Origin of the sequence: Kitasatospora sp. NPDC127067 (assembly GCF_042724755.1) — a bacterium.
Classification (GTDB): Bacteria; Actinomycetota; Actinomycetes; order Streptomycetales; family Streptomycetaceae; genus Kitasatospora; species Kitasatospora lactacystinica.
This window is the reverse complement of record NZ_JBHXEM010000017.1, coordinates 1-56,558: the sequence shown is the minus strand read 5'-3', so window position 1 is coordinate 56,558 and position 56,558 is coordinate 1. Positions and strand designations below refer to the sequence as shown.

The 56,558-nt window shown below is 74.2% G+C and carries 48 protein-coding genes, 2 tRNA genes and 1 other RNA gene (1 of these 51 running past the window's edge); 24 read left to right on the top strand and 27 right to left on the bottom strand.

Translation table 11 applies throughout. From position 1 onward, the window contains the following. From ACFWJ4_RS10215 to ACFWJ4_RS10190, 6 genes are all read left to right on the top strand, one after another. A protein-coding gene (locus tag ACFWJ4_RS10215; RefSeq protein WP_380541510.1) for a SulP family inorganic anion transporter crosses the window boundary here: on the top strand, positions 1-403 show its end. It extends 2,030 nt beyond the left edge of the window; only the last 403 of its 2,433 coding nucleotides appear in the window; its start codon lies off the left edge, out of view; the stop codon is at positions 401-403. Positions 404-645: 242 nt separating this feature from the next. Further along, the gene (gene acs, locus ACFWJ4_RS10210) at positions 646-2,610 is read left to right on the top strand and encodes an acetate--CoA ligase (RefSeq protein WP_380541507.1); all 1,965 of its coding nucleotides are present in this window, start codon (positions 646-648) and stop codon (positions 2,608-2,610) included. Between the two features lie 473 nt (positions 2,611-3,083). Further along, positions 3,084-4,490 carry a Na+/H+ antiporter NhaA gene (gene nhaA / locus ACFWJ4_RS10205; RefSeq protein ID WP_380541505.1) on the top strand — a complete coding sequence of 469 codons (1,407 nt, stop codon included), beginning with the start codon at positions 3,084-3,086 and terminating at the stop codon, positions 4,488-4,490. Positions 4,491-4,936: 446 nt separating this feature from the next. Then, a complete protein-coding gene (locus ACFWJ4_RS10200; protein ID WP_380541502.1) occupies positions 4,937-5,413 on the top strand; it encodes a phage holin family protein in 477 nt (158 codons plus the stop codon). Between the two features lie 154 nt (positions 5,414-5,567). Then, positions 5,568-6,698 carry an alpha/beta fold hydrolase gene (locus ACFWJ4_RS10195; RefSeq protein ID WP_380541499.1) on the top strand — a complete coding sequence of 377 codons (1,131 nt, stop codon included), beginning with the start codon at positions 5,568-5,570 and terminating at the stop codon, positions 6,696-6,698. A gap of 214 nt (positions 6,699-6,912) precedes the next feature. Beyond that, positions 6,913-7,122: a hypothetical protein gene (locus ACFWJ4_RS10190; protein WP_359901994.1), complete on the top strand. Its 210-nt coding sequence runs from the start codon at positions 6,913-6,915 to the stop codon at positions 7,120-7,122. A 150-nt stretch (positions 7,123-7,272) separates the two neighbouring features. Here ACFWJ4_RS10190 and ACFWJ4_RS10185 read toward each other — a convergent pair whose 3' ends face one another. The 4 genes from ACFWJ4_RS10185 to nth form a co-directional block, all read right to left on the bottom strand. After that, a complete protein-coding gene (locus ACFWJ4_RS10185) occupies positions 7,273-7,974 on the bottom strand; it encodes a metal-dependent hydrolase (RefSeq protein ID WP_359901991.1) in 702 nt (233 codons plus the stop codon). Positions 7,975-8,179: 205 nt separating this feature from the next. Next, on the bottom strand, positions 8,180-9,367 hold the full coding sequence (locus tag ACFWJ4_RS10180) for a MarP family serine protease (RefSeq protein ID WP_380541496.1): 1,188 nt from the start codon (positions 9,365-9,367) through the stop codon (positions 8,180-8,182). Positions 9,368-9,413: 46 nt separating this feature from the next. Further along, positions 9,414-10,187, bottom strand: coding sequence for a CoA pyrophosphatase (locus tag ACFWJ4_RS10175; RefSeq protein WP_359901985.1), 774 nt, complete (start codon positions 10,185-10,187; stop codon positions 9,414-9,416). Beyond that, complete coding sequence (gene nth, locus ACFWJ4_RS10170) at positions 10,184-11,062, bottom strand: endonuclease III (RefSeq protein ID WP_380357878.1); 879 nt, start codon at positions 11,060-11,062, stop codon at positions 10,184-10,186. The genes ACFWJ4_RS10175 and nth overlap by 4 nt, the downstream gene beginning before the upstream one ends. A 123-nt stretch (positions 11,063-11,185) precedes the next feature. On the opposite strand from nth, the gene ACFWJ4_RS10165 reads away from it, so the two are divergent. Then, positions 11,186-11,800: a response regulator gene (locus tag ACFWJ4_RS10165; protein ID WP_380541493.1), complete on the top strand. Its 615-nt coding sequence runs from the start codon at positions 11,186-11,188 to the stop codon at positions 11,798-11,800. Positions 11,801-12,048: 248 nt separating this feature from the next. After that, positions 12,049-14,577, top strand: coding sequence for an FtsX-like permease family protein (locus ACFWJ4_RS10160; RefSeq protein WP_380541490.1), 2,529 nt, complete (start codon positions 12,049-12,051; stop codon positions 14,575-14,577). Positions 14,578-14,651: 74 nt separating this feature from the next. On the opposite strand, the gene ACFWJ4_RS10155 is transcribed toward ACFWJ4_RS10160, so the two are convergent. The 3 genes from ACFWJ4_RS10155 to ACFWJ4_RS10145 all read right to left on the bottom strand — a co-directional run bounded on the left by ACFWJ4_RS10155 (position 14,652) and on the right by ACFWJ4_RS10145 (position 18,394). Continuing rightward, the gene (locus tag ACFWJ4_RS10155; protein ID WP_380541487.1) at positions 14,652-15,938 is read right to left on the bottom strand and encodes a sensor histidine kinase; all 1,287 of its coding nucleotides are present in this window, start codon (positions 15,936-15,938) and stop codon (positions 14,652-14,654) included. A gap of 140 nt (positions 15,939-16,078) precedes the next feature. After that, on the bottom strand, positions 16,079-16,579 hold the full coding sequence (locus tag ACFWJ4_RS10150) for a MarR family transcriptional regulator (RefSeq protein WP_359901973.1): 501 nt from the start codon (positions 16,577-16,579) through the stop codon (positions 16,079-16,081). Positions 16,580-16,621: 42 nt separating this feature from the next. Further along, positions 16,622-18,394, bottom strand: a complete 1,773-nt coding sequence (locus ACFWJ4_RS10145; RefSeq protein WP_380541484.1) for an FUSC family protein — start codon at positions 18,392-18,394, stop codon at positions 16,622-16,624. 171 nt (positions 18,395-18,565) lie between these two features. Here ACFWJ4_RS10145 and ACFWJ4_RS10140 point away from each other — a divergent pair, with 171 nt between their 5' ends. The 3 genes from ACFWJ4_RS10140 to ACFWJ4_RS10130 all read left to right on the top strand — a co-directional run bounded on the left by ACFWJ4_RS10140 (position 18,566) and on the right by ACFWJ4_RS10130 (position 21,083). Further along, entirely contained in the window at positions 18,566-19,354 is a 789-nt protein-coding gene (locus ACFWJ4_RS10140; RefSeq protein ID WP_380541481.1) for an alpha/beta fold hydrolase, read from the top strand. Between the two features lie 127 nt (positions 19,355-19,481). Continuing rightward, positions 19,482-20,099: an RraA family protein gene (locus ACFWJ4_RS10135; protein ID WP_380541478.1), complete on the top strand. Its 618-nt coding sequence runs from the start codon at positions 19,482-19,484 to the stop codon at positions 20,097-20,099. 309 nt (positions 20,100-20,408) lie between these two features. Beyond that, the gene (locus ACFWJ4_RS10130; RefSeq protein ID WP_030288117.1) at positions 20,409-21,083 is read left to right on the top strand and encodes a Crp/Fnr family transcriptional regulator; all 675 of its coding nucleotides are present in this window, start codon (positions 20,409-20,411) and stop codon (positions 21,081-21,083) included. A 99-nt stretch (positions 21,084-21,182) separates the two neighbouring features. Here the strand turns inward: ACFWJ4_RS10130 and ACFWJ4_RS10125 are convergent, their stop codons facing one another. The 5 genes from ACFWJ4_RS10125 to ACFWJ4_RS10105 all read right to left on the bottom strand — a co-directional run bounded on the left by ACFWJ4_RS10125 (position 21,183) and on the right by ACFWJ4_RS10105 (position 23,894). Beyond that, on the bottom strand, positions 21,183-22,016 hold the full coding sequence (locus ACFWJ4_RS10125; protein WP_380541475.1) for an MBL fold metallo-hydrolase: 834 nt from the start codon (positions 22,014-22,016) through the stop codon (positions 21,183-21,185). After that, positions 22,013-22,186 (bottom strand): hypothetical protein, encoded by a 174-nt coding sequence (locus tag ACFWJ4_RS10120; RefSeq protein WP_359905710.1) that lies wholly within the window; start codon positions 22,184-22,186, stop codon positions 22,013-22,015. The genes ACFWJ4_RS10125 and ACFWJ4_RS10120 overlap by 4 nt, the downstream gene beginning before the upstream one ends. A 103-nt stretch (positions 22,187-22,289) precedes the next feature. Next, complete coding sequence (locus ACFWJ4_RS10115) at positions 22,290-23,156, bottom strand: NUDIX hydrolase (protein ID WP_380541472.1); 867 nt, start codon at positions 23,154-23,156, stop codon at positions 22,290-22,292. A gap of 115 nt (positions 23,157-23,271) precedes the next feature. Further along, entirely contained in the window at positions 23,272-23,739 is a 468-nt protein-coding gene (locus tag ACFWJ4_RS10110) for a RidA family protein (RefSeq protein WP_380541469.1), read from the bottom strand. Then, positions 23,736-23,894 (bottom strand): DUF4177 domain-containing protein, encoded by a 159-nt coding sequence (locus ACFWJ4_RS10105; RefSeq protein WP_094743074.1) that lies wholly within the window; start codon positions 23,892-23,894, stop codon positions 23,736-23,738. The genes ACFWJ4_RS10110 and ACFWJ4_RS10105 overlap by 4 nt, the downstream gene beginning before the upstream one ends. Positions 23,895-24,138: 244 nt before the next feature. Here ACFWJ4_RS10105 and ACFWJ4_RS10100 point away from each other — a divergent pair, with 244 nt between their 5' ends. Both ACFWJ4_RS10100 and ACFWJ4_RS10095 read left to right on the top strand, forming a co-directional pair. Continuing rightward, a complete protein-coding gene (locus tag ACFWJ4_RS10100; RefSeq protein WP_359905701.1) occupies positions 24,139-25,212 on the top strand; it encodes an ArsA-related P-loop ATPase in 1,074 nt (357 codons plus the stop codon). Continuing rightward, the gene (locus ACFWJ4_RS10095) at positions 25,209-26,381 is read left to right on the top strand and encodes an ArsA family ATPase (RefSeq protein ID WP_359905699.1); all 1,173 of its coding nucleotides are present in this window, start codon (positions 25,209-25,211) and stop codon (positions 26,379-26,381) included. Before ACFWJ4_RS10100 ends, ACFWJ4_RS10095 begins: the two co-directional genes overlap by 4 nt. A 47-nt stretch (positions 26,382-26,428) precedes the next feature. Here the strand turns inward: ACFWJ4_RS10095 and ACFWJ4_RS10090 are convergent, their stop codons facing one another. Further along, the gene (locus ACFWJ4_RS10090) at positions 26,429-26,752 is read right to left on the bottom strand and encodes a WhiB family transcriptional regulator (protein ID WP_030240986.1); all 324 of its coding nucleotides are present in this window, start codon (positions 26,750-26,752) and stop codon (positions 26,429-26,431) included. A gap of 423 nt (positions 26,753-27,175) precedes the next feature. On the opposite strand from ACFWJ4_RS10090, the gene ACFWJ4_RS10085 reads away from it, so the two are divergent. Next, positions 27,176-29,530, top strand: a complete 2,355-nt coding sequence (locus ACFWJ4_RS10085) for a transglycosylase domain-containing protein (RefSeq protein WP_380541466.1) — start codon at positions 27,176-27,178, stop codon at positions 29,528-29,530. Between the two features lie 235 nt (positions 29,531-29,765). Here ACFWJ4_RS10085 and ACFWJ4_RS10080 read toward each other — a convergent pair whose 3' ends face one another. Further along, positions 29,766-30,218, bottom strand: a complete 453-nt coding sequence (locus ACFWJ4_RS10080) for a GatB/YqeY domain-containing protein (protein WP_359905693.1) — start codon at positions 30,216-30,218, stop codon at positions 29,766-29,768. 744 nt (positions 30,219-30,962) lie between these two features. Here ACFWJ4_RS10080 and ACFWJ4_RS10075 point away from each other — a divergent pair. The 4 genes from ACFWJ4_RS10075 to ACFWJ4_RS10060 all read left to right on the top strand — a co-directional run bounded on the left by ACFWJ4_RS10075 (position 30,963) and on the right by ACFWJ4_RS10060 (position 34,330). After that, positions 30,963-32,255 carry a helix-turn-helix domain-containing protein gene (locus tag ACFWJ4_RS10075; RefSeq protein WP_359905690.1) on the top strand — a complete coding sequence of 431 codons (1,293 nt, stop codon included), beginning with the start codon at positions 30,963-30,965 and terminating at the stop codon, positions 32,253-32,255. Positions 32,256-32,447: 192 nt separating this feature from the next. Further along, positions 32,448-33,212, top strand: a complete 765-nt coding sequence (locus ACFWJ4_RS10070; RefSeq protein ID WP_380541463.1) for a CGNR zinc finger domain-containing protein — start codon at positions 32,448-32,450, stop codon at positions 33,210-33,212. Then, positions 33,212-34,156 (top strand): metallophosphoesterase, encoded by a 945-nt coding sequence (locus ACFWJ4_RS10065; protein WP_380541460.1) that lies wholly within the window; start codon positions 33,212-33,214, stop codon positions 34,154-34,156. Before ACFWJ4_RS10070 ends, ACFWJ4_RS10065 begins: the two co-directional genes overlap by 1 nt. 100 nt (positions 34,157-34,256) lie before the next feature. After that, positions 34,257-34,330 (top strand) — tRNA-Pro (locus ACFWJ4_RS10060). A gap of 482 nt (positions 34,331-34,812) precedes the next feature. Here the strand turns inward: ACFWJ4_RS10060 and ACFWJ4_RS10055 are convergent. Next, positions 34,813-37,629, bottom strand: coding sequence for an ATP-binding protein (locus ACFWJ4_RS10055; protein ID WP_380541457.1), 2,817 nt, complete (start codon positions 37,627-37,629; stop codon positions 34,813-34,815). Positions 37,630-37,851: 222 nt separating this feature from the next. Here ACFWJ4_RS10055 and ACFWJ4_RS10050 point away from each other — a divergent pair, with 222 nt between their 5' ends. From ACFWJ4_RS10050 to ACFWJ4_RS10040, 3 genes are all read left to right on the top strand, one after another. Beyond that, positions 37,852-38,229 carry a nuclear transport factor 2 family protein gene (locus ACFWJ4_RS10050; RefSeq protein WP_380541454.1) on the top strand — a complete coding sequence of 126 codons (378 nt, stop codon included), beginning with the start codon at positions 37,852-37,854 and terminating at the stop codon, positions 38,227-38,229. A gap of 419 nt (positions 38,230-38,648) precedes the next feature. After that, positions 38,649-40,505 (top strand): S9 family peptidase, encoded by a 1,857-nt coding sequence (locus tag ACFWJ4_RS10045; RefSeq protein ID WP_380541451.1) that lies wholly within the window; start codon positions 38,649-38,651, stop codon positions 40,503-40,505. Beyond that, positions 40,502-41,179, top strand: coding sequence for a hypothetical protein (locus ACFWJ4_RS10040; protein WP_380541448.1), 678 nt, complete (start codon positions 40,502-40,504; stop codon positions 41,177-41,179). Before ACFWJ4_RS10045 ends, ACFWJ4_RS10040 begins: the two co-directional genes overlap by 4 nt. 27 nt (positions 41,180-41,206) lie before the next feature. Here the strand turns inward: ACFWJ4_RS10040 and ACFWJ4_RS10035 are convergent, their stop codons facing one another. The 10 genes from ACFWJ4_RS10035 to ffs all read right to left on the bottom strand — a co-directional run bounded on the left by ACFWJ4_RS10035 (position 41,207) and on the right by ffs (position 51,553). Next, complete coding sequence (locus ACFWJ4_RS10035; RefSeq protein WP_380541445.1) at positions 41,207-41,986, bottom strand: SURF1 family protein; 780 nt, start codon at positions 41,984-41,986, stop codon at positions 41,207-41,209. Positions 41,987-42,116: 130 nt separating this feature from the next. Beyond that, positions 42,117-43,433, bottom strand: coding sequence for a hypothetical protein (locus ACFWJ4_RS10030; RefSeq protein ID WP_380541442.1), 1,317 nt, complete (start codon positions 43,431-43,433; stop codon positions 42,117-42,119). Then, on the bottom strand, positions 43,426-43,971 hold the full coding sequence (locus ACFWJ4_RS10025) for a SigE family RNA polymerase sigma factor (protein ID WP_359905665.1): 546 nt from the start codon (positions 43,969-43,971) through the stop codon (positions 43,426-43,428). Before ACFWJ4_RS10025 ends, ACFWJ4_RS10030 begins: the two co-directional genes overlap by 8 nt. A 290-nt stretch (positions 43,972-44,261) precedes the next feature. Then, positions 44,262-45,437, bottom strand: a complete 1,176-nt coding sequence (locus ACFWJ4_RS10020) for an aspartate-semialdehyde dehydrogenase (protein ID WP_380541439.1) — start codon at positions 45,435-45,437, stop codon at positions 44,262-44,264. 46 nt (positions 45,438-45,483) lie between these two features. Then, entirely contained in the window at positions 45,484-46,764 is a 1,281-nt protein-coding gene (locus ACFWJ4_RS10015) for an aspartate kinase (RefSeq protein WP_380541436.1), read from the bottom strand. Positions 46,765-47,090: 326 nt separating this feature from the next. Then, on the bottom strand, positions 47,091-47,804 hold the full coding sequence (locus ACFWJ4_RS10010) for a DUF5063 domain-containing protein (protein ID WP_380541434.1): 714 nt from the start codon (positions 47,802-47,804) through the stop codon (positions 47,091-47,093). After that, positions 47,797-48,396 carry a recombination mediator RecR gene (recR, locus tag ACFWJ4_RS10005; protein ID WP_316522617.1) on the bottom strand — a complete coding sequence of 200 codons (600 nt, stop codon included), beginning with the start codon at positions 48,394-48,396 and terminating at the stop codon, positions 47,797-47,799. Before recR ends, ACFWJ4_RS10010 begins: the two co-directional genes overlap by 8 nt. Positions 48,397-48,693: 297 nt before the next feature. Next, positions 48,694-49,032 carry a YbaB/EbfC family nucleoid-associated protein gene (locus ACFWJ4_RS10000; RefSeq protein WP_359905653.1) on the bottom strand — a complete coding sequence of 113 codons (339 nt, stop codon included), beginning with the start codon at positions 49,030-49,032 and terminating at the stop codon, positions 48,694-48,696. Between the two features lie 188 nt (positions 49,033-49,220). After that, positions 49,221-51,392: a DNA polymerase III subunit gamma and tau gene (locus ACFWJ4_RS09995; protein ID WP_380541431.1), complete on the bottom strand. Its 2,172-nt coding sequence runs from the start codon at positions 51,390-51,392 to the stop codon at positions 49,221-49,223. A gap of 70 nt (positions 51,393-51,462) precedes the next feature. Beyond that, positions 51,463-51,553, bottom strand: an RNA gene (ffs, locus tag ACFWJ4_RS09990) — signal recognition particle sRNA small type. Between the two features lie 110 nt (positions 51,554-51,663). Here ffs and ACFWJ4_RS09985 point away from each other — a divergent pair. Both ACFWJ4_RS09985 and ACFWJ4_RS09980 read left to right on the top strand, forming a co-directional pair. Further along, positions 51,664-51,748, top strand: a tRNA-Ser gene (locus tag ACFWJ4_RS09985). A gap of 580 nt (positions 51,749-52,328) precedes the next feature. After that, complete coding sequence (locus ACFWJ4_RS09980) at positions 52,329-54,287, top strand: serine/threonine-protein kinase (RefSeq protein ID WP_380541428.1); 1,959 nt, start codon at positions 52,329-52,331, stop codon at positions 54,285-54,287. A 66-nt stretch (positions 54,288-54,353) separates the two neighbouring features. Here ACFWJ4_RS09980 and ACFWJ4_RS09975 read toward each other — a convergent pair whose 3' ends face one another. Further along, a complete protein-coding gene (locus ACFWJ4_RS09975; protein ID WP_380541425.1) occupies positions 54,354-55,058 on the bottom strand; it encodes a hypothetical protein in 705 nt (234 codons plus the stop codon). 181 nt (positions 55,059-55,239) lie between these two features. On the opposite strand from ACFWJ4_RS09975, the gene ACFWJ4_RS09970 reads away from it, so the two are divergent. Further along, a complete protein-coding gene (locus tag ACFWJ4_RS09970; protein WP_380541422.1) occupies positions 55,240-55,641 on the top strand; it encodes a VOC family protein in 402 nt (133 codons plus the stop codon). 11 nt (positions 55,642-55,652) lie between these two features. Here the strand turns inward: ACFWJ4_RS09970 and ACFWJ4_RS09965 are convergent, their stop codons facing one another. Then, positions 55,653-56,402, bottom strand: a complete 750-nt coding sequence (locus ACFWJ4_RS09965; RefSeq protein ID WP_380541419.1) for a helix-turn-helix domain-containing protein — start codon at positions 56,400-56,402, stop codon at positions 55,653-55,655. Between the last annotated feature and the right edge of the window lie 156 nt (positions 56,403-56,558).

Sequence of the window (56,558 nt, the reverse complement as noted above, 5' to 3'; positions counted from 1 at the left end):
CGGCTCGCTGGACCGGCTCCGACGCGTCCCGGCGGAGTTCGCCGCCCGGCCGGCGGTGGACGTCGTGGAGCAGCTCTGCATCACCAACGTGGTCCAGCAGCTGGACCAGTTGATGGCGAACCCGGCGGTGGAGCGCCGGGTCGAGGAGGGCACCCTGCGGCTGGTCGGGATGTACTTCGACTTCGCGACGGCCCAGGCCTACGTCCTGGACCGGGCCGCCGGGACGTTCAGTCCGATCGAGGCCCGCACCGGCACTCGCACGAACGGAATCGAACACCACGCCGAGGACCCCACTGGGGCCGACCCCGAGGGCCGGCCGAACACAGCATCGGCCGAACGGGTGAATGGGGATGATCGGCTTCCGCCCGGGGACGGCGGGGAGGGCCCCCGACTGGCCGCCTGAGAGCCGGGTCCGTGTCCCCGCCGGGCGGGCCGGGGCACGGGCCCACCCACCCCCGAACGGCCGTCCGGTCCGCCACGGTGGATCGGACGCGAACCCGGTCGGCCAACGGTCAAAGGTCTACACCAATTCCCAGGAGCCTCTTGTCAACTGCCCCGTTCGCCTGGTGAGCTGTGCGCTGGGACACACGGGACAATCCCCACGCACGGGAACGCCCCCGATCATGACTCGATGAGGAGTGCGCGTTGAGCAACGAGAGCCTGGCCAACCTGCTCAAGGAGGAGCGGCGCTTCGCCCCGCCGGCAGAGCTCGCCGCAGCCGCCAACGTCACCGCGGCCGCGTACGCGCAGGCCTCCGAGGACCGTCTGGGCTTCTGGGCCGAGCAGGCCCGTCGCCTCACCTGGGCCGTCGAGCCGACCGAGACCCTCGACTGGTCCAACCCTCCCTTCGCCAAGTGGTTCGCCGACGGCAAGCTCAATGTCGCGTACAACTGCGTCGACCGCCACGTGGAGAACGGCCTGGGCGACCGGGTCGCGATCCACTTCGAGGGCGAGCCCGGCGACGGCCGTTCGATCACCTACGCCCAGCTCAAGGACGAGGTCTCGCAGGCGGCCAACGCACTGCTGGAGCTCGGTGTCCGCAAGGGCGACCGGGTCGCCGTCTACCTGCCGATGATCGCCGAGGCGGTCGTCGCGATGCTCGCCTGCGCCCGGATCGGCGCCACCCACTCGGTGGTCTTCGGCGGCTTCTCCTCCGACGCCGTCGCCTCCCGCATCCAGGACGCCCAGGCCAAGCTCGTCATCACCGCCGACGGCGGCTACCGCCGGGGCAAGCCCTCCGCCCTGAAGCCGGCCATCGACGAGGCGCTCACCAAGGTCGACGGCGTCGAGCACGTCCTGGTGGTCCGCCGCACCGAGCAGGACGTCCCGTGGACCGAGGGCCGCGACGTCTGGTGGCACGAGATCACCGCGCGCCAGTCCACCGAGCACACCCCCGAGGCGCACGACGCCGAGCACCCGCTGTTCATCCTCTACACCTCGGGCACCACCGGTAAGCCCAAGGGCATCCTGCACACCTCGGGCGGCTACCTCACCCAGGCCAGCTACACCCACCACGCGGTCTTCGACCTCAAGCCGGAGACCGACGTCTACTGGTGCACCGCCGACATCGGCTGGGTCACCGGCCACTCGTACATCGTCTACGGCCCGCTCTCCAACGGCGCCACCCAGGTCATCTACGAGGGCACCCCGGACACCCCGCACCAGGGCCGGTTCTGGGAGATCGTCCAGAAGTACGGCGTGACCATCCTCTACACCGCGCCGACCGCGATCCGCACCTTCATGAAGTGGGGCGACGACATCCCCGCGAAGTTCGACCTGTCCTCGCTGCGGGTGCTGGGCAGCGTCGGCGAGCCGATCAACCCCGAGGCCTGGATCTGGTACCGCGAGCACATCGGCGGCGGCACCTGTCCGATCGTGGACACCTGGTGGCAGACCGAGACGGGCGCCATCATGATCAGCCCGCTGCCGGGCGTCACCGAGACCAAGCCGGGCTCGGCCCAGCGCGGCCTGCCGGGCATCGCGGCCACCGTGGTGGACGACAACGCCGTCGAGGTGCCGAACGGCTCCGGCGGCTACCTGGTGCTCACCGAGCCGTGGCCGTCCATGCTCCGCACCATCTGGGGCGACGACCAGCGCTACATCGACACCTACTGGTCGCGCTTCGAGGGCCGCTACTTCGCCGGCGACGGCGCCAAGAAGGACGAGGACGGGGACATCTGGCTGCTCGGCCGGGTGGACGACGTCATGCTCGTCTCGGGCCACAACATCTCCACCACCGAGGTCGAGTCGGCCCTGGTCGGCCACCCCTCGGTGGCCGAGTCCGCCGTGGTCGGCGCGACCGACGCCACCACCGGCCAGGCCATCGTCGCCTTCGTGATCCTGCGCGGCGGCGTCACCGAGAGCCCCGAGCTGGTCGAGGAGCTGCGGGCACACGTCGGCCGCACGCTCGGCCCGATCGCCAAGCCGAAGCAGATCAAGGTGGTCGGCGAGCTGCCGAAGACCCGCTCCGGCAAGATCATGCGCCGCCTGCTGCGTGACATCGCCGAGGGCCGCGAGGTCGGTGACACCACCACCCTGGCCGACAGCACGGTGATGAGCCAGATCCAGGCCCAGCTGCCGCCCTCCGACAACAGCAACGGCAACGGCTGAGCCCACGACGACGGCTGAGCCCGCGGCGCCGGCAACCGCCGAGCGCCACTGGGACGACGACTGTGCCCCGGGCGGTGATCACCGCCCGGGGCACAGTCGTCCCGTCAGTCACCCGTTCGGACAGCGAGGCCCACCCGGGCATCCCGCCTTCTCCCAGCGGCCCGGCCGCCGTCCGGTGCCGAGCCGCCGCTCGAGTACGGGGCCGCCCTTCCGGGTACGCGGCCGCCGTTCGAGCACGCGGCCGCCGTTCCGCGTACGGGCCGCTGCTCCCCCGGAGTGCGAAACCAGCCCGCAGGGATTAAGTCCTTTGTTAGGACAATCCGGATGTCACCCAAACGTCCCGCTAGACTATTAAGGACGCATCAAGATCCCTTGACGGGAGTCGCGGGCGTCACAGGGCGCGCCGGGAAGTCTGGTCGGCAACTGCACCACACGTGCATCCATTTGCCGCTCCCAGCCCCAGGAGGTCCCGCGTGACCGACCAGCCGCCCGTCCATGAGCCGACGACCCGCCGCCGGCAGTTCCTCGGCCGGCTGTCACTGCCCGAGCGCACCTTCATCACCGACGCCCTGCGCACCGAGACGGTCGGCGGCATGCTGCTGCTGGGCGCCGCCGTCGTCGCACTGATCTGGGCCAACGCCTGGCCGCAGGCCTACCAGAGCGTGCTCGACTACACCGTCGGCCCCTCCGCCCCGCTGCACCTGAACCTCTCCCTGGCCACCTGGGCCAAGGACGGCCTGCTGGCGATCTTCTTCTTCGTCGCCGGGATCGAGCTCAAACGCGAGTTCGTCGCGGGTGAGCTGCGCACGCCCAGTGCCGCGCTGCTGCCCGTGGTCGCCGCCGTCTGCGGGGTGGCGCTGCCCGCGATCCTCTTCGCCCTGGTGAACTCCGGCAGCGGCGGGCATCCCAATGGCTGGGCGATCCCGACCGCCACCGACATCGCCTTCGCACTCGGTGTGCTGGCCGTGGTCGGCAGCCACCTGCCGTCCCCGCTGCGCGCCTTCCTGCTCACCCTGGCGGTGGTCGACGACCTGATCGCGATCCTGATCATCGCGATCTTCTACAGCCACGGCATCAAGTTCTGGGCGCTCGGCCTTGCCTTCGTCGGGCTGGCGCTGTTCTGGTTCCTGCACCGGCGCGGCGTCCACGGCTGGTACCTCTTCGTGCCGCTGGCCTTCGTGACCTGGGCACTGATGCACGAGAGCGGCATCCACGCCACGGTGGCGGGCGTCGCGATGGGCCTGATGCTGCGCTGCCACCGGGAGGGCGACGAGCAGCACTCCCCCGGCGAGCACATCGAGCACCTGGTCCGCCCGCTCTCGGCCGGCCTCGCCGTCCCGCTGTTCGCGCTGTTCTCGGCCGGGGTGGCCGTCTCCGGCCCGAAACTGCGCGAGGTGTTCACCCAGGCCGCCCCGTTGGGCATCGTGATCGGCCTGCTGGTCGGCAAGTCGGTGGGCGTGTTCGGCGGGGCCTGGCTGACCGCCCGGTTCACCAGGGCCGAGCTGAACCCGCGGCTCAAGTGGGCCGACATGGTCGCGGTCTCGGTGCTCGCGGGCATAGGTTTCACCGTCTCGCTGCTGATCAGCGAGCTGGCCTTCCCGGACGACCCGGCGCTCGCCGCCCGGGCCAAGACGGCGGTACTGGTGGGCTCGGTGCTCGCCGCGGTCGTCGCCACGGTCCTGCTGAAGCTGCGCAACCGGCACTACCGCGAGCTGTGCGAGGAGGAGGACCGGGACGTGGACGGGGACGGCATCCCCGACATCTACCAGGAGGACGACCCGGCCTGGCAGGCCAGGGTCGGCGAGTCGCCCCGCCCGGCGGCCGGTGAGGAAGGCGACCCCGGCCCCGGCCACCAGGGCCGGCCCGGCCACACCGACTGAGACGCCCCGGCTGAAGCCCTGCCCGACGCCCCTGACCGAATCCCCTGCCCGAATCCCCTCCCCGACGCCCCTGCCCGACGCCCCTGCCCGAAGCCCCGGCTGGGGCGCCCCGGCGGAAGCCCCCGACCGAGGCCTCCCGGCCGGGGCCCCGGAAGGCCCTTCGGCCGGCACCCGGAGGACCGGGGCGGGGGAACGGTCCGGCGGGCCCGACCGAGGCACCCGAGGACCGGAACCACGACCTCCGGCAGGCCCCGGCGGAGGTGCCCGGAGCACCCCCGCCGCCGGGACACATCCCTCCGGCGGGGCCCCGGAGTGGTGTCCGACTGACCGGTAGGGGCATGATTCTGAGCTGTCGACAACCCACAGACGCCTCCGGACCCCCGCCGGCCCCGGAACCGCACACCCGCGGCGGCGTCACGCCGCACAGCCGCAGAGGAGAACCGCTGATGCCCGCAGGAGCCGCAGACCCGTCCAGCAACGGCCGGGTGCCCTACGAGGGCGAGCGTTCGGTGGGGCAGCTGTTCGCGGCGGCCACCGCCGACCTGTCCGCGCTGGTCCACGACGAGATCGCGCTCGCCAAGGCCGAGATCCGGGCGGACGTCAAGCGCGGCGTCTCCGGCGGCGTCTCGCTGATCGTCGCCGGTGTGGTGGCGCTGTTCTCCATCCCGATGCTGAGCGCCGCGGCGGCCTTCGGCATCCACGCGCTGGGCCTGTCGCTGGGCTGGTCCTTCCTGGTCGTGGCGGGCGCCTACCTGCTGCTCGCGGTGCTGCTCGGGATGCTGGCCTGGCGCTCGTTCAAGAAGATCGAGAAGCCGGTGCGCACCATCGAGGGCGCCCAGAGGACCGCCGACGTGCTGAAGAACGCCCGGCCGCGGCCGGCCACCCAGGAGGAGATCGACCGGGCCTTCGGTCGCATCCCGTAACCGACCCGGTGTCGGCGGGGCGCCGGTGACCGGCCCGGGCGGGCGGGGACGGCGCCGCGCCGTGAGCGGGGAGGGCCAGCCCCGGCGGGCTCCGAACCCGCCGACCACGAGTGCCGGGCACGTGTCCGGCGCCGGGATGTGACACGCTCTCGGTATGCCGCTTGACCAGAAGCCCGTGCCCGCGCAGCCGTCCGCCGAATCCGGCCCCGACTCCGGCGCCGGACTCACCCCCGAAGGCCCCGCCGGTCCCGAAGACCCCGGCTCCGCCCCCGGGGGCACCGGCCCGGCACCCGCGCGGAAGCCTGGGCGGGAGAGCGGGCGGGAGACCGGACGGGAAGCCTTCGCGGCGACCTCCTCCGGGGCCCCGGCCGCGGGCGACGCGGAGGCCTGGAGCATCCGGCAGGCCGGCCCTTGGACGCACCGCGACCTCGCGGCCAACGGCGCCCGCTTCCACATCGCCGAGCTGGGCTCCGGCCCGCTGGTGCTGCTGGTGCACGGCTGGCCCGAGTACTGGTGGGCCTGGCGCCACCAGCTGACCGCGCTCGCCGAGGCCGGCTACCGGGCGGTGGCGCTCGACCTGCGCGGCATCGGCGGCAGCGACCGCACCCCGCGCGGGTACGACCCGGGCAACCTCGCCCTGGACATCACCGGGGTGATCCGCTCGCTCGGCGAGCGCCGGGCGCACCTGGTCGGGCACGCCTCCGGCGGCACCCTGGCCTGGGTCGCGGCCGTGATGCGGCCGTCCGTCATCCAGAGCCTCACCGTGGTCTCCACCGCGCACCCGCGGGACCTGCGCCGGGCGCTGCTGACCGACCGCCGGCAGTTCGCCGCCTTCGAGCACGTGCTGGGCTTCCAGCGGCCGTGGATACCGGAGCGCCGGCTGGTCGCCGACGACGCCGAGCAGGTCGGCCGCTACCTGACCTCCTGGACCGGTCCGAACGGCCTGGACGAGGCCGCGCTGCACGCGTACCGGCAGGCGATCCAGATCCCCAGCACGGCGCACTGCTCGATCGAGCCGTACCGCTGGCTGCTGCGCTCCTTGGCCCGGCCGGACGGCATCCAGTTCGCCCGGCGGATGAAGAAGCCGATCACCGCGCCGACCCTGCACGTCCAGGGCGCCGCGGACCCGGTGCTGCTGTCGCACACCGCGCTCGGCGGCGGCGAGTACGTGGCGGCGCCGTACCGCTGGCGGCTGCTGCCGGACGTCGGGCACTTCCCGCACGAGGAGGCGCCGGAGGAGTTCACCGCCGAGCTGCTGGACTGGGTCGGCCGCCACAAGGAGTGACCCCGGACGCGGCCGGACGCAACCGTACGGCCGCGCGGAGCCGGGGATCCCGTACGCGGCCGGAAGCGGCCGTACGTGCGGTCGGACGCTCGGCCGACCGGAAGGGCTCTCGGGCCCAACTCCCTTATATTGACGCTCATATGACAACCGCATAGGCCAATTTCGGCGAGGCCCGGGCGGTTACCTCCACCGGCCCAGGGGCATCCATTCCGGTATGAGTTGGATGCCCGAAAGCGGCGGCGCCCCGCGCGGCCGACGTCACAACAGCCCCCAGCGCTCCGCCCACCGGCCCGACCGGGCGGACGACCTCGGCTTCGACGGCCCCGACGGCCGCCGGCGCACGGAGCGGCGGCAGCTCGGCATCCCCCGCATCCTCGGCCGGCGCGCCCGCTGGGTGGGCGCACGGCTGCGGCGCGAGACCTGAGGCCCCGCGCCGCATCTCATCGCCCGGCACAGCGAGCACCGGTGCGCCGAGCACCGGTGCGCCGAGCACCGATAAGCCGAGCACCGATAAGCCGGGTGCCGGCGCGCCGAGCACCGATGCGCCCGGTGCCGGTCGACCGGCACGGCCCGTTCAGTTCACGATCGTCGGCGACAGCGCGGTGAACCAGAGCAGGACGAAGGTCGCCACCGACATGATCGGCACCAGCACCTTGGTCTCGACGCTGTTGCCGCTGCGCTTGATCAGCACGACCTCGTAGCGCTCCTTGTGCGGCCAGAGCAGCGGCGCGCCCTTCTTGGTCAGGCAGTCGCCGAGCAGGTGCGCCAGCGTGCCCAGCGCCACCGCGTACGGCAGCCAGCCGGGCGAGTTGGGCATCCAGGTGTTCATCCCGAAGGTGCCGAGCGCGGCCAGGCCGATGACGGTGATCCAGGCCTCCGGGCCGTCGCCCGGCGGGCAGAGCCGCAGGGCCCGGATCGCGAGCGCCAGCAGGAAGAAGGTCAGTCCGAGGGTGAAGTTGCGCCCCAGGTAGGTGACCCCGGCCCAGGTGCCGGCGCCCATCAGCGCGACGAACAGCAGCGAATGGGTGGCGTGCCGGTGGCCGCCGGAGATCCAGGCCACGAAGCGGCAGAGCACCTTGGAGACGGGGCCGAGGAAGTTGGCGATCGAGCCGTCGTGGTGGTCGAGGTCCGGCAGCAGGGCCGCGCCCGCGCACAGCACCGTGCCCATCAGTATGTCCGCCGGCTGCAGGGTGGTGTGCAGGAGCAGCGGGGGCAGGAAGGGAGCCGAGGCCGCGTACAGCATCGCCCCGCTCACCGCGTGCGAGTGACCCATCATCGGACTGCCACGACCTCTCGTCGGGCCCACGCCGGGACGGCGCCCGGTTGAGCCGAACGGGTGAGCGCGGCCGAGGCTACCAGGGCTGCCTGACGGGGCGACGGATATCGGACGGACCGGCCCGGCGCGCCCTCCCGGCCACAGCCCGACCCAGCCCCAGCCCCAGCCCCAACCCCCACCCCGGCCCCGCCCCCGCCGGCACCCGTCAGAGCGCGCACCCCTGGGTGTCCGCCCGGCCGGTCGCGGCGCCGCCCCGCTCGACGTCCTCGCGCACCTCGGCCGCGGTCAGCACATAGCCGGTGTCCGCGCTGTCCAGCGACTTGGCGAAGACCACGCCGTACACCTCGCCGTCCGGGGTGAGCAGCGGGCCGCCGCTGTTGCCCTGCCGGACCACCGAGCGCACCGAGTAGACGTCGCGGACCACCTGGCCGCGGTGGTAGATGTCCGGGCCGTTGGCCTGGATCCGGCCGCGGATGCGGGCCGGCTGGACGTTGAAGGCCCCGTTCTCCGGGAAGCCCGCCACGATCGCGCTGTCGTTGGTCTTCGCCTCGCCGGCGAAGGTCAATGCGGGCGCGTTCAGCTTGGGCACGTCCAGGACGGCGATGTCGCGCTGCCAGTCGTAGCGGACCACCGTCGCGTCGTACAGCTGGCCGACCCCGCCGATCTGCACGGTCGGCTCGTTGACCCCGCCGACCACGTGGGCGTTGGTCATCACCCGGTGCGGGGCGAAGACGAAGCCGCTGCCCTCCAGGGTCTTGCCGCAGGAGGTCGCCGTGCCGACCACCTTGACCAGGCTCTGCCGGGCCCGCGTCACCGCCGGGCTGTTGGCCAGCGCGGGGTCGGGGGTGTCGACCTGGGTGATCGGCTCGTGCTCGAAGGGGTTGAAGACCTGCGGGAAGCCGTTGCGGGCGAGCACCTTGGAGAAGTCCGAGAACCAGTTCGGCGCGTCGCCGGGCAGCGCGTTCTGCACCCCGCCGAGGACCGCCGAGGAGCGCACCTGCTTGGAGACCGTCGGCAGCGACGCCCCGGCCAGTGCCGAACCGATCAGCCAGGCCACCAGCAGCATCGAGACGACGTTCACCACCGCGCCGCCGCTCGCGTCCAGCACCCGGGCCGGGCGGCGCCCGATGTGTCCGCGCAGCTTCCAGCCGAAGTGCGCGGTGATCGCCTGGCCGATCGCGGCGAGGACGATCACCACCACGACGGCCACCACCGAGGCCGTGGTGCCCGGGCCGATGTGGTCGAGCACCAGCAGCGGCAGCAGCTCGACGGCGAGCAGGCCGCCGCCGAGGAAGCCGACCAACGAGAGCACGCCGACCACGAAGCCCTGCCGATAGCCCGACACGGCGAATGCCACGGCCGCGGCGATCAGCAGCACATCCAGGACGTTCACTCGGACACCCTCCCACGGTCCGCGCGCCGCACGCGCCGACGTCCGGTCACGAAGCGTCGGCGTCGCCGCCCGGCAGCACCCGGGAGTGTTCGAGGTCTCCCTGGACCAGGGCCAGCGCGTCGTCCGAGAGGTCGACGATCCGGGACGGATCCCAGGGCAGTTCCAGGCCGCCGTGGTGCAGCACCCGGTCGATCACCCCGGCGGTGAAGCCCCAGACCAGCCGCCCGGCGACCGCGAAGGCCGGCCCGATGTGCCCCGACGGGTGGCGCAGCCGCACCCGGTTCGCCGGGTCGGCCAGCTCCGTGATCGTGACCCGGAACACCGCGCCGGTCTCGGCCGCGTCCACCGGGCGCACCGGCGTCTCCTCGCGCCACCAGCCGAGCACCGGGGTCACCACGAAGCTGCTCACCGGGATGTACAGCCGGGGCAGCTCCGCGAACACCTGCACCCCGGCCGGGTCCAGGCCGGTCTCCTCCCAGGCTTCGCGCAGCGCCGCCGCGATCGGGCCCGGGCCGTTCGGATCGCCGTCCTCCGGGTCCAGCACACCGCCGGGGAAGGACGGCTGGCCGGCGTGCGAGCGCAACGAGCGGGCCCGCTCGATCAGCAGCAGGTCCGGACCCTCCGGTCCCTCGCCGAACAGCATCAGCACGGCCGCCGGCCGGCCGCCCTCGGCCGGTGGCAGGAAGCGGCTCAGCTGCTCCGGCAGCACCCGCTCGGCCGCCTCCCGGACCGGTTCCAGCCAGCTCGGCAGCCCGTCCGGCTCGATGCCCCGCGCCACTCCCCCGGCCTCCGGCCCGGGGTGGCCCCACCGCCCGCTCATGCGTCCACCGCCAGGTCCGCGACGTGCCCGTGGTGGCCGGCGGCGTCCGCGCGGGCGGCCGCCTCGCCGGGGAAGTCGGCCGGCGGCCGCAGCCGCTGCCCGGGCCGGCCGCCCATCTCGTACTTCAACAGCTTGCGTGCCTTCTCCGGGTCGGTCTCCCCCTCGCCGTACGAGGGGCAGAGCGGCGCGATCGGGCAGGCGCCGCAGGCGGGCTTCTGGGAGTGGCAGATCCGGCGGCCGTGGAAGACCACCCGGTGCGAGAGCATCGTCCACTCCGACTTCGGGAAGATCTCGGCGACGGCCGCCTCGACCTTCACCGGGTCCTCCTCCGTGGTCCAGCCGAACCGCCGGACCAGCCGCCCGAAGTGGGTGTCCACCGTGATGCCGGGGACCCCGAAGGCGTTGCCGAGGACGACGTTGGCGGTCTTGCGGCCGACGCCGGGCAGGGTCACCAGGTCGGCCAGCCGGCCGGGGACCTCGCCGCCGAACTCGTCGCGCAGCGCTATCGAGAGGCCCAGGAGCGACTTCGCCTTGTTCCGGAAGAAGCCGGTCGGGCGGATGATCTCCTCCAGCTCCTCCGGGTTCGCCGCCGCCATGTCCTCCGGCGTCGGGTACTTCGCGAACAGCGCCGGGGTGGTCTGGTTCACCCGCAGGTCGGTGGTCTGCGCCGACAGCACGGTGGCCACCAGCAGTTGGAACGGGTTCTCGAAGTCCAGCTCCGGATGCGCGTACGGGTACAGCTCCGCCAGCTCGCGGTTGATCCGCCGGGCCCGCCGCACCATCGCCAGGCGCGATTCCGGCTTCCTCGGCTTCACCGCCGCCTTCTTCGCCACCGGCTCCTGCGCCGCGGCCTTCCGGACCTTGCTCTCTGCCATGCACGAAGGCTACGCCGACCGGCGGACCGCTCGCGGCCGATCAAGCACGGAAACCGGTCCTGGCAAGGCCTGTTGTCTAATGAAGTCCGCCCGTGGCCGTCACCTGACAGGGGGAGAGTACGGATGATCAGGGTCCTGCTGGCAGAGGACATGAGCATGGTGCGCGGCGCGCTGGTGGCCCTCCTCGCGTACGAGGAGGACCTGGAGGTCGTCGCCGACGTGGAGCGCGGGGACCTGGTGGTGCCGACCGCCCTGGAGGTGCGCCCGGACGTCGCGGTGCTCGACATCGACCTGCCCGGACTGGACGGGCTGCGGGCGGCGGCCGAACTGCACGAGAAGCTCCCCGGGTGCCGGACGCTGGTCCTCACCGGGCTGGTGCGACCCGCCCACCTGCGCGCCGCGTTCTCCGCCCGCGCGCTCGGCTTCCTCGGGAAGGACGCCCCGGCGCAGGAACTGGCGGCGGCGATCCGCAAGGTGGCCGCCGGCGAGCGCGTCGTCGACCCGGAGCTGGCGCTGGCCGCCCTGGACACCCGGGAGAACCCGCTGACACCCCGGGAGTCGGAGGTCCTGCGGCTCGCGGCGCAGGGGGACTCCGCCACCGAGATCGCCGGCCGGCTGTTCATCTCCACGGGCACCGCGCGCAACCACCTGGCCGCCGCGGTGGCCAAGACCGGGGGCCGCGGCCGGGTCGACGCGATCCGGATCGCCGAGGAGATGGGCTGGCTGCCGACGGCGTAGCCCCCGGCACTCCCCGCGCCGCCCGCCCCACGCCACGCGCCACGCGCTTCGGCGACCGGCACCCCAACACCCGGGCAGTACGGCCCCGCCGGTTCGACGGACCGTGCGTTTCGCATGGATCCGCCCGTGGACGGCCCACAGACCAGCTCAACGAGGCCTCCCTTCGTCGACGAACCGGAATCCGGCCGATGCCGCCGGAGCTACGCTCGCGATGTCATCGAGGGCGAACCACCGGGGGGTCGAGCCACGTGTTGAAGCTGGCCTGGCGAACGGTGCGGGCCCGGAAGGCGGGCTTCGCCGGCGCCTTCACCGCGCTCGTCTGCGCCCTGGTCCTGACCGTCGCCTGCGGGGTCCTGCTGGAGTCCGCCCTGCGCGCGGGCACCCCCACCGAGCGCTGGGCCGGGGCCCCGGTGGTGGTCGGCGACGGCACCCGCATCCCGGACGCCGGACCGCTGACCGCGGAACTCGCCCGGCTGCCCGGCGTCACGGCCGCAGTCCCGGAGGTCTCCTTCCCGGCGGCCGTGGTCACCGCCTCCGGGCAGGTCCTCACCGGACCGCAGGGCGGCCCCTCGCTCGGGCACTCCTGGACGAGCGCCGCCCTCACCCCGTTCCGGCTGACCGCCGGCCGCGCCCCGACCGGGCCGGACGAGGTGGTCCTCGACACCGCGACGGCCGCCCGCGCCGGGGTCACGGTCGGCGGCACCGTACGGCTGGCCACCACCGAGGCGCCGCGCGGCTACACCGTGGCCGGACTGGCCGCAGCACCACAGGAGTTGGCCCGTCAGAGCGCGCTCTTCCTCAGCCCCGGGCAGGCCGCCCGGCTCGCCGGGACGGCGGCCGGCGCGGACGCGATCGGGCTCACCGTGCGGGAGGGGACCGACCTGCGGGCACCGGCCGAGCAGGCCCGGCAGGTACTCGCCGAGGCACGGGACCGCGCCGGCGTACCGGACTGGTCCGGACCCCGGGTGCACACCGGCGACGAGCGGGGCGAGCTGGAGTTCTCCGGCGCTCCCGGGCCCGGCGACGGCCTCTCGTCGCTGGCCGGGACGACGGGCGTGCTGTCGCTGTTCGTCGCGGCCTTCGTGGTCGCGGGGGCGCTCGCGCTCTCCGTCCAGCAGCGGCTGCGCGAGATGGCCCTGCTGCGGGCGGTCGGCGCCACCACCGGACAGGTGCGGCGGATGATCGCCCTGGAGACGCTGGTGCTGACCCTCGCGGCCGCGGTCGTCGGCCTCCCCGCCGGGACCGGCCTCGCCGCGCTGCTGCGGGGCGAACTGGTCGACCGCGGGGTGGTCGGCTCGGACGTGCCGCTGCACATCGGGCCGACCGCCCCGCTGGTCGTCCTCGGCGGCGTCGTCGTCACCGCGCAGCTGGCCGTCGCGGCCGCCGCGCGCCGGGCCTCCCGGGTCGAGCCCACCCGGGCGCTGCGCGACGCCTCGGCGCCGCCGCCCGGCATCGGCCGGATCCGGACCGGGCTCGGGCTCGTGACGCTCGCCGGGTCCGGCGCGGTGCTGGCCGACTCGACCGACGGCCACCGCGGGGCGGGGACGGCCGAGAGCATGGTGCTGGTGCTGCTGCTCGGGGTGGCCCTGCTCGGACCGCTGATCGGCCGGGTCGCGAGCGTGGCGATCGGCGGGCCGGTGGGCCGGCTCTTCCCGGCGGCCGGCTTCCTCGCCTCGGCCGCGCTGCGGGCCCAGCCGCGCCGCTTCGCCGCCGCCGTCACCCCGCTGGTGCTGGCGGTGGCCTTCACCGGCACGGTGCTGTTCGTCCCGGTGGTCAAGGCCCGGGCCACCGCGGCCGAGGACGGCCGACGGCTGCTGGCCGACCACGTGGTCCAGGCCGTCGGGATCGGCCTGCCGCCGGAATTCACCGCCGCGGTACGGCGGTTGCCGGGCGTCGCGGCGGCCGACGGCACGGTCTCCACGACCGTCCGAGCCTCCGTCGGGGACGTCGACCAGTACGGGCTGAACGCCCGGATCGTCGAGCCGCAGGGGCTGGCGGAGCTGGTCGACCCGGGGGTGACGGCCGGCTCGTTGGACGGGCTGCGCGGCGCGGACATCGCGCTGGGGCAGCGGACGGCCGCCGCGCTCAAGGCCGGCGTCGGCACCACCGTCCGGATCGAATGGCCGGACGGCACCGGCAGCACCGCGACGGTGGCCGCCGTGTACGACCGCGACGCGCGGTTCGCGGACGCCCTGCTGCCCGCCCCCTTCGCCGCCGCCCACGCCCCGGACCCGCTCACGCCGACCGTCCTGGTCCGTACCACCCCCGGAACCGACCCCCGGCAGGTCGGCCGGGAACTCCACGACCTCACCGCGGCCTACCCGATGGCCCGGGTCGGCGACCGGGCCGAGTACGACGCGGCCCGCCGACAGCGGCAGGAGTCCGCCACCGCGGTCGGACGGCTACTGCTCGGCATGATCGGCCTGTTCACCGCGATCGCCGTGGTCAACACCCTGGTGATGGCCACCGGCGAGCGGCAGCGCGAGTTCGCGCTGCTGCGGCTGGTGGGCACCACGCGGCCGCAGGTGCTGCGGATGGCGGCCTGGGAGGGCGGGATCACGGTCGCGGTGGCCCTCGCCCTCGGTACGGCGGTCACCGCCGCCGTGCTGGTCCCGGTCAGCCTGGCGCTCACCGGGACGGCCTGGCCCGCGCCGCCCGGGAGTTGGGTGGCCGCGGTGCTGGGCGGGGCGGCGCTGCTGGGGATGGGCACCGTCCTGCTGACCACCCGGCTGGCGCTGCGCCGGAAGCCGGTCGAGACGACGGGGATGCGCGAGTAGCGGCCCGGACCCCGGCCAGGCGGCCCGGACCCCGGTCAGGCGGCGCGGGCCCGGTCAGGCGGCGCGGACCCCGGTCAGGCGGCGCGGGCGGCCTCCCGGGCGGGCTCGGCCTCGACGACGGCCGTGAGGTGGAACCAGCCCGCTCCGTCCCGCTCGGCGGTCAGCCGGCCGCCTACGGCCCGCAGCCGCTCGGTGAGGTTCCCGATGCCGTGGCCGCCGCCCTCCGGGCCGGGCCCGCCGCCCTCCTCGCGCGGACCGCCGCCCGGTTCGCGTGCCGGAGCACCGCCCGGCTCACCCGGACCGCCGCCCGGTTCGCGCGGCACGCCGTCGTTGGAGACCACCATGCGCACCGTGCCGAGCTCGTCCCGGCCGGCCCGGATCCCGCAGCGCCGGGCCGCGCTGTGCCGCAGCAGGTTGGTGACCGCCTCGCGCAGCACGGTGGCCAGCACCGCGTCGAGTTCGGGCCGTAGCCCCTCGCAGTCCAGTTCGGCCTCGACCCCGATCCCGGCCGCCCGCAGCGCCGAGACCGCCGAACGCGCCTCCCGCGCCAGGGACATCCCGAGGTCGCCGCTGGGGAGCCGGCGGGTGTCCGCCATCGCCTGCCGCACCAGTGCCAGCACCTCGGCGATCTCCGCGCGGGCGCGTTCCGGCTCGTCCGCGGCCAGCCGTTCGGCGAGCTGGCACTTCAGCGCCGCCACCGAGAGGCTGGAACCGAGCAGGTCGTGCAGGTCGCGCGCGAAACGCAGCCGCTCCCGGTCCACCGCGAGCTCGGCCAGCTCGGTCCGGGCCGCCCTCAACTCGGCTGTCAGGTCGGCGAGTCGGGCCACCCCGTAGACCACGATGCCGCCCACGGCGGTGGACACCGACGCATTGACGCACTGGCCGGGGTTCCCGCCCAGCGCCGCGCAGAGCGGGTACTGGGCGGCCACCAGTACGGCGAACAGCACCCAGGAACGCGGCAACGCGACGGTCAGCAGCACCGAACCGGCGAACGACCCGGGGATGCCGACCCACGCCCCGTCGAAGAACAGGAACGGAAGGTAGGTGAGCACCCCGTGGACGACCAGGCTCCACGGCCACCAGCGCCGCGCCAGACGCCACGGACCGGCGTGCCCGATCTGCAGGCCGAGCAGGACCAGCAGCAGCGCGACGGCGGGCAGTTGGTAGGCCAGGCCGTCGTGGTTGCGGACCGTGGCCACCACCGAGGCGGCACAGAAGCCGACGGCGACCATGACCACGATGCCCCGGGTGAGCCGCGCGAGCGGGTCACCGGAGCCGCCGGAGCCACCGAAGCGCCCGAAGCCGCCGGGGTGCTTCGGACGGGAGCGATCGGCGTCGGTTCGGTCCGCGCTGTGGCCCAAGGGGAACTCCCGGTAGACGGCTCGACACACCGCGCGCCCAGCGGGAGCCCGCCGCGCACCCGGCGCCCCCGTACGCCCGCACCCCGAGCATAGTTTCCCGCCGGAGCACCACCGTTGACGCTCCGCCACGGTTCGCCGGCTCAGGCCGGGGTGCGGCCGATCGTCCCCTCAAGGCTGTTCAGCAGGCCGCTGAGGGCCTCGGCGAGCCGGTCCTGCTCGGCGGGGGTGAGTCCGGCCAGCAGGGCGCGGTCGTAGGCGACGAGCTCCTGGATCAGACCGTCCACCAGCGTCCGGCCCTCCTCGGTGAGCGCGAGGTGGGCGACCCGGCGGTCCCGGTCGTCGGTGCGGCGGCTGACCAGGCCGCGCTCCTCCAGCAGCCGCAGGCGCTTGGTGACGGCGGCCCCGGAGGCGAAGCTCTCCCGAGCCAGCTGGGTGGGGGTCAGCTCGCGGTCGAGGCGGAGCAGGGCGCCGAGGATGTCGAACTCGGCGCGGGTGAGGCCGGCCCGGGTGAGCGGGTCGGGGGTCTGCTGGAGCAGCGCGGCGCAGCGGTTGATCCGGCCGAGGACGGCGATCGGACCGGTGTCCAGCCCCGGGTAGGCCCGCTCCCACTGGCGCAGCACACCTGCGACGACGTCCTCCACGTGTGCTGCTCCCGTTCTGCGGCCTGCCGTTCGGCTTCGATCCTAGGGCGTGCCGGTCGCGGCCCCGGCCGTGCCCGTCGCGGCCCGGGCCGTGTCCGGCAGGGCCGGGCCGGGATCGGACAGGCCGTCGCGGCCGCGGTGTTCCAGCAGCGCGGCCAGCAGGTGGTGGGCCTGCTGCTCGGTGGCGGTGGCGCGCTGGTGCGGGACGGCGGGTCGGCGCCACTCGCCGGCGGCGGTGTCGGTGGCCTCGCGCAGCTCCAGCAGGGCCGCGGCGAGGGCGGTACGGGCGGCGAGGGCGTCCGGGGTGCTCACGGCCGCGACGACCTGGACCCCCGGGACGGACGAGGCGGGCGAGGCGGGCGAGGAAGCCAGGACGGACGAGGCGGGCGAGGCGGCGCGGACGGCGGCCGACGCGCGGTGGCCGGCCGCTTCCGCTCCGGCGAGCGCGCGGGTCAGCCGGGCGGCGGTGCGGCGGTTGGTGACCAGCAGGCAGGCCGCGAGGCCGGCGAGCGCCCCGACGCAGGTGTCCAGCCAGCGGTCGGCGATCAGCGCCCCGGCCGGCTGCGGGCCCGCGAACTCCGTCATCAGCAGCGCCATCGGGGTCACGAAGACCGTCGCCAGCCAGTAGCTGCGGGCGATCGTCGCCTCCGCCCCGAACTGGCAGACCAGCCCGAGTCCGATCAGCGCCACCGGGCCGGTGTGCGCGACGGGCAGCGCGGCGGTGAACAGCAGCAGGCCGAGCAGGTTGCCCAGCACCCGCTGCAGCGCGCGCTGCCAGGACAGCGTGCTGTTGGCCTGGAACACCGAGGCCGCGGTGACCACCGCCCAGTACGGCCGGCCGACGCCGAGCGCCAGCGAGACCCACCCGGCGCCGGCGCAGCCGACGGCGACCCGCAGCGCGATCGGCAGCAGCGCCGAGCCGGGCCGCAGCGCCCGCCGGAGCGGCGGTCGGGGGCCGGGACGGCGGACGGAAGGCTCGGCCGCCTCCGCCTCGGTGAGGTCGAGCGTCGGCAGCGGGCGGCCGCGCCGCAGGTCGCGGGCCAGGTCGAGGTAGCGCGCGGCGTCCTCGGGCCGGTCCGGTCCGGCCAGTGCGGCCTCCGCGCGCACCAGCAGCCGCTCGGGTGCGTCGCCGAGGGCTCGCCGCCGGGACGGGGCGGAGAGCGCGAGGCTCTGCCAGGCCGCCTCGACCGCGCCGACCAGGGCGGTTCGGGCGGCGGCGTCCGGCTCCGGCCGGCCGGGCCCGGTCCGTAGCAGCCGGGCGGCGGCCTCCAGGGCGCGGGCGGTGGCGATCCGCTCGGGCCCGTACGGGCGCACCAGGGCCGGGGCCATGCAGACCACCCAGGCCAGCGCGGCGCCGAGCGCGGTGAGCGCCAGGTGCGGCGGGACCTCGGCGAGCCGTTGCGGGAGGAAGGCGCAGCTGGCAGAGGTGAAAGTGATGATCAGACTGCCGGGCGGGCCGATCCGGGCGGCGTCGCAGAGCAGCTTGTGCAGGGCGGCGAGCACCGCCGCCACCGCGACCAGGACTGCGGCGTCGCGGGTCAGTGCGGCGGCGGTGAGGGCGGCGCCGGTGCTGAGCACGGTGCCGAGCAGCACGCCGGCCAGTGTCCGGGCCCGGGCGCGGTAGGGCAGGCCGTGCCCGTACAGCGCGCCCAGGCCGCCGGCCGAGGTGTAGAGGGCGAGGTCGAGCCGGCCGAGGCCGAGCAGGGTGAGGTTGAGCGCGCCGAGGGTGACCACGGCGCTGAGCGCGGGCTTGTGCCAGCCGTCCCCGGCCGGACCGACCCGAAGTGCCTGGCGGAACTGGGCGGTTGTGACCATGTAAAAAGGTTAGCAGGTAATTTACCCGTGAAACATATGCGTCCGGACGCCCCGCCACAGGGATCCGGAGGCTCCGGAGACTCCGGAAGAAAATTTCGGCCGGAGCGATGAGTTCTGCGGCGAACCCCGGTCTACCTCCACGACCGACTCGTACGACAGTAAGGAACACCCATGAGCACCGTGGTCTCCACCGACGGCACCGTCCTCGCCTGCTCCGTCACCGGGTCCGGCCCCGCCGTCGTCCTGGTCGACGGCGCACTGTGCCACCGCGGCATGGGGCCGAGCGCCTCGATCGCCGAACAGCTGGCGGCGCGGCACACCGTGTGGACCTACGACCGGCGCGGTCGCGGCGACAGCGGGGACACCCCGCCCTTCGCGGTGGAGCGCGAGATCGAGGACCTGGCCGCCGTCATCACGGCGGCGGGCGGCTCGGCCCACGTCCTCGCCCACTCCTCCGGCGCCGCACTCGCGCTGCGGGCCGCCGCCGCGGGCACCGGCATCACCCGACTCGCCGTCTACGAGCCGCCGTTCAGCACCGGGGAGGCGCAGAGCGAGCGCTTCCGCCAGTACGTCGCCGAGCTGACGGCGGCGCTCGCCGAGGGGCGCCGCGGGGACGCGGTCGCGGCCCTCATGGTCTACGCCGGGACGCCGGCGGAGATGGTGGACGGGATGCGCGGCGCGCCGGTGTGGCCGCTGTTCGAGGCGGTCGCACCGACCCTGGCGTACGACGCGGCGGCGCTCGGCGACCGGACCGGCGCGGTCGTCCCGGTCGACCTGCTGGCCACGATCGCCGTGCCGACCCTGGTCCTGGACGGCGGTGCCAGCCCGGAGACGCTGCGGGCCCCGGCCCGCGCGGTGGCGGCGGCCGTGCCGGACGCCGAGTACCGGACGCTGGACGGCCAGACCCACGAGGTGTCCGCCGAGGTGCTGGCGCCGGAACTGCTGAAGTTCTACGCCTGACGCGCGGCCCGGGGGCACCGTCCAGTCTTCCGACGATCACCGGCGTCGCCTCTCCGGCGCGCACCCACCCGACGGACGACCAACGACGGACAACCAACGACGGACGACCAACGACGGACGAGGAAGCATGGACGAGGACTTCAAGGACATCCCCACCACCACCCTGGCCGACGTCCTGGGCCGCGCCCAGGTCATGGACGCCGGCCTGCGACCGCTGTGGACGGGCATGCCCCGGGTGGCCGGACCGGCCTTCACCGTGCGGTGCCCGCCCGGCGACAACCTGATGCTGCACGCGGCGATCCACCGGGCCGGGCCCGGCTCGGTGATCGTGGTGGAGTCCGGCGACCTGGACCACGCGCTGGCCGGCGGCAACGTCTGCGCGGTGGCGCAGCGCCGGGGCGTGGCGGCCTTCGTGGCCGACGGCCTGATCCGGGACCTCGCCGAGGTGCGGGAGCTGGCCTTCCCGGTCTTCGCCCGCGGGGTGATCCCGATCCCCGGGGCGAAGGAGCGGCTGGGCACCCACGGCGCCCCGGTGACCTGCGGCGGGGTGTCGGTGGCGGCCGGCGACATCGTGGTGGCCGACGAGGAGGGCGTCGTGGTGGTGCCCGCCGCCGAGCGGGCGCGGGTCCTGGAGGCGGCCCGGGCGAAGCTGGCCAAGGAGGCGGCCGAGACCCTGGACGACTGGGAGGCCGCGCACCGCGCCCGGATCCACCGGGCCCTCGCCGAGCTGGGCTTCACCGGCTGATCGCCCGGCTCCGGTACGGTCCGCCCGGCCCCGGAGCCGGGCGGACCGGCGGCGGGACACGCCCGCACGACGGGGCCCGTTTCCCCGTTCGAATCGAATGGACAAAGGTTCGACCGGCGGCCTCCCCCGGGCTCCCGTCACCGGGTCCGGCCGGTGATCCACCGGTACGAATGGCCCCGCACGGCGCACCTCGGCACACCCCCTCCTCATATGATCGGAGCGACATGCGCCATGCTTGGTGATGCAGAACACTGAACGGAACTTGCGCCGGACGGCCCACACGCCGTACGGCCGAGAAGGAGGAAGCACGTGGACGACGTTCTGCGGCGCGCCGCACTCTTCGCGGCACTCGACGACGAACAGGCCGGCGAGCTGCGCGCTTCCATGACCGAGGTCACCCTCGCCCGTGGGGAGTCGCTGTTCCACGAGGGCGACCCGGGCGACCGGCTGTACGTCGTGGCGGAGGGCAAGGTCAAGCTGCACCGTGCCTCGCCGGACGGCCGCGAGAACATGCTGGCCGTGCTCGGCCCCAGCGAGATGATCGGCGAGCTGTCGCTGTTCGACCCGGGCCCGCGCACCGCGACCGCCAGCGCGCTGACCGAGGTCAAGCTGCTGGGCCTCGGCCACGGCGACCTCCAGCCCTGGCTGCACGCCCGCCCCGAGGTCTCCATCGCGCTGCTGCGGGCCATCGCCCGCCGCCTGCGCCGCACCAACGACGTGATGTCCGACCTGGTCTTCTCCGACGTGCCCGGCCGCGTCGCCAAGGCCCTGCTGGACCTCTCCCGCCGGTTCGGCGTGCAGTCCGAGGAGGGCATCCACGTCGCCCACGACCTCACCCAGGAGGAGCTGGCCCAGCTGGTCGGCGCCTCCCGCGAGACGGTCAACAAGGCGCTCGCCGACTTCGCCGGCCGCGGCTGGCTGAAGCTGGAGGCCCGCGCGGTGGTGCTGCTGGACGTCGAGCGGCTGTCGCGCCGCTCGCGCTGACGCCGGCGAAACGCCGCCGACGCCCGCGAACGCGGAGGGGCCCGTCCGATCCGGACGGGCCCCTCCGCGTTCACCCCCGCAGTTCCAGCGTTCAGGGGATCACTCGGCGCCCGGGATCAGCCCGTGGTCCTCCAGGTAGTCCAGCTGGGCCCGCACCGACAGCTCGGCGGCCGGCCACAGCGCCCGGTCCACGTCGGAGTAGACCCGGGCCACCACCTCGGGCGCGGTCCGGCAGCCCGCCTCGACCGCGGTCTCCACCTGGGCGAGCCGGGAGGCCCGGTGGGCCAGGTAGAAGTCGACGGCGCCCAGCGCGTCCCCGAGCACCGGGCCGTGGCCGGGCAGCACCGTCCGCACGCCGTGCTGGGAGGCCATGGTGTGCAGCCGGCGCAGCGAGTCCAGGTAGTCGCCCAGCCGGCCGTCGGGGTGCGCGACCATCGTGGTGCCGCGGCCGAGCACGGTGTCGCCGGTGAGCACCGCGCCGTCGTCCGGCAGGTGGAAGGTCAGCGAGTCCGAGGTGTGCCCCGGGGTGGCCACCACCCGCAGGTCGAGGCCGCCGACGTCCAGGCGCTGGCCGCCCACCAGGCCTTCCGAGCCCAGCCGGTGCGCCGGGTCCAGGGCCCGCACCTCGGAGCCGGTCAGCTCGGCGAAGCGGGCCGCGCCCTCGGAGTGGTCGGCGTGGCCGTGGGTGAGCAGGGTCAGCGCGATCCGCTTGCCCCGCTCCCGCGCGAGGTCGACCACCCGGCGCAGGTGGCCCTCGTGCAGCGGGCCCGGATCGATCACCACCGCGAGGTCCGAACCGGGCTCGGAGAGCAGCCAGGTGTTGGTGCCGTCCAGCGTCATCGGCGACGGGTTCGGTGCCAGCACGCACAGCGCCCGAGGGGTGGCCTCGCCGCCGACGGCGGCGGCGGGGTCGCCCGGCAGGAGTCCGCTCACCGGCCGCCTCCGCCGTCTCGGTGCAGGGCCCGCAGCGGCAGTGCCCGGACGAGGGCGCGCTGCGCCACTTCGACGAACGGGACCTGGCTCACGCAGGCGGGGTCACGGGGAGTCAGACGGCGGGCGGGCATCTCGGGCGCCGTCCGGCGAGCCACGTCGTTGTGGGTCATCGGGCGTCGGTCCTCTCTCTGCGTCGGTACGGGATGGTCGCGTCCTGCGGGGTGTACGACCCGCAGCCGGTACGGGGCCCGGGAGGCCCCACCGGTGGAACGGTCAGGAGCCCTCGGGGAACTCCCCGTCGATGGTCAGTTCCTGGTAGCCGGGCCAGCGGACCGTCAGGCGGTCGCCGCGGATCTCGGCCCGGCCCAGGACCGGCGTCAGCGGGCGGGCGGCGGCCGCGGCCAGTGCCTCGGCCGCGGTCCGGGCCGAGGACAGCTCGCGCAGCACCGTCACGGTCGGCGGCAGCATGCCGAACCGGCCCTCCCGGTGGCCGCGCACCGCCTCGGCGGGGGTCAGCCAGGCGACCCGGTCGGCCTCGCCGACCTCCAGGGCCGCACGCTGGCCGGCCGGCAGCGCGGCGACGAAGAACCAGGTGTCGTAGCGCCGTTCCTCGAACTCGGGGGTGATCCAGCGGGCCCAGCCGCCCAGCAGGTCGCTGCGCAGCACCAGGCCGTGGTCGCGGAGGAACTCGGCGAAGGACAGCTCGTGCGCCTCCAGCGCGGCCCGCTCGGCGGACCAGTCGCGCGGCACGGCGACGCTGTCGGCGTCCGGGCCGGCCAGCAGCACGCCGGCCTCCTCGAAGGTCTCCCGGACGGCCGCGCAGACCACCGCCCGCGCCGTCCGGGCGTCCACCCCGAGCCGTCGCGCCCATTCCCCGGGCGTCGGCCCGGCCCAGCCCGGCTCGACCTCGGCGTCCCGCGGGTCCACCCCGCCGCCGGGGTAGGCGTACATCCCGGCCGCGAAGGCCATCGAGGTGCGCCTGCGCAGCAGGTAGGCCTCCGGCCCCCCGGCGGCGTCGCGCAGCAGCACGACGGTCGCGGCGGGCCTGGGCACCGGCGGGGTCACCGCGCCGGATGCGACCGCCCGGATCCGGGCGGGCCAGCCGGGCGGCATCGGGAGCGTCGTCGCTCGATGGTCCATGCCCGGATGCTAGGGCGTGCCCGGCGATTCCCGCCAGGCTCACGGATCGATCGGACACACTCCGGCCACACGGGGGCGGGGCCGGACAGTCCCGGCCCCGCCCCCGCGATCACGTTCAGACGGTCTTGACGCGCACCACGAGCTCGACCTCGACCGGGGCGTCCAGCGGCAGCACCGCGACGCCGACGGCGCTGCGGGCGTGCACGCCCGCGTCGCCCAGCACCTTGCCGAGCAGCTCGCTGGCGCCGTTGACGACGGCCGGGACACCGATGAAGTCGGGGGCGGCGGCGACGAAGCCGACGACCTTGACGACCCGCTCGATCCGGTCGAGGTCGCCGATCACGGACTTCACGGCGGCCAGGGCGTTCAGCCCGCAGATCTGCGCGAGGTCCTTGGCCTCCTCCGGGGAGACCTCGGCACCGACCTTGCCGGTGGTCGGCAGCTTGCCGCCGACCACCGGGAGCTGGCCGGAGGTGAACACGAGGTCGCCGGAGTGCACGGCCGGCACGTAGGCGGCGACCGGGGCGGCCACCGGAGGCAGGGTCAGACCCAGCTCGGCGAGCTTCTCCTCGACCTTGCTCATGCGTTCTTCTCCCGCTTGAAGTAGGCCACCAGCTGCTCCGGGTTCGGGCCGGGCACGACCTGGACGAGCTCCCAGCCGTCCTCGCCGAAGTTGTCCAGGATCTGCTTGGTGGCGTGCACCAGCAGGGGCGCCGTCATGTATTCCCACTTGGTCATGGCCAGACTCTAGACGAGCCGTCGCGGTGATCCGCTCCGACGGCCGCGAGGCGTGTGAGGTGGGGCACAAAGAGGGCATGATCCGGCCTGACGGCCCAGGTGCTCCGGGCATCCGGTGCGCTCCCTGGTTACCCTCGCGAGAGGGCACCCTGGTGAAGGGCACCCCCGTCGGGAGGGGACCCTGGTGAGGGGCACCCTCGTCAGGAGGGGACGCCCGTAGGACGGAGACGGACGGAGACGGAGCGTGGCACGCACCCCCGGCCAGGCGGCCCGGCGCGACCCCGACTGGGAGGGCGTCCGGCTGCACGTGGTCAGCGGCAAGGGCGGCACCGGGAAGACCACGCTGGCCGCGGCGCTGGCCCTGGCGCTCGCCGCCGACGGCGGACGGGTGCTGCTGATCGAGGTCGAGGGCCGGCAGGGCATCGCCGAGCTGTTCGGGATCGCCGCGCTGCCGTACGAGGAGCGCCGGATCGCCTCGGTCTCCCGCGCCCAGCTGGGGCTGGCCGCCGGTGGGGGCGGGCCCGGCGAGGTCTTCGCGCTGGCGATCGACACCGAGCTGGCGCTGCTGGAGTACCTGGAGATGTTCTACAAGCTCGGCCGGGCCGGGAAGGCGCTCCAGAAGGTCGGCTTCGTCGACTTCGCCACCACCATCGCGCCCGGTGTGCGGGACGTCCTGCTCACCGGCAAGGCCTGCGAGGCGACCAGGCGCAAGGACCCGGACGGCCGGCGGCGCTACGACGCGGTGGTCATGGACGCCCCGCCGACCGGGCGGCTGACCAGGTTCCTGAACGTCAACGCGGAGGTCGCCGGGCTGGCCCGGATCGGCCCGATACACACCCAGGCGCAGGCCGTGATGCGGGTGCTGAAGTCGCCGGAGACCGCGGTGCACCTGGTCACCCTGCTGGAGGAGATGCCGGTGCAGGAGACGGTCGACGGCATCGGGGAGCTGCGCGAGGCGAAGCTCCCGGTGGGCGGGGTGATGGTCAACATGGTCCGGCCGCCGGTGCTGGACGCGGCGGCGGTGGCCGCGGTGGACGGGGACCACCGCGAGGAGGTCGCCGTGGCGCTCGGCGAGGCCGGGCTCGGCGGCCGCACGCGCGCCGCGGAGAAGGTCCGGGCGGCGGTGGAGCCGCTGATCGACCCCCTGCTGGCGCAGGCCAGGGAGCACGCCGAGCGGGTCGAGCTGGAGCGCGCGCAGCGCGCCGACATCCAGCAGCTGCGGCTCCCGACGTACGAACTGCCGCTGCTGGGCGAGGGCGTGGACCTCGGCGGACTGTACCGGCTGGCGGGCGAACTGAAGCGGCAGGGGGCGGCATGACCTCGAACAGCGGGGTGCGGAGCACCGGGCGGCGACTCGCGGTGGACGAGCTGATCGACGACCCGAAGACCAGGATCATCGTCTGCTGCGGCTCCGGCGGCGTCGGCAAGACCACCACCGCCGCGGCGCTCGGCCTGCGGGCGGCCGAGCGCGGCCGCAAGGTCGTGGTGCTGACCATCGACCCGGCCCGCCGGCTCGCCCAGTCGATGGGCCTGACCGAGCTCGACAACACCCCCCGGGTGGTCAAGGGGGTCACCGGCGACGGCGAGCTCCAGGCCATGATGCTGGACATGAAGCGGACCTTCGACGAGGTCGTGCTGGCCCACGCCGAGCCCGAGCGGGCCAAGGCGATCATGGAGAACCCCTTCTACCAGTCCCTGTCGGCCGGCTTCGCGGGCACGCAGGAGTACATGGCGATGGAGAAGCTCGGGCAGCTGCGCGCCGCCGAGGAGTGGGACCTGATCGTCGTGGACACCCCGCCGTCCCGCTCGGCACTGGACTTCCTGGACGCGCCCAACCGGCTCGGGTCCTTCCTGGACGGCCGGGTGATCCGGATCCTCACCGCCCCGGCCAAGGTCGGCGGGCGCAGCGCAATGCGCTTCCTGAACGTCGGGATGGGACTGCTCACCGGCACCCTGGGCAAGATCTTCGGTGCTCAGCTGCTGACCGACGTGCAGACCTTCGTCAGCGCGATGGACTCGATGTTCGGCGGCTTCCGGGAGCGCGCGGACCGTACGTACCAGCTGCTCAAGGCGCCGGGCACGGCGTTCCTGGTGGTGGCCGCGCCGGAGCGGGACGCGCTGCGCGAGGCGGCGTACTTCGTGGACCGGCTGGCCGCGGACCGGATGCCGCTGGCCGGGCTGGTGCTCAACCGGGTGCACGACACGGGGGCACCGCAGCTCACCGCGGAGCGGGCGCTGGCGGCCGCCGAGGCCCTGGAGGAGAACGGCTCGGAGCACGCCTCGCCCGCTGCGGAACTGCTCGCGGCCGGGCTGCTGCGACTGCACGCCGAACGGATGCAGATCATGGGGCGCGAACGCCGCACCCGCGACCGCTTCGTCTCGGTGTACCCGGACGTGCCGATCGTGGAGGTGCCGGCGCTGCCGGGCGACGTGCACGACCTGGACGGGCTCCGGGCCATCGGGGACCGGCTCAACGGCGCGGTGTAGCCCGTGCCCGAGAGCCGACCGGCCCGGACCGCGCGGTGCGGCCGGGCTCAGCCCGCCTGGGCGTAGTCCGTCAGTATCACTCCGGTCGCGAGGGACTCCTCGTACTCGGTGCGTGCCGTCTCCAGCAGCCTCCGCCACGAGATGACGGTCGGGCGGCGGCGCAGCAGCGCACGGCGCTCGCGCTCCGTCATCCCGCCCCACACCCCGAACTCCACCCGGTTGTCCAGGGCGTCCGCGAGGCACTCCGTCCGGACGGGGCAGCCGCTGCACACCGCCTTCGCGCGGTTCTGCGCCGCCCCCTGGACGAACAGTTCGTCCGGATCACTCGTGCGGCAGGCGGCCTGCGCACTCCAGTCGTCAACCCAGCCCATGCCGGCGCCGTCCTCTCCCGTTTCGAGGCTCCCCCACGGCGGCAACGGCATATTCACCGTTGCCAGTTGAGGACGTTACGGAAGAACGACAGCTTGCAACAGCCCCTTCGGGCTCAATCTCGAATGACCCGATTGGACTATGGGTATCGATCAGCTCACTCGTTGGAGTGATCGCAGGTCGCACGCCTTGCCAAAAGCGGAGCCCGCACTCTCGCCACAGGAGTCACCACGGAGCGTGACTGAACACACGGGTACAGCAGGCCACAGCTGCCTCAAAACCCGGCCATCACGGGGCATTTCGGGCAAGTCTCCTCGCCCACAAGAGTGAGCGATGTTGACGCACCGAAGCTGTCGCAAGCTTGTGACAAGCCTAGGCGAACGCCTGCCGCTGTGTGCGGGAATCCGCGACGTAGGGTTCTCCCCATGGCACCGAAGCGCCCACAGGCACCCCAGCCCCCAGGCAACACCGGAGCTCCGCGCGGCAGGACCGGCGGATCACCGTTGGAGCACGCCGGCAACGGCGTGAAGTTCCTGGGCGTCAGCGTGCTCTCCGGAGTCCTGCTGGCCGGACTCGCCCTGCCCGCCGTCGGCGCCATCGGGCTGACCGCCAAGGACACGGCGGAGAGCTTCGACAACATCCCGGACGACTTCAAGACCCCGCCGCTCACCCAGGCCACCCAGATCTTCGACGCCAAGGGCGGGCTGATCGCCAAGGTCTACGAGCGCGACCGCACGGTTCTGACCGCCGATCAGATGTCGCCCTTCATGCGCCACGCCCAGGTGGACATCGAGGACGCCCGCTTCTACGAGCACGGCGCCGTCGACCTCAAGGGCATCCTCCGCGCGGTCAGCAAGAACGCGGAGAGCGGCACCGCCTCCCAGGGCGCCTCCACGCTGACCCAGCAGTACGTGAAGAACGTCAACGTGGAGAAGGCCGGCGACGACCAGGCGGCCGTCCTGGAGGCCCAGCGCAAGACCCTGGGCCGCAAGATCCAGGAGCTCAAGGTCGCCATAAAGCTGGAGGAGGACCTGTCCAAGGACCAGATCCTCACCAACTACCTCAACATCACCTTCTACGGCCACCAGGCCTACGGGGTCGAGGCCGCCTCCCAGCGCTACTTCAGCAAGAGCAACAAGGACCTGACCGTCGCCGAGGCCGCCACCCTGGCCGGCATGGTGCAGAACCCGTCGTCCTACGACCCGGTGCGCTACCCCGAGAACACGGTCAAGCGCCGCAACGTCGTGATCGACAAGATGCTGGAGAACAAGCACATCACCGCCGACCAGGCGAAGGAGGCGAAGGCCGCCCCGCTGGGCCTGAAGTACAAGGACCCGCAGAACGGCTGCATCACCGCCCAGGCCGGCATGGGCTTCTTCTGCGACTACGTCCGCCACGTGGTCAAGCAGGACCCGGCCTTCGGCAAGAACGCCGACGAGCGCAAGAAGGTGTGGAACACCGGCGGCCTGAACATCTACACCACGCTGGACCCGGACAAGCAGGCCGCCGCGCAGAACGCCGTCACCAAGAAGGTCAACGTGACCGACACGGTGTCGGCCGCCGCGACCATGATGGAGCCGGGCAGCGGCAAGATCCTGGCGATGGCCCAGACCCGCCCGTACGGCCTGGACCCGAACAAGAACCAGACCGTCGTCAACCTCAACGTGGACGCCGCGATGGGCGGCGGCAACGGCTTCCAGACCGGTTCGACCTTCAAGCCGATCCTGGCCGCGGCCGCGCTGGAGTCGGGCATGTCGAACACCCAGGCGTTCCCGTCCGAGAACAAGATCGAGTACCCGCAGATGTCCACCTGCTCGGGCACCTGGAAGAACACCGTCAAGCCCAAGGAGACGGTGAAGAACGAGCAGGACAGCGAGGTCGGGCCGTACCAGCTGAAGGAGGCCATGGCCCGCTCGGTCAACACCTACTTCGTGCAGATGGAGCAGCAGGTCGGCCTCTGCGCGATGAAGCAGATGGCGAACAAGCTGGGCATCACCCAGTCCGCCAAGGGCGACGCCTTCCAGGAGGTGCCCTCGATGGTCCTCGGCACCCTGGAGCTCTCCCCGCTGACCATGGCGAACGTCTACGCGACCTTCGCCGCCCGCGGCAAGTACTGCACCCCGATCGCGATCAACAAGATCACCACGGTGGACGGCAAGGACATCCCCGTCCCGCAGTCCCAGTGCAGCCAGGCCTTCTCCGAGCAGACCGCGGACTCGCTCAACGCCGTCCTGCTCAACGTGACCGAGAAGGGCACCGCGGCCGCCCTGACCATGGACGACGGCCGCAAGATCGCCGGCAAGACCGGTACCACCGACGAGAAGAAGGCCGCCTGGTTCAGCGGCTACACCCCGTCGCTGGCCGCCGCGGTCTGGCTCGGCGGCCCGGCCGGCGGCGTCAAGATGAAGAACATCACCATCGGCGGCAAGTACTACCCCGAGGTGTTCGGCGCCGACGGCCCCGGCCCGATCTGGGCGATGGCGATGAACCAGGCACTCAAGGGAACGCCGCTGGAGCCGATCCAGACCGCCAACATCCCGGACCCGCAGCCGGCCACTCCCCCGGCGGGCGCCACCGCACCGGCCACCGACCCGAACGCCCCGCAGCCCGGCGGCAACCCCCCGCCGCCGCAGCAGGGCGGCAACCCCGGCCAGCCCGGCGGCCAGCCCGGCGGGCTCCCCGGTGGACTGCCCGGCGGCTTCCCCGGCGGGTTCACCTTCCCGCCCTTCCCCGGCAACGGGAACGGCGGCCGGCACGGCGGCGGCAACGGGAACGGCTGACCCGTCCCGGGCCGCGAACGGCCGACACGCCGAAGGGGCGCCCTCCAGTGCGGAGGGCGCCCCTTCGGTGTGTTGCCGGGGTGGCGCATGACCGGGGCGGCGCGTCACCGGGGCGGCGCGTCACCGGGGCGGCACGTCACCGGGGCGGCACGTCACCTGGGGGCGTCACCTGGACGACGGGACGGGACCGGCGGACCGGCGGACCGGCGCCCACGGGGGCGTCCGGGCACCCGGCTCAGGCCAGGGCGGCCTTCACGGCCGCGGCGACCCGGCCGCCCTCGGCCAGGCCGTCGACCTTGGGCTTCACCAGCTTCATGACGGCGCCCATCCCCTGCGGGCCGCTCGCACCGCTCTCGGCCACGGCGGCCGCCACGATCGCGGCCAGTTCCTCGTCGGAGAGCTGCTTGGGCAGGTAGGTCGCCAGCACCTCGCCCTCGGCCCGCTCCCGGGCCGCCTGCTCCGTCCGGCCCGCCGTGTCGAAGGCCTCGGCCGCCTCCCGGCGCTTCTTCGCCTCGCGGCCGATCACCTTCAGCACATCGGCGTCGGACAGCTCGCGCTTCTGCTTGCCCGCCACCTCCTCGCTGGTGACGGCGGCCAGCGTGAGCCGGATGGTGGACGCGCGCAGCTCGTCCCGGTCCTTGATGGCAGCCGTGAGGTTCTCGTGCAGCTGCTCCTTGAGCGTTGTCATTTCCTCTTCTTATCCTTCGGCTGTGGGTGGGCTCAACCGGGTTTCCCCGGGCGTCCACCGGGGTTTCCGCAGTTGAACGAGTATCCCCCGAGAACCCCGGCCGGCATCCCCGACAACCCCGGCCGAGGGCGCCCGACAGCCCGCCGGACGGCACCGATCCGACCCGGGAACGGGCGGCGGTCGATTCCATGAACAATCGATGCCCGGCTCCGGGAACAAGCGACGGGATTCGGCCACGGTGGCCGATAATGCTTGCACAATATCGGCCGCAATGCCGAAAATTGCCGGATCCGGAGCGAAGTTGCCGGTCCCGGAGGGGCAAATCGAACGCTGTGACCGCTTCGCCGAAAATAGTCCGCGTAGTACACTCGTTCGCGCGTCGCTTGAGCAGCCGATGGCGGCGATCACCTCACCTCGAATCACCGTCGAATCATCGCCGAAGACCGCCACGAACAACTGCGACAACCCGTCATCACGTCCCCGATTCATTATTCCACGGCACTGGCACACTGCCGCCCAGGCACCTGGCGGCCCTGACACCTGGCGGCCCGGGTCCCTTGCGCCCCCTGCCGGAACGAGCACACACGCCTGCGCTCCGCCCGGCTGCCCGACCGCCCGGCGACAGTGATCGCTTTTCGGAGCGATGGGCGCCGTAAAAGCGGCGCATCGAGTTCTGACTTTTATTCTGCTCACAACAGCAGGAAGCGCGGGGGAATGGACAACAATCAGCTTCGATCGATGTTGGTGACCCAACGGAAGATGGTCGGCTGGAGCCAGGAGCAATTAGCCGAACACTCCACTGTCAGCGTCCGCACCATTCGCAACCTGGAAACCGGCGCCATCAAGAATCCGCGACGCAGCTCCGTGGAACTCCTGGTGGGCGCGCTGTTCGCCGCGGCGACCAACCGGGACGACACCCTGCTCTCCCAGGTCGTTCACGCGGGCGCCCCGGCCGGGCTGCCGCCCACCCGGCCGGAACCCGGATTCCCGGCCCGCGTCGCCGAGCTCCCGGACAACGCGCGGTGGCGGGGACTGCGACCCAAGACGGACATCACCGTCGGCCGACGGGCCGACCTGCTGCACGTCGTGACCGCCCTGCGACCGGGCCGTCCGCTGGTGCTCACCGGACCCGCCGGGGTCGGCAAGACCCGGCTGGCGCTGGACTCGGCCGCCCACCTGCTGGACCGCTTCCGGGACGGCGTCGTGGTCCTGGAACTCGGCTCGGTCACCCCCGAGGCCGTCGACCCGGCGGCCGCCTCGGCCCAGGCCCAGCGCGCGCTCGACACCCTCCTCCGGGGCTTCGGCCGCGACCCGCGGACCGGCCCCGAGCTGCAGCTGCTGCTGGTCGTCGACAACGCCGAGCACGTCATCGACACGGTGGCCCGGCAGGTCAGGACACTGCTGGCGCGGCACCCGGCACTCCACATCATGATCACCTCGCTGCGGGCGCCCGCCGGGGTCCCCGCCGACCTGTGGGAGGTCTCACCGCTGTCGGTCGACCACCCGGACGGCCCCTACGGCTGCCCGCCGGCCGCCGAGCTGTTCTGCCACCGGGTGCACTCGGTCGCCCCGACGCTCGACCTCGGCGACCAGATGCCGCAGGTCGTCGAGCTCTGCCGACGCCTCGGCGGCCTGGCGCTCGCGATCGAGAACGCCGCCGTGCGGATGCGCTCGGTGCCCCTGCACGTCCTGGTGGACGAGTGCCGGGTGCTGCCGATCCTCGGCCAGGAGGAGGTCGGCGGGCTCTCCCACCACCGCTCGCTGCACCGCAGCCTCGCCTGGGCGTACGGACTGCTCGACGAACGGCAGCGCCGGGCACTCAGACGGCTCTCCCGGTTCCCCGAGGAGTTCTCCATCGACGACATCCGGCAGGAGCCCGTCGACGGCGGCGGCCCGGCCGGCCGGGAGCCCTCCCGCAACCTCGACGTCCTCGCCGAACTGGTCGACTTCTCCGTCGTCCAGGTGAATCGCGGCCACCAGTACGCGTACCGGGTCCCCCGGATGATGCGCGAGTACGTCAACGCCATTCCGGCCTGAGGCCGGCCCGCGCCCCCGTCGCCCGGAGTGCCGCTCCGGGCGACGGGGGTGCCGGGCGACGGGGTGCTCCACGCCTCCGGGGAGGGGCCTCCTGAGCAAGGGTCAGCCCTTCCGCCCGGCAGCGGCCCACCCCTCTCCGTTCCCCCTCCGGCCCCGTAACCCGTCTTCCCGGTTACACCTATCCTGGGGCGCATGACCGACGGAGACGACCCGGTCCCCCGGAACGCGGCCGACGCGACCGACCCCGCCGACCCCGCCGCCGCACAGCCCGACGGCACGGCCGGCCGGCACACCCCGCCCGGGCTGGTCCTCACCACCCCCGGAGGCAGCCGCTTCCACTTCGACCCCGGCGCCCTCTGCCTGGAACTGCTCACCACCGGCGGACCCGGCCCGTACGCCCGGTACGAGGTGCTGCACCGGCCCGCCGACCTCGCCGCCTGGCTCCCGCCGTCCCGGCTGCGGCTGCCCGCCGACGCCGTACGGATCTCCCCCGCCGAGCTCACCGCCACCCGCACCCTGCGCGACGCCCTGTGGCGCCTGGCCGCCGCCCACGCCCACGGCCGCCCCGGCGAACCCGAGGACTACGCCGTCCTCAACCGGGCCGCCGAGCACCCGCCGCTGGTCCCCCGGATCGCCCCGGACGGCACCGCGGCCGCCCCACCACCCGCCGACGGAGCCCAGCTGGCCTCCGCCCTCGCCCGGGACGCCATCGCCCTGCTCACCGGACCGTACGCGGACCGGATCCGGGAATGCGGCGCCCACGACTGCCGACTGATCTTCGTCGACACCTCGCGCCCCGGCCGCCGGCGCTGGTGCTCGATGGAACGCTGCGGCAACCGCCACAAGGTCCGCTCCCTGCGCGCCCGCCGGGAGACCGAGGAGACGCCCCCGGCCACCGCCCTCCCCGCCGACTCCGGGCGTGCGCCCGCTGATCCACCGTCTGAGAGCATGGGCTGATGCGACCGCTGTACTCCGTTCCCCTCGGCATCGCCGCCGCCGGCACCGCCTGCCTCGCCTACTCCGTCGGGTACGAGGTCCGGGCCTTCCGCCTCCGCCGGATCGAGGTCCCCGTCCTCCCGCGCGGCGCCCGCCCGATCCGGGTCCTCCAGGTGTCCGACATCCACATGGTGAGCGGGCAGGGCAAGAAGGAGCGCTGGCTGAAGAGCCTGGCCGGCCTGCGCCCCGACCTGGTGGTCAACACCGGCGACAACCTCTCCGACCCGCTCGGCGTCCCGGCCACCCTCGACGCGCTCGGACCCCTCATGGAGTTCCCCGGCGTCTACGTCTTCGGCTCCAACGACTACTACGGCCCGGCCCGCAAGAACCCGGCACGCTACCTCCAGGCCATGCGCAGCGGCGCCCACGGCATGAACAACCCCGACGGCACCGCCCGCCGCGGCATCACCGGAGCCGTCCACAACCCGTGGGAGAAGCTCCGCGACGGCTTCGACGGGGCCGGCTGGCTCGACCTCACCAACACCCGCGGCCGGCTCACCGTGAACGGGCTCGACCTGGAGTTCACCGGCCTCGACGACCCCCACATCCGCCGCGACCGCTACAGCGACGTCGCCGGCGGCCCCTCCGCCGACGCCGACCTCTCCCTCGCCGTCGTCCACGCGCCCTACCTGCGCGTCCTCGACGCCTTCACCGCCGACCGCTACCCGCTGATCCTGGCCGGCCACACCCACGGCGGCCAGCTCTGCATCCCCTTCTACGGCGCCCTGGTCACCAACTGCGACATCGACACCCGCCGGGTCAAGGGCCTCTCCACCCACACCGCCGGCGGCCACCGCTCCCACCTCCACGTCTCGGCCGGCTGCGGCACCAACCGCTACACCCCCGTCCGCTTCGCCTGCCCGCCCGAGGCCACCCTCCTCACCCTCGTCCCGGCCCCCCGCTGACCCCCGCCGGACGCCCGCCCGAAACCGGATTTCGTGTCTCGGCGAGCGTCCGGTAGAGTTCTACTCGTCGCGAAGGAGACGGAGCGACAAACCGCAAGACCGGGGTGTGGCGCAGCTTGGTAGCGCGCTTCGTTCGGGACGAAGAGGCCGTGGGTTCAAATCCCGCCACCCCGACCCACTGCAGAGGGCCTGCCGGAGAAATCCGGCAGGCCCTCTGTCGTTGTGCGGGGCCGCCCGGGTGACCGATCCTCAGCCGCTCCGGCGGTGGGGGCCTGCCGCCGAGTCCGCCGGTCGGTGGCCGGCGGGTTCCGCCGGCCGGGTGTGCCGGGTCCGGCCGGCGGCCGGGCTCCGGATCGCGGACCTGCGGCGACGCCCCGTCCGGACGGGGCGTCGGAGCTCCCTGCACGCCCGTGGTGCCGTCGCCGGCCGGTTCGCCCGCGGCCGCCTCCGCTCCGGCCCCGGAATCGCGCTCGGCATCGACGGGGCCACCGCGATCGTCGCGGAGGGGCCCGCCGTGCGGATCCCCGGAACAGGTCGTGGTTCGCGCCGTGTTCGGCCCCTGGAAAGCTCCGGAGCGGACGGCGGGAAGGGCCTCGGACCACCAGTGGGGCGGGCACGCGGGCGCGAGTGGACGCGGTGCGCCGGGCCGCGTCGGGTCAGAGGACGGTGGTCAGTTCGGTGCGGGAGGTGATGTTGAGCTTGGGGTAGGCCTTGTAGAGGTGGTGGGCGACGGTGCGGGGGCTGAGGAAGAGCTGGGCGGCGATGTCGCGGTTGGTGAGGCCCTGGGCGGCGAGGCGGGCGATCTGGAGTTCCTGGGGGGTGAGGGGGGACTGCGGGGTGCCGGTGGGGGTGGCCGGGGCGGGGGTGCCGGTGGCGGAGAGTTCGGTGCGGGCGCGGGCGGCCCAGGGGTGGGCGCCGAGGCGGTCGAAGGTCTCCAGGGCGGCGCGCAGGTGGGGGCGGGCGTCGGTGCGGCGGCGGGTGCGGCGCAGCCATTCGCCGTAGAGGAGGGCGGTGCGGGCCTGTTCGAAGGGGCGGTGGGCCGTCGCGTGCCGGGAGAGGGCGGCGCGGTAGGCGGTCTCGGCGAGTTCGTCGGGGCCGAGCAGGGCCTGGCAGCGCAGGCGCAGGGCCTCGGCCCAGGGGCGGTCGGCGGCGGCCGCCCAGCGGGCGAAGCGCTCGTAGGGTTCGGCGGCGCGTTCGGGGGTGCCGAGGCGGACGGCGGCCTCGACCAGGTCGGGGACGGCCCGGGTGGCGCTGATGTGGTGCCGGTGCGGGCCGGTGGTGAGGGTGTGCAGCCGGTCGGCGGCGTCGCCGGCGCGGCCCTGGCCGAGGTCGAGCAGGGCGAGCGCCCACTGGACCCAGGCCAGGCCGGCCGCGGGGGCGGCGGTCTGCGGGCCGGTGGTGGCGAGGGCGGTCGCGGCGAGTTCGGCGCAGCGGTCGGTACGGCCGTCCAGCGCGGCCAGGCAGGCGAGCAGCGCGGTGAGTTGGCTGACCCACTGGTGCTGGCCGGTGTCCCGGGCGAGGCCGAGGCCTTCGGTGGCGGTGAGTTCGGCGTCGCGGTGCCGGCCGTGGAAGAGCTCGGCCTCGGCCAGGAAGAACTGCAGAGTGGGCATCACTCCGACGGTGCCCTTGGCGCGGGCTTCGGCGATCAGTTCGGCGGCGAGTTCGGCGGTCTCCTCGTCGCGCCCGAGGACCAGGGTGGCGCCGCACAGCTGGACCAGGTCGACCGGGCTGTCGGCCCCTGCCCGGCGGGCGGCCTCCACGGCCTCCCGGACGGGCCGGAGCGGCGCGGCGGGCCGGCCGAGCGCGGGCAGGACGGCCGCGGGCAGGTGGCGGGCGAGCGGGGCGAGGGGGTCGTCGGCGGCGAGCGGCAGGACCGCCAGACGGTCCAGGACGGCGACCACCGGTTCCTCCCCCGCGTACCAGGCGGCGTGGAAGGCCTGGAGCAGCATCCGGGCGGCGTACATCGGGTCGATGTCGGTGCCGGCGGCGTCGAGCAGCAGCCGGTGGGCGGTCGGGTGCGCGCCGCGCCAGAAGTGCGCGGTGGCCCGGACCTGGTCGAGCAGGGCGTGCGCCAGGACGTTGTCGGTCCGGCCGGAGGCCTCGTCGGCGAGCACCTCCGCGCGCTCCAATTCGCCTTCCTCGGTGGCGGCTTCGGCGGCCAGGACGAGCCGGCGGGTGGCGCTGTCGCGGTCCGGGGTGAGCCGGGCGGCGCGCTCGTACGCGGCGGCCCCGCCGTGGCCGCCGCGGCGCTCGGCGCGGACGGCGGCGCGCTCCAGCGCGTCGGCGAGGCCCGCGTCGGGGCCGGTGGCGGCCAGCGCGAGGTGCCAGGTGCGGCGGTCGCCGTCCGGCAGGGCCCGCGCCACGGCCTGATGGACCGTCGTCTTCTGGTGGTGCGGAGCGCGTTGGAGGATCGCTGAGCGCAGCAGGGGGTGCCGGAAGGCGATCCGGCGGTCGGCGGTGACCGTCGCCAGGCCGGACTCCTCGGCGGGCGCGAGGTGTTCGGCGGTGACGCCGAGGGCGGCCGCTGCGGGCAGGACGACGTCCAGCGCCCCGCTCTCCTCGGTGGCGGCGACCAGCAGCAGCGTCTGGGTGGCCGCGGGCAGGCCGGTGACCTGGCCGTGGAAGGCGATCAGCAGCCGGCTGGTGAGCGGCAGGCCGCCCGGCGCCGACGTGTGCGGCCCCGCGGCGACCGGGAGTTCGGTGAGTGCGAGCGGGTTGCCGGCCGCCTCGGCGAGCAGCCGGTCGCGCGCGGCGGCGGGCATGCCGGGGCCGGCCCGCCGGGCCAGCAGCCGGGTGGCGTCGGCCTCGGACAGTCCGGTCACCTGTCGTTCGGGCAGCCCCAGCGGGCGCTCCGTCGCGCCGCCGTCGGCCCCGGGGCCACCGCCGGTGCGGGCGGCGAGCAGCAGGGCCACCCCCTCGGCCTGGAGGCGTCGGGCGGCCAGCAGCAGCGCGTCCAGTGAGGCCCGGTCCAGCCACTGCACGTCGTCCATGACGCACAGCAGGGGCTGGTCGGCGGCGAGTTCGGCGAGCAGACCGAGCGTGGCGAGCCCGACGAGCAGCCGGTCGGCGCGCCCTTCACCGGCGGCCGGGCCATCGGCGACCGGGCCACCGACAGCCGGGCCATCGGCGACCGGAACGCCGTCCGCCCCGTGGCCGCCCGGCCGGCCCTCGTCGGAGAGCCCGAACGCCGCCTCCAGCGCCCGCCGTTGCGGCCCGGGCAGGGCGTCCAGCCGGTCCAGTCCGGGTGCGAGCAGCAGGCTCAGCCCGGCGTACGGCAGCTCGGCCTCGTACTCGACGCCGGCCGCCCGGATCACCCGGAACGACTCCCCCGCCCGCGCCACCGCGTCGTCCAGCAGCGCGGTCTTGCCGATGCCGGCCTCGCCCCGGAACAGCAGCACCCCGCTGCGGCCGGCCCGCGCCGCGTCCAACAGGCCGTCCACGGCGGCCTGTTCGCCTTCCCTCCCGTACAGCATGCCCCGACCCTACCCACCCGGGCCCGCGCCTCCGTCGGCACCGGCACCGACGCCACTACCGGCACCGGTACCGGCACACCGCCGCACGGCCCGGCACACCCCGGCGGAGGCTACGTACCCCCATGCCCATACGTGACGGATTCGCCGCCCGCCGCCCGTCCGTACCGTGGTGAGCACCGGGAAAGACCCGGCCAACCACCCACCGGAACACGGGAGATGACGATGACCGAGATCGCCACCGCCGCCCTCCAGCAGCTCGCCGAGCGCTACCTCGCGGTGTGGAACGAGACCGACCCGGCGGCCCGCCGCAAGCTGGTCGACGAGGTGTGGGCCGAGGACGGCCGCTACACCGACCCGCTGGCCGCCGTCACCGGCCGGGACGCCGTCGACGCGCTGATCGGCGCCGCTCAGGCCCAGTTCCCGGGGCTGGAGTTCACCCTCGGCCCGGTCGACGCCCACCACGACATCGCCCGCTTCACCTGGAACCTGGGCCCGGCCGGCGCGGAGCCGGTGGTGATCGGCTTCGACGTGCTGGCGGCCACCCCGGACGGCCGGATCGGCGCGGTGTACGGCTTCCTCGACCGCGTACCGGGCGCCTGAGCCGCAAACCGCGTACCGGGCGCCTGAGCCGCAGACCGCCGCGCCCGCCCGAGGGCGGGCCGCCCCCACCGCGCCCGCCCCTCGGCGCCGGACTGGCCCTCGGCGCCGGACAGGCCCTCACCGCGGACGGCGCCGCGGACGGCAGTGTCCGGTGGCCGGCGCTCGGGATCGCGCTGATCGGCCTGGTCCACTGCGGCGCCGGCGGCCCGACCGCCGCCGTAGGCCGCAGCGTCCTCGCCCTGGCGTCGCTGGAGCCGGTGCCCGTGGGCCTGGTCCGGTTCCTGCCGCTGGGAACGCCGCCCGGGGGCCGGTCCCCGCCCGCCCCGGAGCGGCCGTGGCGGGATCCCGGCACGCGGGGCGGGTGGCCGAAGCCCACCCGCCCGTTCCCTTCCCTCCCCCCGATCGGGTTGGATGGTCGGATGAGCGAGGAGAAGAGCGCCGTACCGGCGTGGGAGCAGCGGTTCAGGGCGGCCCGGGTGTCCCTGCCCGACTGGGCCGAGGACGCCCCCGACCGGGCGTTGTACGTGTCCAACGCGACCGGCACCTACGAGGTCTACGCCTGGGACCGCGCCACCGGCGCCCACCGCCGGGTGACCGACCGTCCGAACGGCACCACCGACGCCGAGCTGTCCCCCGACGGCGACTGGGTCTGGTGGTTCGACGACCACGACGGTGACGAGTTCGGCGTCTGGCGCCGTCAGCCGTTCGCGGGCGGCCCCGACGAGGAGGCCGTGCCCGGCCTCGCCGCCTCCTACTCGGCCGGCCTGGCCCTCGGCCGCGACGGCACCGTGGTCGTCGGCCGCTCCACCGACGAGGACGGCACCACCCTGCACCTGCGCCGCCCCGGCAGCGCCGAGCCGGTCGAGATCTACCGGCACGAGGAGTACGGCGGCATCGGCGACCTCAGCCACGACAGCACCCTGCTCGCCATCGACCACACCGAGCACGGCGACGCGATGCACTCCGCGATCCGGGTCGTCCGCGTCACCGGGGACGGCGGCGTCGAGACCGTCGCCGAGCTGGACGAGGTCACCGGCCGGGACGAGCCGCGCGGCGTCGCCTGCCTGGGCTTCGCGCCGGTCGAGGGCGACACCCGGCTGCTGGTCGCCCACCAGCGCACCGGCCGCTGGGAGCCGATGATCTGGGACGTCGCCACGGGCGCCGAGACCGCTCTCCCGCTGCGTGACGAGCAGGGCCGCGAACTGCCCGGCGACGTCTCCGCGCAGTGGCGCCCCGGCGCCGGTGAGCTGCTGGTGGAGCACGAGTACGAGGCGCGCAGCGAGCTGTTCTCGTACGGGCTCGCCGACGGCCGGCTGACCCGCCTGGACACCCCGCGCGGCACCGTCGGCGGCGCCACCGCCCGTCCGGACGGCACCGTCGAGTACCTGTGGTCCTCCGCCGCCGAGCCCTCCGCCGTCCGTTCCACCGCCGGTACGGTCGTGCTGCGGGCGCCCGGCGCGGTGCCGCCCGGTTCGGTGCCGGTCGAGGACGTCTGGGTGGACGGGCCCGGCGGGCGGGTGCACGCCCTGGTGCAGCGGCCGTCGACGGCCGCCCCGGGCCCGTACCCGACCGTGTTCGAGATCCACGGCGGCCCGACCCACCACGACAGCGACTCCTTCGCCGCCGGTCCGGCCGCCTGGCTGGACCACGGCTTCGCGGTGGTCCGGGTCAACTACCGCGGTTCGACCGGCTACGGCCAGGCCTGGACGGACGCGCTGCACGAGCGGGTCGGCCTGATCGAGCTGGAGGACATCGCGGCGGTCCGCGCCTGGGCCGTCGACAGCGGCCTCGCCGACCCGGCCCGGCTGGTGCTCACCGGCGGCAGCTGGGGCGGCTACCTGACCCTGCTCGGCCTCGGCGTCCAGCCCGACAGCTGGGCCCTCGGCGTCGCCGCCGTGCCGGTCGCGGACTACCACACCGCGTACGCCGACGAGATGGAGGCGCTCAAGTCGCTGGACCGCACGCTCTTCGGCGGCACCCCGCAGGAGGTGCCGGAGCGTTTCACCGCCTCCTCGCCGCTGACCTACGTCGAGCAGGTGCGGGTGCCGGTGTACATCAGCGCCGGGGTCAACGACCCGCGCTGCCCGATCCGGCAGATCGACAACTACGTCGAGCGGCTGGAGCAGCTCGGCAAGCCGCACGAGGTGTACCGCTACGACGCCGGGCACGGCTCGCTGGTGGTGGAGGAGCGGATCAAGCAGCTGCGGCTGGAGATCGAGTTCGTCCGGCGGCACCTGGGCGCGGTCGGGAGCGACGCAGACGGAGGGGCGGCGTGAGACGTCTGCTGCTGCTCGCGGGGGTGGCGGTGGCCGGGGCCCTGGTGCTCAGCGGCTGCTCGGGCTCGCGGCCGGAGGTCGCCTCCTGCCCGCCCCCTGCCGGCCCGCCGGTGCCGACCTCCTCGGTCGTCGCGCCCAAGCCGGCCGTGCCGACCACCACCGCACCGCCGACCGGCGCCGTACCGCCCGCCGGCGCCGTCCCACCGACCGGCGCCGTACCGCCCGCCGGTGCCACGCCGCTCGCCACGGCGACCCGGGCGAGCGCACCGGGCACGGGGATCGCGGGCGGGGTCGCGGGCGGGATCGCGGGCACGGCCGTCCTGGCGGCGGCCTACGAGTCGACCGACCCGGACGGCACCGTCGAGCTCGCCAAGGGTTCGAAGGGGTCCGGCGGCTCCTCGGGCTCCTCGGGTTCCTCCGGCTCGAAGGGCTCCAAGGGGTCGAAGACCGGTCGCACCGTGCACCACCACATCGACCACTACGACTCCGACGACCACAACGGCAACGGCAACGGCCACTGCCACAGCGACCCGACGCCGCTGCCCACGGGCTCGTCCTCCCCGACCCAGCAGCCGCTCCCGACGCCGACACCGACACCGGCGGCGCCGACACCGACAGCGCCCCCGCCGGCGGTCAAGCCGACAGCGGCACCGGCCCTTCCGACCAAGCGCTGAGAGCGGGGTCGGACCAGGACGCGCCGGTCAGTCCAGGACCGGGTCCAGCCCGAGGGCCCGGTCCTGCTCCGCCTCCGCCTCGCGGCGCACCAGGCGGAACCACATGAAGACGACGAACCCGGCGAAGACGAACCACTCCAGGGTGTAGCCCAGGTTCTGGAACGCGCGCAGGGTGAGCCCGTCGCCGCCCTGCGGCTGCACGGTCGGTACCGGGGCCAGCCCGGCGGGCGCGTCGTCGGCGGCCACCCAGCCGTCGTACCAGCCGTCGTACTCCAGCACGTTCAGCAGCGACGCCCGGTTGATCATGCCGAGCTGCCCGGTCGGCAGACCGCCCGCCACCGCGCCGTTGCTGCCCACGGCCTCGTTGGCCTGCAGGCGCCCGGTCACCGTCACCTCTCCGCCCGGCGGCGGCCCGGCCGCGGCCGGGTCCCCGCCCGCCCAGCCTCGCACCACGGCGACGGCGTGACCGTCGGCGGTGCGCAGCGGGGTGAGCACGTAGTAGCCCTGCTTGCCGTCCACCACCCGGTTGGGGACGAGCAGTTGGTGCTCGCTGTCGTAGGTGCCGGTCACCGTGACCGTCCTGCCGACGGTCTCCGTGCTCACCTGCGGAGTCGCCTGGTTGAGCAGCGCGTCGATCGGCCGGGCATCACTCGAAGCGGTGACCGCCTGCTTGGTCTCCTGGTGCGTGGACACCCGGTCCTCGAACCGGCCGAGCTGCCAGGAGCCCAGCCACAGGCACACCGCCACGGCCGCCACGGCCACGACGGTGCCGCCGAGCCAGCGCGAAGTCAGGAGGAACCGGTACACACCCCCACGGTAACCACTCCTCACACCCGCCCGGCCCCCGGGCCCCGGCCACGGCGGCCGGGCGGCCCGCCGCGGCCGCCCGTCGTCACCGCTGCCCGGCGTCGCGGCTGTCCGTCGCCGCCGCCCGCGGTCACCCCGCCGTCGGCGAGCCCGACGGCTGCGGCACCGCACCGCCCAGGTTCTGGACGCCGCCGCGGTAGACGGTGCCGCTGCACGCCACGGGCAGGGTCGCCGTGGCGGCCACCGGGCTACCGGGGGCGGGGGTGTGGGCGATGGTCACGGTGGACGGTGCGGCGGTCGGGCCGCCGGTCGGGGTCGGGGTCGGGCTGGGAGCCGTGCTGGGGCCCGCCGACGGGGACGAGGAGGCCGGCGGGTTGGCGCTGGGCTCGCTGGAGGGGACGGAGGCCGGGGCTCCGGGCTCGATGGCCGGGACGTCCGAGCGCAGGGCCGCCTGGTTGACGCCGCTCGACGGGGTGGTCAGGGTGCCGGAGCCGGTACAGGTCCGGTCGGGGACCCAGGCGAACGGCACCCGGTACCCGGCCCGCGGCGCGAGCACCGGGGGCTCCCCGTCCATCGCGGGCAGGCCGGCCGCCGGGTCGCCCGGCGCGTGGTCGGCGGTGCGGATGCGTCCGCGGTCGCCGCCGCTGACGGCGGTGACCGCCACCGAGCCCGGCCCGCCGAGCCGGCAGCTGCGCACGGAGACGTTGTAGACGGTGAACGAGCCGTAGATCCGCCCGTCGCCGTCGGCCGTGCCGACCCGCGCGACGCCTTCGCCGAGGTCCGTCCGGGTGCAGAGCGGGACGATGCCGCCGTCGCCGGCCCCGGAGGTCCCGGAGGGCGCGACGCCGCCGTCGGTTTGCGTCAGCCCGCCGCCGGGGGTGTGCGAGGCCGCGGCCGTACCGGTCGGTGAGGTGGCGGCGCCGGTGCCGCCCGCGCCCGTCTGCGTGGCCGCCCCGGTACCGCCGGCGGTACCGGCGACACCGCTGGGGGACGCGGCGGCCGGGCTCTTGGCGTCGGCCGAGCCGGGACCGCCGGAGAGCCCGAGGTGCTCCCCCTCGTGCAGGACGGGCAGGCCGATCGCGACGGCGAAGGCGAGTGCGGCCGCCCCGGTCCAGGCGCCGCGCCGGGCGGCCCGGCGGCGGGGCACGGCCCGCCGGATCCGCGGCAGCCCGCCCACGGCGGGCTGGATGCCGGAGACGGCGCCGTGCAGCCGCTCGCGCAGCGCCCGTTCGTCGGCGGACAGGTCCAGGAGTTCCGGGACCTCACCCGCGGGGCCGTTCGCACCGGGATTCCCGGCCGCGTTCGGACTGGACGCGTGCGGACTCGGTTCGGCCGGACTCGGTGCGTCCGGACTCGGTGCGCGCGTACCCGGCGACTTCGACTCGGGCGCCGTCGGCTCGGACGCCCCGTCGACCGGTCGCCGACGGCCGTCGTCCGCCTCAGCCATGTCCGGCCTCCATCTGGACGCGGAGGGCGGCGAGTCCGCGGGAGCCGTAGGCCTTCACCGAGCCGAGCGAGATGCCCAGGGTCTCGGCGACCTGCGCCTCCGTCATGTCCACGAAGTAACGCAGCACCAGAACCTCCCGCTGACGGCGTTGCAGACCACGCAGCGCGGCCTTCAACTGGTCGCGCTCCAGGGCATCGTAGGCACCTTCTTCTGCACTGGCCATGTCAGGCATGGGCTTCGGCAGCAGTCGCAGCCCGAGGATGCGGCGGCGCAGCGTGGAGCGGGACAGGTTGACGACCGTCTGCCGCAGGTAGGCCAGGGTCTTCTCGGGCTCGCGCACCCTGCGCCGGGCGGCGTGCACCCGGATGAACGCCTCCTGGACGACGTCCTCGCACGTCGAGAGGTCGTCCAGGAGCAGTGCCGCGAGCCGCAGCAACGAGCGGTAGTGCGCCTGGTAGGTCTCGGTGAGCAGGTCCTCGCTGGTACCCGCGTCGGTACCGGCGCCGGAGTCCGCCGCACCGCGTGCGGCCGCCGTCATCTGGTCTTCTTCCGGCCTACTCGCAGGCCACGGGGCGCGCGACGGGAAGGGCACCGCGGCTCTCGCCGGGATGCCCGCCCTTGCCCCCACCATCACGTTCGCCACGCACGTTGGACACTCGATCCCCTGTCATGGTTGCCCGGCTCGGGGCCCATTCTTCCGCATCGGCGGAAGAGGCCTCCAGGGGATTCCCCCGGGATTCCGGACAGATTGTGTCGAGGAGCGAACACAGGTATGGACACAGCTGTGGACACAAGCGGGCACTTCGGAACGCGCGAGGGCCCCGGGACCTAGTGCTCCGGCTTCTCCGGCCCCGTCGGCCCCGTCGGCCCCGTCGACCCCGTCGGTTCGGCCGTCGCCGCCGAGTCCGGCTCCACGTCCGACTCCACGTCCGGCTCCGCGTCCACCGGCTCGCCCGCCGTCAGCTCCGCCGCCACCAGCTCGGCCAGCTGCACCAGGTTGAGCGCCGACCCCTTGCGCAGGTTGTCCCCGCACAGGAAGAGGTCCAGCGCGTCCGGCTCGTCCAGCGCCCGCCGGACCCTCCCGACCCAGACCGGGTCCGTCCCGACCACGTCGTTCGGCGTGGGGAACTCGCCGGCCGCCGGGTCGTCGTAGAGCACCACGCCGGGCGCGTCCCGCAGGATGTCCTGCGCGTGCTCCTGGGTGACCTCGCGTTCGAACCGCGCGTGCACGGCCAGCGCGTGGGTGCGGACGACCGGGATGTGGACGCAGGTCGCCGAGACCTTCAGGGCGGGCAGGCCGAGGACCTTGCGGGACTCGTCGCGGATGCCCGTCTCCTGGGCGGACCAGCCGCCCTCGCGCAGCCCGCCGGTCCAGGGCACCGCGTTGAGCACCAGCGGGGCGGCGAACGGCCCCTGATCGGCGATCAGCGCGCGCAGGTCACCGGTCTGCCGGCCGACGGCGGCACCCGCCACCAGCCCGGTCTGCGCGCGCAGCGCCGCCTCGCCGTCGCGGCCCTCGCCGTCGGCGGCCTGGTAGGAGGCGACGACGAGCTGCGCCAGCCCGTACTCGGCGTGCAGCGCCCCCACCGCGGCGATCATCGCGAGGGCGGTGGCGGCCGGGCTGGCGACGATGCCGCGCGGGCGGATCCGCAGCGCGGCCGCGTTGACCTCCGGGACCACCAGCGGCACGTCCTCGGCGGTGCGGAAGACGGCCGAGCCGTCGATCACCACGACGCCCTTGGCCGCCGCGATAGGCGCCCACTGCGCCGAGACCGGGTCGGGGACGGCGAACACCGCCACGTCGATGCCCGCGAAGGCCTCCTCGGCCAGCGGGACGACCTCGACGGCCTCCCCGCGCACCACCGCCTTGCGGCCGGCCGAGCGCGGGGAGGCGACGAGTCGGATCTCGCCCCAGACGTCCTGGCGGAGGGAGAGCAGCCCGAGCAGCACCTCGCCGACCGCGCCGGTGGCGCCGACGACGGCGAGGTTCGGACGCCGGGTCATCGCCCGGCGCCCCGGCAGGACCCGGTGATCCGGCCCCGCGTCCGGGTCATCGCCCGGTGCCGCCGTAGACGACGGCCTCGTCGCTCTCGCTGTCCAGGCCGAAGGCGCTGTGCACGGCGCGGACTGCCTCCGGCACGTCGTCGGCACGGGTGACCACCGAGATGCGGATCTCCGAGGTGGAGATCAGCTCGATGTTGACGCCCGCGGCGGACAGCGCCTCGAAGAAGGTCGCCGTGACGCCCGGGTTGGAGCGCATGCCGGCGCCGACCAGCGAGATCTTGCCGATCGCGTCGTCGTAGCGCAGCGACTCGTAGCCGATGCCCGCCTTGACCCGGCCCAGCGCGTCGATGGCCTTCTGGCCCTCGGTCTTGGGCAGGGTGAAGGAGATGTCGGTCAGGCCGGTCGACGCGGCGGAGACGTTCTGCACCACCATGTCGATGTTGACCTCGGCGTCGGCGATGGCGCGGAAGATGCGCGCCGCCTCGCCCGGCTTGTCGGGCACGCCGACGACGGTGACCTTGGCCTCGGAGGTGTCGTGGGCGACTCCGGAGATGATGGCCTGCTCCATCTCGCCCCCTTCGGGCTTGTTCGGGTTGTCGTTGCTGACGATCGTCCCGGGAAGACCCGAGAAGGACGAGCGTACGTGAATCGGGATGTTGTAGCGACGGGCGTACTCGACACACCGATCGAGCAGCACCTTGGAACCCGACGAGGCCAGCTCCAGCATGTCCTCGTAGGCGATCCAGTCGATCTTGCGGGCCTTCTTCACCACGCGCGGGTCGGCGGTGAACACGCCGTCCACGTCGGTGTAGATCTCGCAGACCTCGGCGCTGAGCGCGGCGGCGAGCGCCACGGCGGTGGTGTCCGAGCCGCCCCGGCCCAGCGTGGTGATGTCCTTGCTGGTCTGGGAGACACCCTGGAAACCGGCCACGATCGCGATGTTGCCCTCGTCCAGGGCGGTGCGGATGCGGCCGGGCGTCACGTCGATGATGCGCGCCTTGTTGTGGACGGAGTCGGTGATGACACCGGCCTGGCTGCCCGTGAAGGACTGTGCCTCGTGCCCCAGGGATTTGATCGCCATGGCCAGCAGCGCCATGGAGATGCGCTCTCCAGCGGTCAGCAGCATGTCGAACTCACGGCCGGCAGGCAGCGGTGACACCTGCTCCGCGAGTTCGATGAGCTCGTCCGTCGTGTCGCCCATCGCGGACACCACGACGACGACCTCATGGCCGACCTTCTTGGTGTCAACGATCCGGCGGGCCACGCGCTTGATGCCTTCGGCATCCGCAACGGATGAGCCGCCGTACTTCTGCACGACAAGGCCCACGTGCGCTCCTCGACTCGAAGTCTTTTCCGGGGGCTCCGGGCCCCCGTACCCCCCTGGGAAGAGGGGGGTGCGGTCGTCGTCAGTCTACCGAGCAGGGGTGCTCCGACCGGCTCTTTCCATATGGTGAGACGGTAGTTTCAGCACGTGAGCGGCCGTGCGGGTGGCTCCGCCGTCAGGTCTGCGGGCGATTCGGTACGGCTCCGAAGAATCGGCGGATCGGGGGACGGCGATCCGGCCGGATTTCTTTTCCGGCCGGGACGCTGAGGCATTCGTCACAATCCGAGAGGGCCGTCGCGGAATACCGCCCACCGGCTGCCGCCGACCGTCTACCGCCCGAGGCCGAGCTCGGCCGCCATCAGGTCGCCCGCCTGCTTTTCGAGCTGCTCGTCGGTGAGCCCGTCGTCGTCGGTGTCCGCGCCGTCCGGCACCGCGCCGAGCGGGCTGTCCAGCCGGACGTGGGCGATCAGCGACTGCAGGGCCCGCAGCACCGCCGTGCAGGTCGTGCCCCAGTTGGAGAGGTACGAGAACTGCCACCACCACAGCGCCTCGCTGATCCGGCCCTCGCGGTAGTGGGTCAGCCCGTGCTGGAGCTCGCTGACCACGCCGGCCAGGTCGTCCGAGATCCGGAAGGCGTTGGGCTTCTCCGGCGGGCCGTACGGGTCGAAGACCTCGTGGTAGACGTCGATCGGCGCGAGCAGCTCGGCGAGGCGCTCGCGCAGCTGCTCGCCGTCCGGCTCGGGACCGGCGTCGGGCTCGAAGCGGTCCTCCGGGACGACGTCCTCGATCGCACCCAGCCGGCCGCCGGCCAGCAGCAGCTGCGAGACCTCCAGGAGCAGCAGCGAGACCGCGCTGCCCGGCTCGTCGCCCTTGGCGACCTCGGTGACGGCGAGCACGAAGCTCTCCACCGAGTCGGCGATCTGCACGGCGAAGTCGTCCGGCTCCGAGCCGTGACCGTGAATGTGCGGGGCGTGCGCACCCGGTTCCCCGTGGGACTGCTGGTGGGGGGTGTGGGGCTGCTGGTTGATCGTCCGGTCAGACATCGAGCAGTCGTCTCCCTTCGAAGGCGCGACCGAGGGTGACCTCGTCCGCGTACTCCAGATCCCCGCCGACGGGCAGGCCGCTCGCCAGACGGGTCACCTTCAGGCCCATCGGCTTGCAGAGCCGGGCCAGGTAGGTGGCGGTCGCCTCCCCCTCCAGGTTGGGGTCGGTGGCCAGGATCAGCTCGGTGACCGTGCCGTCCGCGAGGCGCGACAGCAGTTCGCGGATGCGCAGGTCGTCCGGGCCGACGCCCTCGATGGGGCTGATCGCGCCGCCCAGCACGTGGTAGCGGCCGCGGAACTCGCGGGTGCGCTCGATGGCGACGACGTCCTTGGACTCCTCGACCACGCAGATGACGGCGAGGTCGCGGCGCGGGTCCAGGCAGACCCGGCACTGCTCGGCCTCCGCGACGTTGCCGCAGACCGCGCAGAAGCGGACCTTGTCCTTGACCTCCAGCAGCGCGTGGGCCAGCCGGCGCACGTCGGTCGGGTCGGCCTGCAACACGTGGAAGGCGATCCGCTGGGCGCTCTTGGGCCCGACGCCGGGCAGCCTGCCCAGTTCGTCGATCAGGTCCTGAACCACGCCCTCGTACAACGTCGCGCCTTCCCTCGGATGGTCGATGGTGCCGTATGCCCGGTGGTGGCCGGTGACGGTCGGTGGTGGCCTGTGACGGCCTGCTGGTCCGTGGTGGCCTGGCGGCCGGGGGTGGCCTGACGGCCGGGTAGCGGACGACCGGTGGTACCGGACGGCCGGTGGTGCTCCGGTGCCATCATCCAACGAATCGGGCGTCGGACACAGCGCCCGACGCCCGACTCCCACATAAATCACATAGGTCTGTCGTCTGAACTTCAGACCTTCTGGAACGTAGAGCCGACGTTAGAACGGCCGACGTTAGAACGGCAGGCCGGGGATGCCGCCGCCCAGGCCCTGGGTCAGCGGGCCCATGCGCTCGGCCTGCATCTTCTGCGCGGTCTGGTTGGCGTCCCGGACGGCCGCCAGGATCAGGTCGGCCAGCGTCTCGGTGTCCTCCGGGTCCACGGCCGCCGGGGCGATGGTCAGCGCCACCAGCTCACCGGCGCCGGTCACCGTCGCCTCGACCAGGCCGCCGCCCGCCGAACCGTTCACCTTCGTCTCGGCCAGCTCCTGCTGGGCCTTGGCGAAATCCTGCTGCATCTTCTGCGCCTGCTTCAGCAGCTGCTGCATGTTGGGCTGGCCACCACCGGGGAACACGGCTGTCTCCTTGCTGTCACGGCTGTCATACGGTGCTTCGTTCGTCACCGCCGAGCCTACGTGCTGCCCACCGCTCCGGGACCCGGACCGGGGCCCGGCTCCGGGGCGGCTCAGGGTCGGCCCGGGGACGGCGCCGGGGCCCAGGCCCGGGACGGCGCCGTTGCAAGCGGGCGGGGCCGGGGCCCGGCTCAGGAGCCCTGGTGGTGGATCTCCTCCAGCACCGTCGCGCCCAGCTCGCGGATGATCAGCTCCTGCCCGGAGAACACGTCCTCCTTCAGGTCCGGATCGTCCGCCTCCGGGATGTCGTCCTCCGGGGCCACCGACCGCACCGGACGGGCCTGCGCGGCCTGGACCGGCGGGGCCTGCACCGGCGCGGGCTGCACGGGCGGCGCCTGGACGGGCGCCGGCGCGGCCTGGACCGGCGGAGCCTGCACGGGCGCCGGGGCGGGCGCGGGCATCGACGGCGCGGCCGCCGCCGGGCGCGCCGGGGCTCCCCAGCCCCCGCCGCCCTGGGCACCGCCGCTCGGCGCCCCGCCACCCGGGCCGCCGGCACCGCCGGACGGGTCGACGATGCACTCGATCCGCCAGTCCACACCCAGCGCCTCGGCCAGCGCGGCACGCAGCACGTCGTCGCTGTTGCTGCCGACGAAGCTGTCCCGGGCACCGGCGTTGATGAAGGACACCTGGAGCACGCTGCCGTCGAACCCGGCCACCTGGCCGTTCTGGCTGAGCAGGATCCAGGTGAAGCGGCGGCGGTTCTTCACCGCCTCCAGGATCTGCGGCCACAGCTGCCGCACCTGCGCGGCGCCCTGCTGCGCGGACGCCGACGGCTGCCCGCCGGGAGCCGCCGCCGGGGCGGGGGCCGGAGCGGGCACGGGAGCAGGAGCCGCCTGGGCCGGGGCCGGGGCCACCTGCGGCTGCGCCGCGGGGGGCGTCGCCGGAGCCGCGGCGGGGGCGCCACCGGCGGGCGGGAAGCTGCGCGGGATCGGCCAGGCACCCGGCGCCGACCCGGCGGGGGCGGCGGGCGGCGCGGCCTGCACCGGCGGCGCGGCCGGGACGGGAGCGGCCTGCACCGGGGACGCGGCCGGGACGGGCGCCACCGGCACCTCGCCCACCGGCGCAACCGCCGCCGGGGCAACCGCCGCCGGGGCCGCCATCGGCATGCCCACCGGGGCCGCCATCGGCGCGGCGAACCCGCCCGCCGCCGCCCGTCGCTCCAGCTTGTCCAACCGTGCCTGCAGCGACAGCTCGTCGCTGTAGGCGCCCGGCAGCATCACCCGGGCGCAGATCAGCTCCAGCTGCAGCCGGGGCGCCGCGTTGCCGCGCATCTCGGTCAGCCCGGTGTTGACGATGTCGGCGGCCCGGCTCAGCTCGGCCGCGCCGAACGCGTCCGCCTGGGCCTGCATCACCGCGACCCGGTCGGCCGGGGCGTCGATCAGCCCCTTCTCCCCGGCGTCCGGCACGGTGGCCAGGATCACCAGGTCCCGCAGCCGCTCCAGCAGGTCGGTGACGAAGCGGCGCGGGTCGTGCCCGCCCTCGACCACCCGGTCGATCACCTGGAACACCGTCGCCCCGTCGTGCGCGGCGAAGGCGTCCACCACCTCGTCCAGCAGCGCGGAGTCGGTGTAGCCGAGCAGCGACGTGGCCATCTGGTACGTGACGCCGCCCTCGGCGGCCCCGGCCAGCAGCTGGTCCATCACCGACATCGAGTCACGCACCGACCCGGCACCCGCCCGCACCACCAGGGGGAACACGGTGTCCTCGACCTGGATCCCCTCCCGGCCGCACACCTCCGCCAGGTAGTCGCGCAGCGTGCCGGGCGGGACCAGCCGGAACGGGTAGTGGTGCGTCCGGGACCGGATCGTCCCGATCACCTTCTCCGGCTCGGTGGTCGCGAAGATGAACTTGAGGTGCTCCGGCGGCTCCTCGACGACCTTGAGCAGCGCGTTGAAGCCGGCCGAGGTCACCATGTGCGCCTCGTCCAGGATGAAGATCTTGTACCGGCTGTGCACCGGCGCGAAGAACGCCCGCTCGCGCAGCTCGCGCGCGTCGTCCACACCACCGTGCGAGGCGGCGTCGATCTCGATCACGTCGATCGACCCGGGCCCGCCGGTCGCCAGGTCCCGGCAGGACTGGCACTCCCCGCAGGGCGTCGGCGTCGGCCCCTGTTCACAGTTGAGGCAACGGGCCAGGATGCGCGCGCTCGTCGTCTTTCCACAGCCACGCGGCCCGCTGAACAGGTACGCGTGGTTGACCCTGTTGTTGCGCAGGGCCTGCTGGAGCGGAGCGGTCACGTGCTCCTGCCCGATGACCTCCGCGAAGGTCTCGGGGCGGTAGCGGCGGTACAGGGCTAGGGACACACCCCCGACGATATCGGGACGGACCGACAAACGCGTCGCCCCTCACCCCTCACCCCGGCCCCGGGAACGCAAAGACCCCCCGTGCACCCGCCAGAGCCCTCCTACCCTTGCTGCCTTCCGGCCCTGGGGGGGTTCAGAGAGATGACGCCACACGAGGGGCTGACCCCCACAGTACCGGATCCCGGCCCCGACGATCCACAGGCCACCCCATCCCTCCGCCTGCGGGACAGGTGGTCGCGACCACCCCGAAACATGTACTAAGCTCTCCCACGGAGGATTCGCCTAGAGGCCTAGGGCGCACGCTTGGAAAGCGTGTTGGGAGCAATCCCTCACGAGTTCGAATCTCGTATCCTCCGCCGGCAGAAGGCCCGGACCGCATCACGCGGTCCGGGCCTTCGTCGTCTCGCGGTTGCCGTTCCGGTTGCGGTCGGCCGGCAACCGGCTCCTGGATCGTCACTGCCTTCCGCATCAGGCCACACCTCGGTCCGCCCCGTCCGCCGGCAGTACAGCCGCGGGCGGCATCAGGATGAAGACCTCCGCCACCACGACCTCGTGGTTCCTTGTGCACTCCCCCACCGACGGCCAGGTACGGCGGCTGACCGAGGGCCGGCCCACCCCCGCCGACCGCCCGCTCCCCACGCCCGACGAGGACCTCCCCCTCCTGGAAGCCCTGGCGGAGGACGGACGCGCCTCCCACACCCGTCTGGCGGAGGCCACCGGTCGGCCGGCGCTCGGTCCCGAGAGGGGCGACGGGTGGGCGCGACGGGGAGGCGGATTGTCGCGGGGCCGTGGGCCGTGAAAGCCAGGGGCGGTGTGATCGTCTGATGATGATTCCGTGACCGCGATCCCGTCCCACGGGTGGTCCCGGACCGATAGCGTCTGCTCCGGACGCGAGGGGTGGGGACGGCCGCGCCCGGCGTCGAGGGGAGCGTGGGCATGCAGCCGCTGGCAGCGGACGATCCGCGGCGGGTGGGCGAGTACCGGCTGCTGCGGCAGCTCGGGGCGGGCGGGATGGGCCGGGTCTACCTCGGCCGGACATCGGGCGGGCGGACCGTCGCCGTCAAAGTGGTCCGTCACGACCTCGCCGGGGACCCCGAGTTCCGGGCCCGGTTCCGCCAGGAGGTGGCGGCCGCCCGACGGGTCGGCGGCACGTGGACGGCACCCGTCCTGGACGCGGACACCGAGGGTGACCGCCCCTGGGTGGCCACCGGCTACGTCGCGGGCCCCGCGCTCAACGCCGCCGTACGGGAGTTCGGGCCGCTGCCCGAGCCGGCCGTGCGAACCCTCGGAGTCGGTCTCGCCGAGGCGCTCACCCATGTGCACCGCCTCGGCCTGGTGCACCGGGACGTCAAGCCGTCGAACGTGCTGCTCAGCCTGGACGGCCCCCGGCTGATCGACTTCGGCATCGCCCGCGCGCTGGACGCCACCACCGTGCTCACCCAGTCCGGCCAGGTGTTCGGCTCGCCGGGCTTCATGTCGCCGGAGCAGGTCAACGCGCTGCCCGCCGGGCCGGCCGGCGACGTCTTCTCACTCGGCGCGGTACTCGCGTACGCGACGACCGGCAGGATGCCGTTCGGCTCCGGGGTGAGCGCGCCCGTCCTGCTCTACCGGGTGCTGCACGAGGAACCCGACCTCTCCGGACTGCCCGGCCCGCTGCACTCGATCGTCCGTGACTGCCTGTCCAAGGACCCGTCCGGCCGCCCGACGCCCGAACGGCTCCGGGAACGGCTGGACGGCGACGGCGCGGCCGCCGCCCGGCTGGGGCAGGGCCACTGGCTGCCGCCGGCCCTGGCGGCGGCGGTCGGGCGCAGCGCCGTGCAGCTGCTGGACCTGGAGGGGGAGCGGGAGGCCCGGGAGGGGACGGCCGCGGAGGGGACGGCCGCGGAGGGGACGGCCGCGGAGGAGAGGGCCGCGGAGGAGAGGACCGCCGCCCCCGGTGCGGAGCCGGTGGTCGCGACCCCGGATCCCACCGGGCGCTCGGTGGTCGCCGAGGTGGCGAGGGCGCAGACGGGCGAGGCCGCGAAGGCCGTACCGGGCGGCGGTGCGTACGCGGTGCCCGGTACGGCTGGGGTTCCCGGTACGGCTGGTGCAGCCGGGGCCGGGATGCCGGCCCCGCCGGGTTTCGGCCCACCGCCCGTAGGGCTCGTCCCGCCCGTCGAGCCCTGGACGCCGGCCCCGGCCCCGGTCCCGGTGCCACCGGCACCGCTCACGGCGCCGACGGCGGTGCCGGGCTACGGGCCGCACCCGCCGCGGCCACGCGGCCGACGGAGGTACGGCGCGCTGACGGCCGTGCTGGTCGGCGCACTGCTGCTGGGCGGCGGGTACCTGATGGTCGAACAACTACGGAGGACCGACGGGGACACCGGCGCATCGAACGCCGGGCGGACCGCCCCGACCGGGGGTGGGGCGGCACCCACCGCCCCGGTTTCGAAGAGCCCGGATCCGAAGGGCCCGGAACCGACCGGTGCTGCCTCCGCTCCGGCCGACGACAGCCCCTCGCCCGGCGCACCCCCCTCGGACCCGGGGCCGGGCGTCGTCCCCGCGAAGTTCCTCGGGACGTGGGTCGGCGAACGCACGGCCGCCGGCGGGGAGGTCACCACCGTCGTCCTCACCGTCGTCCAGTCGGCGGAGAGCGAGGAGAAGAGCAGGATCCGCACCGAGAGGCCGCAGTCCGGCACCTGGTGCGAGGGCGCGTGGACGCTCTCCCAGGCCAACGAGAACCGGATCACCTACGCGCACCGGGTGACCGGCTCCTCCCCCGGTACGAAGTGCCTCGCCGACGAGGACCACGGGGTGGTCTATCCCGCGATCACGATGCTGCCGGACAACACCCTCCGGTACAGCATGGACCTGATCAAGCCGGACCAGTTCATGGTGCTGCGGAAGAAGGGCTGAGGCCGACGGCGGCCTCGGCCGGTACCCGGGCGGCCCGCCCGGGTACCGCCCGCGGGTCTGCGCGGGCTACTGGAGGATGTTGATCGCGCGGGCGATCACCAGGGCTCCGACCGCCAGTGAGACGGCGGCTTGGGCCATCATCAGCGCCTTGGCCCACCTCCGGATCGCGGAGACGTCGGTCGGGCTGAAGGCCGTGGCCGTCCAGAAGGACAGCGAGAGGTAGTCCGCGAAGATCGGCACCCAGTCGGGCGGTGCGTGGTGCGGGTACTGCATCTCCGGGAAGACGAACGCGGGGTCGGCGAACGGACGGTACGCCCGGGCGGCCGCCCCGCCCCGGTCCAGGTCCCAGTACCAGAGCGCGAAGGCGATGACATTGGTCGCCCAGACCACGCCGCCGGTCGCCAGCAGGCCGGTCGCGTTGTCGGCGTAGATCTTGTTGCCGGTCAGGATGTCGGCCACCAGCCGCCCGGCGGCGAACAGGTTCGCCAGCGTCACGAACGCGATCACCAGGTCGGTGACCACGCGCAGCCACCGCCGGCGGCGGTCGATGCGACCGGGGTCGCCGACGATCAGCACGACGAGCAGGACGAGCAGGACCGCCGGCAGCGCCCACGGGGGGCTCTCCCGATAGGTCTCGGGAAGCATGACGTGCAGCAGGGCGGCGATCAGCACCGCGGAGACGACCGGCCACCACCGCTCTCCGGCCCGGGCGGGGGCCGTGCCGGGCGATGGGTGCTCGGGCGGCGGCCCCGAGGAGTCCGGTGTGGGCATGACCCATTCTGATCCGGCGCCGCGACCCTCGCGGGGACCGAGCGCGTCGGGGTGTCGGTGCCGCTTCGAGGCGGGCTCGCGCGGGCGGACCGCGCGGGCGGACCGCGCGGGCGGACCGGGCGGCCCCGGGTGTCCGATTCGTTCAAGACCGGGTGCGTGGGGGGTGTCTAGCGTGGCAGGCATGAACAGCACATCTGCACCGCAGTTCGCCTTCGTCGGGCTGGCCGTTTCGGACATGGCCGCCTCGGTCGCCTTCTACCGGAGGTTGGGGGTGGAGTTTCCGGCAGGGGTCGAGGGGGAGCCGCACGTCGAGGGCACGTTGCCGGGCGGGCCGTTGCTGGTGCTCGACGCCGAGGCCACCATCCGGTCGTTCCATCCCGCGTGGCAGCCGCCGAGCGCCGGTACGCGCTCAGCGCTGGCGTTCCGCTGCGCGAGTCCCGCGCAGGTGGACGCGGTGTACGAGGAGTTGACCGGCGCCGGGTACCACGGGGAGCTGAAGCCCTGGGACGCCTTCTGGGGGCAGCGGTACGCCGTGGTGCACGATCCGGACGGCAACGGGGTGGATCTGCTCGCGCCGCTGTAGGGGGGAGGAGGCTAGGGGAGCAGTAGCGCGGTCACCGGCATGCCCGTCAACTCCCGTACGTCGCGGGCCAGGTGGGCCTGGTCCGCGTAGCCGGCCCGGGCTGCCGTGTCGGCCAGTGGGACGCCGGCCCGGGCGAGGGCCAGGGCGCGTTGCATGCGCAGGATCCGGGCGAGGGTCTTGGGGCCGTAGCCGAAGGCGGTCAGGGAGCGGCGGTGGAGTTGGCGCGCGCCGAGGCCGACCGCCCCGGCCGTCGCGGCGACGGACCGCCCGGCGGCGAGCGAGGCGGCCACCGCGCGGATGAGCGGGTCCTCGGGCGGTGCCTCGGCCGCCAGGCGCAGGGCCAGGGCTTCCAGTGCGGCGGCCGGGTCGGGGGCCGCGTCGATGTGTTCGATGAGGTGCCGGACCTCGGCGGCGGGCCGCAGGTCGGCCAACTCGACGCGCCGGTCGCGGAGTTCGTGGGCGGGGACGCCGAGCAGGGCGGGGGCGGCACCGGGGCGGAAGCGCACGCCGACCCATGGGCCGCGCAGTCCGGGGCCGGGGCGGAAGGCGTGGGTGTCCGGTCCGGCGACCAGCAGCCGGCCTTCCGTCCACAGCAGGTCCATGCAGCCGTCGGGCAGGACGGCCCCGGCCAAGGCATTGCCCGTACGTCCGGCATCCGCGCCCGTGCGTCCGACATCCGTACGGCCGAGGGCCTGCTTCGTCCACACGACCGCGCCGGGCAGCCGGGACGCGCGCTCCAGGTACGGGGAGGACGGGTCCATGACGCGAGGCTACGCGCCCCGGGAGGCGAGCGCGCGGGCGTCGATGGCCCCGGCCGCGCGGCTTGGGTTCTAGGGATCGTTGCAACACCCCAGTTCAAGGGGTGCGATGGACTTCGAGATCCGCAAGGACCGGACCGGGCGGGGACGACGGAAACT

Excerpts from the sequence above, each read along its gene's own strand:
- ACFWJ4_RS10200 (WP_380541502.1), top strand. The coding sequence starts at position 4,937 with ATGCCCGCAGGAGCCGCAGACCCGTCCAGCAACGGCCGGGTGCCCTAC.
- ACFWJ4_RS10195 (WP_380541499.1), top strand. The coding sequence starts at position 5,568 with ATGCCGCTTGACCAGAAGCCCGTGCCCGCGCAGCCGTCCGCCGAATCC.
- ACFWJ4_RS10190 (WP_359901994.1), top strand. The coding sequence starts at position 6,913 with ATGAGTTGGATGCCCGAAAGCGGCGGCGCCCCGCGCGGCCGACGTCAC.
- ACFWJ4_RS10185 (WP_359901991.1), bottom strand. The coding sequence starts at position 7,974 with ATGATGGGTCACTCGCACGCGGTGAGCGGGGCGATGCTGTACGCGGCC.
- ACFWJ4_RS10175 (WP_359901985.1), bottom strand. The coding sequence starts at position 10,187 with ATGAGCGGGCGGTGGGGCCACCCCGGGCCGGAGGCCGGGGGAGTGGCG.
- nth (WP_380357878.1), bottom strand. The coding sequence starts at position 11,062 with ATGGCAGAGAGCAAGGTCCGGAAGGCCGCGGCGCAGGAGCCGGTGGCG.
- ACFWJ4_RS10165 (WP_380541493.1), top strand. The coding sequence starts at position 11,186 with ATGATCAGGGTCCTGCTGGCAGAGGACATGAGCATGGTGCGCGGCGCG.
- ACFWJ4_RS10145 (WP_380541484.1), bottom strand. The coding sequence starts at position 18,394 with ATGGTCACAACCGCCCAGTTCCGCCAGGCACTTCGGGTCGGTCCGGCC.
- ACFWJ4_RS10140 (WP_380541481.1), top strand. The coding sequence starts at position 18,566 with ATGAGCACCGTGGTCTCCACCGACGGCACCGTCCTCGCCTGCTCCGTC.
- ACFWJ4_RS10135 (WP_380541478.1), top strand. The coding sequence starts at position 19,482 with ATGGACGAGGACTTCAAGGACATCCCCACCACCACCCTGGCCGACGTC.
- ACFWJ4_RS10120 (WP_359905710.1), bottom strand. The coding sequence starts at position 22,186 with ATGACCCACAACGACGTGGCTCGCCGGACGGCGCCCGAGATGCCCGCC.
- ACFWJ4_RS10115 (WP_380541472.1), bottom strand. The coding sequence starts at position 23,156 with ATGGACCATCGAGCGACGACGCTCCCGATGCCGCCCGGCTGGCCCGCC.
- ACFWJ4_RS10110 (WP_380541469.1), bottom strand. The coding sequence starts at position 23,739 with ATGAGCAAGGTCGAGGAGAAGCTCGCCGAGCTGGGTCTGACCCTGCCT.
- ACFWJ4_RS10105 (WP_094743074.1), bottom strand. The coding sequence starts at position 23,894 with ATGACCAAGTGGGAATACATGACGGCGCCCCTGCTGGTGCACGCCACC.
- ACFWJ4_RS10095 (WP_359905699.1), top strand. The coding sequence starts at position 25,209 with ATGACCTCGAACAGCGGGGTGCGGAGCACCGGGCGGCGACTCGCGGTG.
- ACFWJ4_RS10090 (WP_030240986.1), bottom strand. The coding sequence starts at position 26,752 with ATGGGCTGGGTTGACGACTGGAGTGCGCAGGCCGCCTGCCGCACGAGT.
- ACFWJ4_RS10085 (WP_380541466.1), top strand. The coding sequence starts at position 27,176 with ATGGCACCGAAGCGCCCACAGGCACCCCAGCCCCCAGGCAACACCGGA.
- ACFWJ4_RS10080 (WP_359905693.1), bottom strand. The coding sequence starts at position 30,218 with ATGACAACGCTCAAGGAGCAGCTGCACGAGAACCTCACGGCTGCCATC.
- ACFWJ4_RS10070 (WP_380541463.1), top strand. The coding sequence starts at position 32,448 with ATGACCGACGGAGACGACCCGGTCCCCCGGAACGCGGCCGACGCGACC.
- ACFWJ4_RS10065 (WP_380541460.1), top strand. The coding sequence starts at position 33,212 with ATGCGACCGCTGTACTCCGTTCCCCTCGGCATCGCCGCCGCCGGCACC.
- ACFWJ4_RS10055 (WP_380541457.1), bottom strand. The coding sequence starts at position 37,629 with ATGCTGTACGGGAGGGAAGGCGAACAGGCCGCCGTGGACGGCCTGTTG.
- ACFWJ4_RS10050 (WP_380541454.1), top strand. The coding sequence starts at position 37,852 with ATGACCGAGATCGCCACCGCCGCCCTCCAGCAGCTCGCCGAGCGCTAC.
- ACFWJ4_RS10045 (WP_380541451.1), top strand. The coding sequence starts at position 38,649 with ATGAGCGAGGAGAAGAGCGCCGTACCGGCGTGGGAGCAGCGGTTCAGG.
- ACFWJ4_RS10030 (WP_380541442.1), bottom strand. The coding sequence starts at position 43,433 with ATGGCTGAGGCGGACGACGGCCGTCGGCGACCGGTCGACGGGGCGTCC.
- ACFWJ4_RS10025 (WP_359905665.1), bottom strand. The coding sequence starts at position 43,971 with ATGACGGCGGCCGCACGCGGTGCGGCGGACTCCGGCGCCGGTACCGAC.
- ACFWJ4_RS10020 (WP_380541439.1), bottom strand. The coding sequence starts at position 45,437 with ATGACCCGGCGTCCGAACCTCGCCGTCGTCGGCGCCACCGGCGCGGTC.
- ACFWJ4_RS10010 (WP_380541434.1), bottom strand. The coding sequence starts at position 47,804 with ATGTCTGACCGGACGATCAACCAGCAGCCCCACACCCCCCACCAGCAG.
- ACFWJ4_RS09980 (WP_380541428.1), top strand. The coding sequence starts at position 52,329 with ATGCAGCCGCTGGCAGCGGACGATCCGCGGCGGGTGGGCGAGTACCGG.
- ACFWJ4_RS09975 (WP_380541425.1), bottom strand. The coding sequence starts at position 55,058 with ATGCCCACACCGGACTCCTCGGGGCCGCCGCCCGAGCACCCATCGCCC.
- ACFWJ4_RS09970 (WP_380541422.1), top strand. The coding sequence starts at position 55,240 with ATGAACAGCACATCTGCACCGCAGTTCGCCTTCGTCGGGCTGGCCGTT.
- ACFWJ4_RS09965 (WP_380541419.1), bottom strand. The coding sequence starts at position 56,402 with ATGGACCCGTCCTCCCCGTACCTGGAGCGCGCGTCCCGGCTGCCCGGC.